Source organism: Bradyrhizobium sp. ORS 285 (assembly GCF_900176205.1).
Taxonomy (GTDB): Bacteria; Pseudomonadota; Alphaproteobacteria; order Rhizobiales; family Xanthobacteraceae; genus Bradyrhizobium.
In genome coordinates, this window is record NZ_LT859959.1 from 1,027,891 (window position 1) to 1,085,001 (window position 57,111).

Genomic DNA, 57,111 nt, shown 5'->3' on the forward strand with positions numbered 1-57,111 from the left:
CCGGCATTGCTGCGTCAATGAAGGTCTGTTCGATATCGGCCTGGGGACGCTGCTCCTGACGCGCGGCCAGGCTTCGCCCTACAACGCAGCCCTGTTTTTGCTCGACACGTTGGCGCTGGGTGTCAAGGACGTGATGTTCAGGACGCTGGAGAGCGCGCAGGTCGAGCAATACATGGCGATGGCGGATGCGGGCGGGACCATGGTCCCGATCGCTCCGAGCGAGGCCCGCAAGCTGCTGCGCGAGCTTGTGGCATGGTCGAAGACCCATGGCTTCGCTCCGCACCGGGAGTTCGCCGCGCTGGAAAAGTTCTTCGGCGACGTCAATGCCGACGACAGCGACGCCGTGTTTCAATTCGGCAGGGATGGTCAGCCGGTTCTGATCGGCGAGCTCGATCCCGATCTGGATCCCGACGTGGAGTGGGAGTTGGCGGACGAGGAGCCGGATACGAAGCTGGTGGATCAAAGCGGATCGAGCCGTCGCGGCGACGCCGGCTGAAGGGAGCCGGCGAAGTCATCCTTGGCCTCGAGCCGTGATCGCGGGCACTGCGCGAGCGTCCACCAGTGCGTGGCGTGGGGCTTTGTGCAAGGTCGCCGTGATCGCCTGCAGTCATCGGAATGGAGTCTTTGATGAAGTGCCTACGGGTCTACGCCACCGAAGATGGCGAGTCGCATTTCGATGAAGTCGACATTCCGACAGTCGCGCGGCAGGTTCACCCGGAGGCTGCCATATTCGACGTGTCCGCAAGATATGCGAGCACCCACGTCAGCTTCACACGCATTCCGGCAAGGGCAGGGCAGGTCGACTGGCACACCGTGCCGCGACGCTCGCTCACCGTGCGGCTCAGCGGCTCGGCGGAGTACCAGACCAGCGACGGAGACCGAAGGCACGTCCCGGCCGGAGGCTTCATCCTGTTCGAGGACACGCATGGCAAGGGACACAGGACGCTCCATTCTCCGGAGGAGCAGACCGTCATCTGGATCAGTCTTCCGCAGGGGCTCGGTCAAGCCTGACGCTGGTGTTTGGTATTGCCGCGTAAAGCCGTCCGTAGTTTCGCGGACGTCATCGTTCGTGACATTTTGTAACGACGCTGCGTGCGGCCTTCATTAAGCAACACGTGCTGCTATCGTCTGACGACGATGGAGCTCTCGATGTTGCGTTCGACACTTGCCGTTCTGTTGGTCGCGAGCCTGGGGCTCGTGCAGCCCGTTTCGCTGATGCCTGCCAGCGCCGGGCCCTTTCTGGAGCGGCTGCAGGCGCGCATGGCGGCGCGGGAGGCGGGGAGCCAAGTTGCGCCGGCGACCGAATATGCCTATGGCCCCGATCCGTTGCAGAGGCTCGACGTCTGGCAAGCGAGGGGAGGCGCGGCTGCGCCGTTGGTCGTGTTCGTGCATGGCGGCGGGTGGAAGCGGGGCGACAAGCGTAACGCGACGGGAGCTGCGAAGGTCGAGCACCTGCTCGCGCAGGGCTACGCCTTCGCCTCGATCGACTACCGGCTGGTGCCGGCGGCGACGGTTGAGCAGCAGGCGGCTGATGTCGCCGCGGCGCTGGCGTGGTTGCACAACAATGCAGCGCGTCTGGGCATTGACTCCTCGCGCGTCGTGCTGATGGGGCACAGCGCAGGCGCACATCTCGTTGCGCTGGTCGGGACCGATCCGAGGTACTTCACGGCAGCGGGGCTGTCCTTGCGCGATATCAGCGGCATCATTGCGCTGGATGGCGCCTGCTACGACGTGGCGCGCCAGCTCGCCGACAGCGGCCGCTTCATGCTCGACACCTACATCCAGGCGTTCGGCACCGAGCCTGCGCGCCAGCGCGCGCTGTCGCCGACCTTACAGGCTGCCAAGCCGAATGCGCCGGCGTTCCTGATTCTCCATGTCGACCGCGCCGACGGCAAGGCGCAGTCCGAGGCCCTCGGCGCGGCTCTGACCCAGGCGGGCACGCCGGCCGAGGTCCAGGGCGTCGGGGGCACCGGCCTGCGTGGTCACATGGAGATCAATCGCGAGCTCGGCGATCCCAGTCATCCGGCCACCGCGATTGTCGACGCCTGGCTGCGCAGGATGATCGGCGCGAGGTAACATTCGTCGATGTGCCGCCGCCCTGATGGCACGATGGTGACGCTACATCCGATCGACCCCGACCAGGCGCAGCGCGCCGCTCGTCTTGTTGTCGCCGTGACAAGGCGCATGAAACCGACGCCGAAGCGCTCTGCCAACGGCAGGAGCGCTTCGTCACCGCGAAGAGAAGACGCCTGTTCTCGCCATCATGATCCCGGCGATCTGCCCAGGTGCCTACAGCCTCAAAACGATCTTGCCAAAGTGCGAGCCGGACCGGAGATGGGCGTACGCCTCGGGAGCGTCGTCGAAGTCGTAGATCCGGTCGATGACCGGATGGATCGCGTGTTCGCCGAGGCAGCGATTCATGGCTGTGAAATGGTCGACCGAGCCGACGGTGACACCGATGATGTCGGCATTCTCCCATTGCAGGCGGGCGAGGTCGGGCTTCGGGCCGAACCCGGTCAAGACCCCGATCTGAACGATCTTGCCGCCCGATGCGACCGAGCGCAGCGACCGGTCGTAGGTGCCGGGTCCGCCGAGCTCGAGAACATGGCTGGCGCCTTCGCCGTCGGTGGCTTTCATCACCGCGGCATCCCAATCGGGCGTGTCGCGGTAGTTGATCAGGATCGAGGCACCGAGCGCCTGGGCGCGGGCGAGCTTTTCATCCGAGGACGAGATGACGATCGCGCGGGCGCCGAGTGCCGTGGCGAACTGAAGGCCGAACAGGGCGACGCCGCCGGTTCCCTGGACCAGCAGCGTGTCGGCTTTGCCCATTCCACCGCGTGTGATGAGGCCGTGCCATGCCGTCACGCCGGCACAGGGCAGGGTCGCAGCTTCGATCGACGTGAGGTGCTCCGGCACGGCGACCAGCGCCGTCGCCGGCAGCACCACGTACTCCGCCAGCATGCCATCCATCGTGCTGCCGCCGAGCGATGACGGAACATAGCTGGACTTGAACGGCCCGGAGATCCAATCGCGAAAGAACGATGCGGCCACGCGGTCACCCGGGCGCCATCGAACGACATCGGGGCCGACGGCGTCAACGACGCCTGCGCCGTCGGACAGTGGAACGCGACCGTCGAACCCGCCTTGGCCCGCTCGGTCGAGAATCAGGAGGTCGCGGTAGTTGAGACTTGCCGCTTCGACGCGCATGCGAACCTCGCCGCTGGCAGGTTCGGGTTTGATGAGGTCGGTGCGCACCAGGCGCCCTGCACCTGCGTAGCGGTTCAAATGATAGGCTTTCATCGTTGCTCCCAGCACAAGGGGGACTCCACTTGGGCAAGCACGATCTGTAAGGTCTGACAGCGCTGTCAGGGTCAAGAGGTTTTCGGATGAAGATCGGCGAGCTCTCTCGAAGGACGGGCGTCAGCGTCCGGATGCTGCGTTACTACGAGGGCGAAGGCCTGCTTGCGCCGCAACGAACGTCGTCCGGTTATCGGGACTACGGCCCGGCGGACGAAGAAGCCGTGCGCCGGATCAAGGTGCTTGGCTCCGCCGGGATGACGCTGGAGACGATCAAGCAGTTGCTCCCCTGCGTGCGCAACAACCGCCCAGACTTCAGGCCTTGCGACAATCTGCGAAAAATATTGGCGCAGCAGGTCGGCCTCATCGATCAACGCATCGAGGCCCTCAGCCAGAGCCGGACGATCCTCGCGGGCTTCATATCGAGCGTGACCTGATCGCCGGATGTCGGATGACGGACATCCCAGGCGGCGGGCCGATCGAAGATGGCGGCCTCGAGCGCGAGTTCCTGAAGGTGCGTCGCGCTGGCGAATGACGGTCCGGCCTCATCGCGATCACGCGGAGCTCGCAGAGCGAGTTCGAGAACACGGGCCTCACCACAAGGATACTTGCGTTGGTTGCATTCACGGGCGGAATCTGGAGCAGCCGGGGTCGCATCACCGCGCCACATGCCCAGCTCCATGTTTTTCCCGAGGCCTTGCGTCTGGTGTTCTTCGATCAGGACTACGTACTTCCGCGCGAGGCGATCAATGCGTTGTCGAAGATGGGCATTCGGCCCGTGAACGGTCTGCGCATTCGGCATTCGACCCCGTTGTATCCGAGCTATCTGGTGTTCTGGCCTCGCGGTCTCTTCAACAATCGAGAATATGAAAAACTGAGACGCTCGTTGGACGACAACGGCTATACGGTGACGTAGACCGCCAAGCCGAGGCGATCCGAGGTCATCCGTTGGTTCGATTTGTCCGCGCAGCGCGCCGATCCAGGGTGACGGCGCCAAACGTCCACCAAACCTCCGCGCTCCATCCTCTTCGACCCGCGCCTTCCCGTGCGTAAAGCGCCGCGTCCCCGGTCGACATCGCGCTTTCCAATGCGATCGCTGAGCGCCGTGATTGCGGAGATCGTCTCCAGCTCCGCCTCAGCGTGACGTCGTGCTCGATAGTTGGCTCGCGAGGAATGTCTGAAGTTCCAGCACCGAACGTCGCGCCGCGTCGGCATCGTATTTGAGCCAGTGTCCGTAGGCTCTCACGCCCTTGGCAAGATCCGGCACATCGAATGCGTGATAGGCGCCCTGATAGACGATCAATTTGGCCGCGGCGCCGTCTGCTCTCCGGGTCTTCATCCAGGTTTCGCAGGAATGCGCCGCGCTCCAGTCATCGAGCTCGCCAATCATGATGAGCGTTGGAATCTCCAGTTTCGGCCCGGCGACACTACACAGCGGATAGTAGGCCACTGCGGCCTTGAATTGCAGGCCTTCTGGAACGTCGAAGATATTCGTCTGAACCTCGGATGCCAGATCGAGAGCGACATCGCCGCCTTGCGATGATCCGATCACCACGACTCGGCGCGGGTCGACGAACGGAGCTCCGGAAAGATAGGCGAGTGCGCCTAGCGCATCTCCCTGCCGGGCGGGCATCAGCCGGGTGCATGATTGCTTGATGCCGCGGGTGGCCAAGCTGTCCACGGCGAGTAGAACATAGCCCCAGCCGGTTGCCAGCTCGGCGAAGTGCTTGCGGACGTCGTCATGGAGCCCGCTGCAGCCGTGAAGAAGCACGATCGCGCCGAAGGGCCCGTTTCCTTCCGGCTTGGACAACCAGCCCTCGACCGTGTCCGAAGTTCGCTCAGGGGCATCGCCACGCTCCTGCGCGAGGCGCTGTTGCAACTGTCCGAGACGGTAGGGCGCGCTCTTGAAGCTGACCAACTGGTCTGCCAGCACGGGCGAGAGAGAAAGAACTTCAATGATTGCGAGAACAATCAATGCGTGAAGTTTCGGCATCTCGAAACCAAGTCGCTGCAAACAAGAGCGTGGTGCTGGTGACGGCCATGCAGGTCCCGCGACCATTCTTGCACGCAATCCCGAGGCCGTCATCTGGGGCCGGTCGTCTCCAGCCGTCCTCTGAAGGGCCGGCGCTTCGAATGCGGGAGCATGACGCGCGCTCGGTCGGCCTGGGCCATCAAGTTTTTCTGATCGTTGCGATCACGGAAACCGATTGGCGACCGGCATGGGCCTTCTTTAGAAGTATTCTAAATCAGTTTGGGGACCCTAAAGATGCCTTTCGAGAAGCTCCGCCGGAGCGTGCGGCTGATAGTCCTGGCCGCTGGCCTTGCCGGGCTTGCCTCGCTCGCGACCGTCGCCGGCCTGCGAGCCGACGCGCCGGCGCCATCGCCCGCCTATGTGCCGACCGTCAGCGACCTGATGATTGCGACCATCCAGCCGCGCCACATCCGGCTTTGGCTGGCCGCCCACAGCGGCAATTGGGCGTTCAGCGCCTACGAGCTCGGCAATCTCAAGGGGGCATTCAACCGGGTCAGCCGGGCGCAGCCGCAGGTCGAGGGCAACTCGTTCGCCGAGATGAATGCAGCGGTGACGCAGGAGCCGTTCGAGGCGCTGGCGCAGGCGATCAAGCAGAAGGACATCGGCCGTTTCGAGCAGTCCTATGCCGACCTCACTGCCGCCTGCAACTCATGTCACCAGGCGCTCAACCGCGCCGCGGTCGTGATCAAGGTGCCGCAGGCCGCCAGCGTTGCCGATCAGGAGTTTGCGCCGGCCATGGAGTGACAGCGGGCGGACGGCGAGGCACGATCGGTCGGGCGTCGATCGTGAGATGGGCTCGCCGTCTTCGAGCGTTGTCCGAGGAGCCTTGCATGAAGCTCCATTCGCTCCGGCGCTCGCTTGCGAGCCTTCGGATAGCACTGCGCCGCAAGCCCGCCGCGCCACAGCTCCATTGATCACCGGCGCTACCGCGCCGGCTGATCGCCTTCACGCTTCATCCAGCCTTGGAATTGCTCGAACAAGGCCTTGGCCTCGGTGTCACTGAGACGCCGGCCGCCCGTTGCGTTCCTGGCGCTCATCCACTCGTCGAACTGCTGCTTGACGGTGACGTCGGTCTCCGGCGGACGGCTGCTCACGAGCAACTCCTCGGCGGCGCGGAAGCGGGTCCAGCCGGGCAGCGAGGAGGCGATGTTGATCTCGTTCCATTTCGGATGGAACGGCGGCTGCTTGAACTGGTCGAAGCGCTTGAAGAGATATTCGACGAAGCGCGCGACGCGGCGATAGCGCTCGGTCTCCGGGGACCAGTTGTAGACCGCCAGCACCTGCGGCACGCCGATGGTCTCGACGGTCTCGCCCGGCTTGAGCAGGTTGGGATAGTCCTGCGACGTCAGCTTGGTCGGCACGTAATAGTCCTGCAGGCTGCGCGCGAACGGCACCGACAGGAAGTGGAAGCCCGGCTCGGGCTTGAACTTGGCGAACAGGTCGGTCGGCTTGCCGGTGACGTGCACCACGCCGGCGATCTCGCCGGTGCGCATCTTCTCGAGCGCCACCGAATTGTTGATGAAGACCTTTTCGGCGCCGATCTTGAGCCGGTCGAACACGATGCCGCCGGTGAGGTTGGCCGCGCTGCCCACGGTGTTGAACGAGACCTTCTTGCCCTGGAGGTCCTCGAGCGTCTTGATCTCGGGGCGGACATAGACGTGCATCTCGTTGATGTAGAACGAGCAGATGTAGCGGATGCGGTTCTTGATGTTGGCGAGGGTGCCGTTGCGGACGAACTCGTCGAGCACGTCGGCCGAGGTGATGGTGACGTCGACGCCGCGCAGATAGAGCAGGTCCTCGATGTTGCCGAGCGCGCCATAGGTCACCATCGGCAGCACGCGCAGGTTCGGCCGGTCGTCGAGCACCTTGGCCATCTCGGCGGCGAAACGGATGTTGGTGCCTTCGAGCAGGCCGCCGGCGATGCCGACCGTCCATTCGTTGGACTCCTGCAGCTTGCCGCCTTCGCCGGCGGCCGCGGCGGTGGCCGATTTGGCCGGCTTCACGGTCTGGGCAGCGGCCGGCAGCAGCGTTGCCGCGAGACTCAATCCTGTCGCAACGACGCAACTCAACAACGCGACCCGCATGCCCCATGTCCTCCGTTGCAGGCCGCACTGCAAACGCGAGGCCCGATCTGTTTCTTCTCTTGTATTATCTCCTGGCTCGATGATGCTGGTCTACTACTCGCCGGTTGGTAGCAGTTAGGCCGGCAGAAAGGCGCAGCTTCGCCACCAAAAAGCCATAGGCTTGATTGCGCCCCGTCTGCGGCAGGCTGGGCGCGCGAGTGGCGACATCGCGGCGTGACGATTTCCGGTCTATGTCAAAATGGCACAGTGGGAACTTGTGCAGCCAATGGTTGTGGGTGGCACGCCACGGACATAGGACCCGCACGCGATCGTGCGATCGCGGCGCGGCCAACTCACATCGCCGGGCTCATAGCTGATCAGTCCGGACCGCGCGTGCGATCATGCGCCGGTCTTCGCGCAATAGGTCTGCCAGAATTGCCGATAGGCCGATTCGACACAGCGCGTGTAGTTGGCGACGTCGCCGGCCGGCGAGCGCGCCACCATGCCGGGCAGCTCCGCGCGCAGCTTCGACAACAGCTCGGGCTGCGCGGCGAAGGTCTTGGCGATGCGGATATAGCCGTCGTCGTCGTCGCCGACCCAGTCCGCCAGCCCCGCGGCGGTCAGGATGCCCCCTGCCGCACGCGAGGCCGCACCGGCGCCGAGCTTGGCGACGACGGGAACGCCCATGTAGAGCGATTCGAACGTGGAGATGCCGCCGTTCTGCGGGAACGGATCGAGCGAGATGTCGATGCGCTCGTAGGATTTCAGATGTTCGCTGCGCTCGCTGGCGCCGAGACAGACGAGGCGCGCTTCCGGCACGCCGCGGCTGACAAAGCGGCCGATCAGGCCGTCGCGCACCAGGGGATCGTTGAGCGCGAGATGCTTGATCACCAGCTTGGCGTCCGGCACCTCGGCGAGCAGCCGCGCCCACAGCACGATCGCCTCGTCGGAGATCTTGTCGATGCGGTTGTAGACGCCGAAGGTGACATGGCCGTTCTGCAGCATCGGCGGCGGTGACGGCGTGACGCCGAGCAGCGGATCGATCGTGATCACCGACGGCAGATCGTGGACACGCTCGGCGAACAGCGGCCGGACGCTCGCAGGCACCGTGACCGGATCGGCGAAGAAGTAGTCCATGGTGGCAAGGCCGGTGCCGGTGCCGCTGCCCCAGGCCGTGACCTGGATCGGCGCCGGCTTGCGCGCGAACACCGGCATGCGGGTGCCCGTGGTGTACCCGGAGAGGTCGACCAGGATGTCGACGCCGTCCGCCTGGATACGGTCGGCGAGCTCGTCGTCGGAAAGGTTCGCGGCCTCGACCCAGACGTCGGCGATGGACTTGAAGTTTTCCGTGAAGGCGTCGTGTCGCGGCGAGGTCGAGTAGCAGTTCACCTGCACCTGCGTCTTGTCGTGGCCGCGCAGCACCGGCAGGAAAGCGAACGCTGCCGAGTGGGTGCGGAAATCCGCCGAGACATAGCCGACGACGATGCGCCGGATAGGATCGAGCGAGCGCGGTGCCAGCGTCCGGCGCGGAAATTTCGAGCCGATCGCGACCCACCAATAGTGCCGCGCCGCCTGCTGCACGGCGAAGTCGGCGCCTGGCAGGAAGTCGAGATAGAAGATCTTCTTGGTGATCGCCTCGTCGTAGTCCGGCTGCACCTCCAGCGCCTGGTCGAACTGCGCGACGGCGCCGGCGACATCGCCGAGCTTGCCGCGGCAGGCGCCGAGCAGGGTCAGCGCGACCTGGGCCTTCGGATTGGTGTCGAGCACGCGCTTGCAGGCCGCGATGGCCTGCGCGATGTTGCCGTTGAGCAGGCTGATCTGCGCCTTGCCCTGCCAGCCGACCTGCAGGTTCGGGTCGAGCGCGACGGCGCGGTCATAGTCGGCTTCGGCGTCCGCGGTGCGTCCGGAGATCATGTAGAGCCGGCCGCGATGCGCGAGCAACTCGGCATGCATGGGACGCGCGGCGAGGGCTGTGTTGAAGGTCGCCTCGGCCTGCTCGAAATGATGCAGCTCGAGATGCGCCAGCCCCTTGTTGACCAGCGCCTCGAAATGGGTCGGATTGAACACCAGCGCCTGCTCGGCGCTCGCGGCGGCGCCGTCCCAGCGCCGCAGCATCAGCTCGGCGACGCTGCGGTTGCACCAGGAATCGACGTCGTCAGGCTTCAACTCCAGCGCCCGCGTCGCGCTCGCCAGCGCCGCCTCGCCCTGCTTCAGGCGCAGCAGCGTGATGGTCAGGTTGCGCAGCGTGATCGGCGCATTCGGCCGCAGCGCCAGCGAGCGCTCGAGCGCGGCGCGCGCCTCCTCGAAGCGCTCGCAATTGACCAGCGCCCAGCCGAGATTGGACTGCGCGTCGGCCGAATTGGGTTCGAGCGCGACGGCCTGCGCCAGGAACGTGGTGGCCTCGGCGAAGCGGGCCGACGACACGAGCGACACGCCGAGCAGATGCACGGCCTCGAAGCAGCCCGGCACCTCCTGCAGGAGCTTGGCGCAGATCGCCTGCGTGTCGGCCTGGCGCCCGGCGCGGAACGCGATAAAGGCTGCCGTCAGCTGCGTCTCGACCAGCTTCTTCTGTTTCTTTTCCTGCCGTGCCTTCTGGAAGGCGCGCGAACCGACGGTGCTCAAGGCTCATTCTCCGGGCGGACTTTGCGGTGTCGCGTTCGAAACGACTTGTCGCCGCATCGGGGGCGCCCCGCGGATCCGCAGGGCGAGCCGATCGCGGCGTCGTGTCGGCAGCCGCACGGCGAGGACATGTCGGACAGGTTGTCCGCCGGCCGGCCACGCGCAGCGCGACGCGGCAAGCTTGGCCGGTTTATGGTTAGCAATTGGTTAACGCCGGTGGCGGAGGGGGGGCGCCGCTCCGCCACGACATGGCTGCTGCTCTTGGCAGGCGTGCTACGGCTTCATTGCCGTCGCGCCGGGGACGCGAAACAGGTCGATCAGCTGCTTCGACTTGCGCGGATAGGCATCGAACAGCTGGAAGTCCAGGTCCTTGGTGCCGGCGAACTTGCCATGGCAGTTGATGCAGCCGTTCGGCTGCTGCGGGCCCTGCATGTAGGTCTCGAGCGTGGTGTTGGCGAGGAAGGGCGGCTGCGTCGGCGTGCCGATCGGCACACCCTTGCCGGCCCATTGCGCGTTGACCAGCCGGTAATACTGCCAGACGTTGTCGGAGCGCAGCGTCTTCAGCGCGGTCTGATAGAGCACGCTCTTCTGCGCTGCGACGTCGTCGAGCGGGATCACGCGCATCACCTGCGTCGGCGTATTCGAGCCCTTGGCCGGCGGCTGGTTGACCTTGCAGTCGGTGCAGGCGGGATTGAAGAAATTGTACCTGGCGCCGGTGGGAATCGTCTGGCCCTGGGTCGGCGCGTTGTCGACCTGCTCGAACGTCGCCCACATCCATTGCGGCAGCTGGTCGGTCTTGATCACGACATGCAGGCCGACGAGGCCGAGCTTCCTGACGTCGCAGCGCTTGGTCGCGGGATCGAACACCAGTGCGTCGGTCGTGTAGAAGCGGGTGGCATCGTCGGGCTGCTTGCTGCCGGGGCCGCCCATCACCTTCCACGCCGCCTTGACCTTCACCGTGGCGGAGCGGTCGGTGGTGTTGGACGAGGCCGGGAAGGCGATCTTGGCGCCGCTCTGGTTGCGGCTGTCGTAGAACTTGTTGCTGACGACGTAGTCGTAATAGACGCGGTTGAGCTTGACCTCGTACCAGACGTTCTGGCCGTTTTGGTCGACGAGGCGGTTGCCGTCCGACTCCTTGTCGCCGGCAATCAGGACGTCGCTGATCTTGGCGGTGCGCACCAGCGTGCGGCGCGCCGCGGCGGGATTTTCGCGGGCCTGGATCAGGCATTGCGGTGGGATCTTCTCGGCGGCGTCGAACGGCGCCGGCCTGACCGGCGGATCGAGATAGATGTCGTCGGAATCCTTGTAGGTCTCCCACACCACGGGCCCGGTCGGCATCGTCTTCGGGCCGCCCTCGGTCATGTAGGTGAAGCCGCCGATCACGTTCTCGCGGTCCGGCACGCCGCGCTCGACGATCGGGTTCGGCGCCGGCCAGTTGAGCGCGATGAATGAATCCCAGGCCATGTTGTCGACATAGACCTGCAGCCCGATCGCGCCGACATTCTGCGTCACCAGATCGGCCGGGATGTCGGGGCTGAACACGTAGGACGGCGGCGTGAACTGACGGCCTTTGACGGCGGGACCCGCCGACGTCTCCGCCTGCTGGGCCTGTGCGAGCGCGACGGGCAGCAAGGCCAGCGCGGTCAATGCAATGAGTGTTTGTTTCAAATTGACCTCCATCGGAAGGAGTTTCGTGAATCAACCGATGGATTAATATCGCGGAATGCTCGCTCAAAAGATGAGCTGCTTCACATTTGGTATTTTGCCTGGGACGGCCCGAATGCAAAGCGGCCGCCCACGGGCGGCCGTCCCACTTCCGGTCGCCTCGCCGATCTCAGCTCGCGTGCTCCTCGCGCTCATGGATGACGCTGGCGCGGCCGACGATGAGGTCGTCGACGTGGCCGATGCGGGAGACGTCCTTGCCGGCATAGGGCAGGGAGTGCAGCACGCAGCGCATCGCGTTCAGGCGCGCGCGCTTCTTGTCGTCGGACTTGATCACCGTCCACGGGCAGTCGGCGGTATCGGTGGAGAAGAACATCGCCTCCTTGGCCCGGGTGTAGTCGTCCCATTTGTCGAGTGACGCCGTGTCGATCGGCGACAGCTTCCACTGCTTCAAGGGATGCGCCTCGCGCTCCTTGAAGCGGCGGCGCTGCTCCTCGCGGCTCACGGAGAACCAGAACTTGATGAGATGCATGCCGCTGCGCACGAGGTTGCGCTCGAACTCCGGCACCTGGCGCAGGAACTCGTCATATTCGACCTGCGAGCAGAACCCCATCACGCGCTCGACGCCGGCGCGGTTGTACCAGGAGCGGTCGAACAGCACGATCTCGCCTGAGGTCGGCAGGTGCTCGACATAGCGCTGGAAGTACCATTGGCCGCGCTCGACATCGCTCGGCTTGTCGAGCGCGACGACGCGGGCGCCGCGCGGATTGAGATGCTCCATGAAGCGCTTGATGGCGCCGCCCTTGCCGGCAGCGTCGCGGCCCTCGAACAAGAGCACGAGGCGCTGCCGGGCGTCCTTCATCCAGTTCTGCAGCTTCAACAGCTCGGTCTGCAGGACGAATTTCTGCTCCTCATAATCCTTGCGGAGCATGCGGTATTTGTAGGGATAGCCGCCGTGGCGCCAATTGTCGGAGAGCTCGTCGGAGGTGTGACGCTTGTCGCGCTTGGCCTTGCCGTCGATCAGCGCCTTCATCAGCTTGGCGTCATCAGGCGCGGCGCCGTCGAGCATGGCCTTGATCGGCGCGCTCTCGGCGTTCAGCGCCGGCGGTCCGTTCAGCACGCTCTCGAATGCCGACAACTCGGTGATCTGTGCGGCCTGCATGGACTCGTCGACCAGCGACTGGGCAATCGGATCGAGCGGGGCTGCGGATTGCTTGCGCGCGACTCGCGCCGTGGCGCTCGCGCGCCGGCCACTGGATGCCTTGCTCTTGGTCGTCCTGGTATTTGCCATGCGATTCCGCCCCGCCTGTTGGTGATGTACAGACATGTGAATCGTTTTTTATCCGCCAAGCGCCGTGCGGCAGCTTGACCTGGATCAACGGGTCGCAGGGTTTGCGGGAACAAGGCAGGGTAGTACCGCTACGCGCGCAACATTCACGCAACGGTCTCTACTACGGGTAGGGCTGTGGCTAATTTACTCCGTCATGCCCGGGCTTGTCCCGGGCATCCACGTCCTTCCCAGTGCGCGGAACGACGTGGATGGCCGGGACACGCCCGGCCATGACGATGCCGTGAGAGCGTAGCGCTAACCGGACACATCGTTCGACGCGGCCCGATTCGGCTCACACCACGATGCTGAGCCGCTTCGCGGCGCGCGTGATCCCGGTGTAGAGCCAGCGGGCGCGGCTCTCCTGGAACGCAAAGCTCTCGTCGAACAGCACGACGTCGTCCCATTGCGAGCCCTGCGATTTGTGCACGGTCAGCACGTAGCCATAGTCGAACTCGTCGTACGGCTTGCGCTGCTCCCACGGGATGTCCTCGATACCACCGGCGAAGCATTCGCCGCGCACGGAGACCTTGGTGACCTTGCGGCCGAAATCCTCCTCGGGAGCGACGCGCATCGTGACGATCTTGGACTTCGAGGTCGCGCGCGACTTCACCCGCCACAGGCCGCCATTGAACAGGCCCTTCTTGCGGTTGTTGCGCAGGCAGACCAGCTTGTCGCCGGCGACCGGCAGGGCGTCCTCGATGTCGAGGCGCTGGCGAAAGCGGTTGTTGTAGGCGCGGCGGGTGGCGTTGCGGCCGACCAGCACCTGGTCGGCCTCCATGACGCGCGACGGATCGAGCTCGCGGCGCTCCACCACCTCGCTCTCGCCGTAGCGCCCGATATCGAGCGTGTTGCCCTCGCGCACGTCCATCGACATCCGCACGATCGGATCGTCCTGCGCCTGGCGATGCACCTCGGTCAGCATCACGTCCGGCTCGCTGTCGGTGAAGAAGCCGCCGCCCTTGACCGGCGGCAGCTGCGCGGGATCGCCGAGCACCAGCAGCGGACAGTCGAACGAGAGCAGGTCGCGGCCGAGATCGGCATCGACCATCGAGCATTCGTCGATGATGATCAGCTTGGCCTTGGAGGCCGGCGCGTCGTCCCACAGTTCGAAGTTCGGCTGCTCCTCGCCGCTCTCCTGCGCGCGGTAGATCAGCGAGTGGATCGTCGAGGCGTTGTCACAGCCCTTGCTGCGCATCACCAGCGCCGCCTTGCCGGTGAACGCCGCGAACTTGACCTCGCCATCGACGCCCTCGGCGATGTGGCGGGCCAGCGTGGTCTTGCCGGTTCCGGCATAGCCGAACAGCCGGAACACCTGCGGCGTGCCGTTCCGGCCGGGCTTTTCTTTCAGCCAGTCGGCGACGGATTTGAGGGCAGAATCCTGATGGGGAGAGAAGGTGGTCATGGCTCACGGGGAAGGAGCCGCGGGGCGACTCGGGACATTCCGTGAACCTAAGGGCTGTTTCAGCGAGATCAAGCTGGAATGGGTGAGGTGCAATTCGGACGAGAGAGCACAAGATCGCGCCCCGCGGACGGCGCGCCCCCCTCCCCCTTGCGGGGAGGGGTCGGGGGTGGGGGTCCATTCGGGCAGTCTCTGCTGAGACCCCCACCCCCAACCCCTCCCCGCAAGGGGGAGGGGAGTTGACCTCGCGTGCGGCGAAAGCTCGCCTATTCACAAGAAAGGCTACTGCCAGCCCGGCACGCCGCGCATATCCGGCAGGTGATGCGCGATGCCTTTGTGGCAGTCGATGCAGGTCTTTTCGCCGGTGAAGAGGAAGCGCTGGTGGGCTTCGACTGCGCGGGGAGACTGCTTGGTGATGTCCATCGACTGCGAGCTGTGGCAGTTGCGGCATTCCAGCGAGTCATTCGCCTTGAAGCGTGCCCATTCGTGCAGCGCGAGCTCCAGCCTACGGTCAGTGAACTTCTCGCGGGTGTCGATCGAGCCGAACAGATGGCCCCAGACCTCCTTCGAGGCCTGCATCTTGCGCGCGATCTTGTCGGTCCAGTTGTGCGGCACGTGGCAGTCCGGGCAGGAGGCGCGGACGCCGGAGCGGTTGGAGAAGTGCACGGTCGATTTCAGCTCGGCGAACACGTTGTCCTTCATCTCGTGACAGCCGGTGCAGAACTTCTCGGTGTTGGTGATCTCGAGCGCGGTGTTGAAGCCGCCCCAGAAGATCACGCCGGCGACGAAGCCGGCGAGCACCAGTACGCCCAGGCCGAAGATCGAGCTTGGCTTGAGCAGCACGTCGATCAGGTCGAGCACGAACTGCCAGGCGCGGCGGACGAGGCCGAGGCGTTTCTCGGGGGCCGGCGTTCCCGTCCCCTGCGGGATGTCGGCGCTGCTCATCGCTTGGCACCCGGCTTGTCGTGCGACAGCACCGTGTCGATATCGACGAAATCGTTGCTGACCGGCGGTGTCGCGACACTCTGCGGCACGTGGCACTGGGTGCAGAAATAGCGCCGCGGCGACACCGAGGCGAGGAACTGGCCGTCGCGATCCATGAAATGGGTGATCGACAGCATCGGCGCCTTCGACTCCGCGGTGCGCGCGCGGGCATGGCAGGACAGGCATTTGTTGCCCTGCATGTCGACCTGATAGCCGTCGATGGAATGCGGGATCACCGGCGGCTGCTCCGGATAGTTTCGCACCTCCTTCTCGGCGGTGTTCTTGGTCGGCTGCATCGGCGGCGCCGGTCCTTCCTCGTTGAGCGGCGCGGGACCCCGCAGCGAGGAGGAGACGCTCTGGGCGAGCAGGGCGCTCGAGCCGGCAGCTAAGCTGGCCGCGAGCAGCATCATGGCAAGTTTCTTGATCATGTCACACCCGCTCGATGCGCACGGCGCATTTCTTGTAGTCGGTCTGCAGCGAGATCGGATCGGTGGCGTCGAGCGTCACCTTGTTGATCAGCTTGGATTCGTCGAACCACGGCACGAACACCAGCCCGCGCGGCGGCTTGTCGCGGCCGCGGGTTTCGACGCGGGCGCGGATGAAGCCGCGCCGCGAGGCCACCTTGACTTCATCGCCGCGACGCAAATTCGCCTCTTGCGCATCGTCGGGATGCATGAAGCAGACGGCTTCGGGGAACGCCTTGTAGAGCTCGGGCACGCGACGGGTCATCGTCCCGGAATGCCAATGCTCGACGACGCGCCCTGTCGACAGCCAGAACGGATAGTCCTTGTCGGGCGATTCCGCCGGCGGCTCGTAGGGCAGCGCGAAGATGCGCGCCTTGCCATCGGGGAAGCCGTAGAACTGCACGCCGGTGCCGGCCTTGACGTAAGGGTCGGAGCCTTCGCGGAAACGCCAGCGGGTTTCCTTGCCGTCGACGACCGGCCAGCGCAGGCCGCGCTCCTTGTGATAGGTCTCGAACGGCGCGAGGTCGTGGCCGTGGCCGCGGCCGAAGGAGGCGTATTCCTCGAACAGGCCCTTGTGGACGTAGAAGCCGAAGGCCTTGGACTCGTCGTTGGCGTAACCCGCTTCGATCTGGTCGAGCGGGAATTTGTCGACTTGGCCGTTCTTGTAGAGCACGTCGAACAGCGTCTTGCCGCGATATTCCGGCTTCTTGGCGATCAGCTCCTCGGGCCAGACTTCCTCAATCTTGAAGCGCTTGGAGAACTCCATCAGCTGCCACAGGTCCGAGCGCGCCTCGCCCGGCGCCGACACCAGCTGGTGCCAGAACTGAGTCCGGCGCTCGGCATTGCCATAGGCGCCTTCCTTCTCCACCCACATCGCGGTTGGCAGGATGAGGTCGGCAGCAAGCGCGGTCACCGACGGGTAGGCATCGGAGACGACGATGAAGTTGTCGGGGTTGCGGAAGCCCGGATAGGTTTCTTCGTTGGCGTTGGGGCCGGCCTGGAGGTTGTTGTTGACCTGCACCCAATAGGCGTTGAGCAGGCCGTCCTTCAGCATCCGGCTTTGCAGCACGGCGTGGTAGCCGGGCTTGTCGGGGATCGTGCCCTCCGGCAGCTGCCAGATGTGCTCCGCCTTGGTGCGGTGCTCCTTGTTGGTGACGACCATGTCGGCGGGCAGGCGATGCGAGAAGGTGCCGACCTCGCGCGCGGTGCCGCAGGCCGAGGGCTGGCCGGTCAGCGAGAACGGGCTGTTGCCGGCCTCGGAGATTTTTCCGGTCAAGAGATGGATGTTGTAGACGAGGTTGTTGCACCAGACACCGCGGGTGTGCTGGTTGAAGCCCATGGTCCAGAACGAGACCACCTTGGTCTTGGGATCGGCATAGAGCTCGGCCAGCGCCTGCAGCCGGTTCAACGGCACGCCCGACATCTCCGCTGCCTTCTCCAGCGTGTAGTCCGAGACGAATTTGGCATACTCATCGAAAGAAATGTCGGTGGCGTCGTTGGCCTTGGCGGCACCCGTGGCCTTCTTCTGCAGCGGATGCTCGGGGCGCAGGCCATAGCCGATGTCGGTCTGGCCCTTCTTGAACACGGTGTGCGCCTGGACGAAGTCCTTGTTGACGCGCCCGGTCGTGATGATGTGGTTGGCGATGGCGTTGAGGATGTAGAGGTCGGTCTGCGGCTTGAACACCATGCCGACATCGGCAAGGTCGAACGAGCGGTGCTCGAAGGTCGAGAGCACGGCGACCTTGACATGCGGCGCCGACAGGCGGCGGTCGGTGACGCGGGTCCACAGGATCGGGTGCATCTCCGCCATGTTGGAGCCCCACAGCACGAACGCATCGGTAGCCTCGATGTCGTCGTAGCAGCCGGCAGGCTCGTCGATGCCGAAGGTGCGCATCATGCCGGCGACCGCCGAGGCCATGCAGTGCCGCGCATTCGGATCGATGTTGTTGGTGCGGAATCCGGCCTTGAACAGTTTCGAGGCGGCATAGCCCTCCCAGATCGTCCACTGGCCGGAGCCGAACATGCCGACGCCGGAGGGGCCGCGCTTCTTCAGCGCGTCCTTGAACTTCAGCGCCATGATGTCGAAGGCTTCGTCCCAAGAGACGGGCGTGAACTCGCCGTTCTTGTCGTACTTGCCGTTCGTCTTGCGCAGCATCGGATGCGTCAGGCGATCATGGCCGTACATGATCTTCGACAGGAAGTAGCCCTTGACGCAGTTGAGGCCGCGATTGACCTCGGCCTTGATGTCGCCATGGGTGGCGACGACGCGGTTGTCCTTGGTCGCCACCATCACGCTGCAGCCGGTGCCGCAGAAGCGGCAGGCGGCCTTGTCCCATTTCAGCTCGCTCTGCTCGCGCTCGGTGACGAGGTTCGCGGCGCGTGCGGCGGCGGGCATGCCGGCAGCGGCTGCGGCAATCGCGGCGGCCTCCAGCTTGAGCATCTGGCGGCGATCGATCTTCATGTCGGTCATGGGAGTCTCGTGGTGTTAGCCGGCGTCGATGGCGTGGAAGACGAGGCAGGCGGAATGCACGTTCGGCAGCAGCCCGATGCGGTTCATGGTGGCGCCGAGCGCGCCGGCGTCGGGCGCATCGACGACGACGATCAGCTTGCCTTTGACGTCGCGGGCGTGGATCTCGCAGCCGTCGAGCGCGAGAATGTCGGCGGCGACGCGGTCGAGCTGATCCGGGCGGGTCTGCACGATGATGCTGGCGATCTCGCCCGCGGGCGGCGTCACCACGGGCTCGGCGGTCAGCACGCGGCCGGTGATCAGCGCGCGCCGGTCGAAGGAGGTGCGGTGATTGAGCATGGGACGTCCTTCCTGTCAGTGCGCGGCGGGCGGGCCGGGGGGGCCGGCCATCATCTGGTAGACCCACACCGCCAGCCCGTAGGAGCCCACGGTGGCGACGGCGAGCGCGGGCATCAGCACGGCGGTGAGAAAGAGGAAGGCAAAAACTTCCATGCGTCTGCGACGCGCACGCGCGTTCGCATCGCTGCCAACGAGCGACATGAGAGAATTCTCTGCTATGGGGTACGGGAGGGTTTGCGGCATCCGGGCCGCGCCTATTGTTTAGACTAAGACAAGCAGGCGGAACCCGCGTTGACGTGGATCAAGGCGCGGGAACCGGGCCCACAACCGCGCACCGCCTGGAGCGGATTCGGACAGGCCCGATCACCATCGTGGTTGATGAGCCGTGAAGGCGCGTGATCGCATCTTTCCTTCCGAGAAATTCTCGCTGCTTTGCGCGGCAGCGTCGATACGAACATCCCCTCGGCCGGCGTGCGGATAGGATCGGCATCGCTATTTTTCCGGGGTGCTCGACACGCGTTCGGCTCGCCACCATCATCCCTTGCATCGCATCAACGCGGATGCGCAAGCCGAGCGGAGAGGGCAATGGAGCGTCGTGATTTTCTGAAACTGTCATTGGCATCGGCTGCGGTCATGGCTTGCGCGGCGCCGCTGCGCGCCGAGGACAGGCCGAAGGAGATCCGCATCGGCACCCAGAAGGGCGGCTTCTTCCCGGCGGTGCGGGCGCGCCGCACGATCGAGACCACGTTCAAGCCTCTCGGCGTCGACATCGTCTGGGTCGACTTCCAGTTCGGTCCGCCGCTGCTCGAAGCCATCAATGTCGGCAGCGTCGATTTCGGCTATGTCGGCGACGCGCCGCCGATCTTTGCTCAGGCCGCCAGCGCCAAGATCCGCTACGCCGCTGCGGTGAAGCAGAACGGCAGCACGCAGGCGATCATCGTGCCCAAGGACTCGCCGATCAAGACGCTGGCCGATCTCAAGGGCAAGCGCATCGCCTTCGGCAAGGGCTCGAGCGCGCACAATCTGCTGGTCGCGGCGCTGGAAAAGGCCGGCATTGCCTGGAGCGACATCACGCCCGCGCCGCTCGCGCCGGCCGATGCCACCGCGGCCTTCGTCAAGGGCTCGGTCGACGCATGGTCGATCTGGGATCCGTATCTCGCACTCGCCGAGATCAAGGAGAACGCACGCGCGATCGTGTTCGACAAGGACGTGCACAAGCCGAACTCGTTCTACATCGTCGGCAGCGACTTCGTCGAAAAGTATCCGGCCATCGTTGCCAAGCTGAACGCCGCCTTCGCGGCTGAAGGCGTGTGGGCCAACAGCCATCACGAGGAAGTTGCCAAGGCGCAGGCGGAGGCGACCGGCGTCGACATCGAGGCTGTCCGGCGCTTCGTCGACCGCTCGGTTTACAGCGTGGTGCCGATCGACGACGAGATCATCAAGAGCCAGCAGGCGGTGGCGGATCGCTTCGCCCGCGTCGGGCTCATTCCCAAGCAAGTCAACGTCGCCGACATCGTCTGGAAGTGGACGCCGTCCACCTGACTTCATCGCGACACCTGTCCGAAAGAGATCGATATGAGTAACGCTTCAAAGCCCAACGTCCTCTGGTTCCTGCCGACCCATGGCGACGGCCGCTATCTCGGCACGTCGCAGGGCGGCCGCGAGGTCAACTTCAACTATCTGCGCCAGGTCGCGCAGGCCGCCGATCAGCTCGGCTATTACGGCGTGCTGATCCCGACAGGACGCAGCTGCGAGGACTCCTGGATCGTCGCCTCGGCTGTGGCGCCGTTCACCGAGAAGCTGCGCTATCTCGTTGCGGTGCGCCCCGGTCTGCAGTCGCCGGCGGTGGCCGCGCGGATGACCGCCACGCTCGACCGCGTCAGCAATGGCCGGCTGCTCGTCAACGTCGTCACCGGTGGCGATCCCGTGGAGAACAAGGGAGACGGCATCTTCCTGTCGCATGAGGAGCGCTACGAGGTCACCCGCGAATTCCTCACCGTCTACAACAAGCTGCTCGAAGGCGAGGCGGTCAACTTCTCCGGCAAGCACATCAAGGTCGAGGACGGCCGGCTGCTGTTCCCGCCGGTTCAGTCGCCGCGTCCGCCGCTGTTCTTCGGCGGCTCGTCGGATGCGGGCATCGACGTCGCCGTCGACACGGTCGAGAAGTATTTGACTTGGGGAGAGCCGCCGGCCGATGTCGCCGCCAAGGTCGCCAAGGTGAAGGCCGTCGCCGACAAGCGTGGCCGCAAGCTGTCGTTCGGCATCCGTCTCCATGTCATTGTCCGCGAGACCAATGAGGAGGCGTGGGCTGCGGCCGACGACCTCATCAAGCACGTTACTGACGACACGATTGCCTCGGCGCAGAAGATCTTCGCACGGATGGATTCCGTCGGGCAGCAGCGGATGTCCCAGTTGCATGGCGGCCGGCGTGACAAGCTCGAGATCAGCCCGAACCTCTGGGCCGGCGTCGGCCTGGTGCGCGGCGGTGCCGGCACAGCGCTGGTCGGCGATCCCGACACGGTCGCGGCGCGCATCCGCGAGTATCAGGACATCGGCATCGATACGTTCATCCTCTCCGGCTACCCGCATCTCGAAGAGGCCTACCGCTTCGCCGAGCTGGTCTTCCCCAAGCTCGGCCTGAATGCGGTGGAGCAGGGCGGCAACGTCACCAAGCTCCGTGCGAACACGGGTCCGTTCGGCGAGACCATCGCCAACGAGCATCGCCCCCTGCAGCGGGCGTCGCAGTCATGAGCCTGATCGAAAGTCTTCCTAAAGTCCGCAAGCTCGCCGTGCCCAAGGCGGATGGATTGCTGCCCTGGCTCGTGCCGCTCGCGATCCTGCTGATCTGGCAGGCGGCCTCTGTCGCCGGCCTGGTTTCGCCGCGCGTGCTGCCGGCGCCGAGCGACGTTGCGCGCGCCGGCTGGAAGCTGTTGTGGTCGGGTGAGCTCGGCCGCAACATCTGGGTCAGCTTCTGGCGCGCCTCGATCGGCTTCCTGATCGGCGGCAGCATCGGCTTCGCGTTCGGTCTCGCCAACGGCCTGTCGCAGCTGTCGTCGAAGCTCACCGACACCACCTTGCAGATGGTGCGCAACGTGCCGCATCTGGCGCTGATCCCGCTGGTCATCCTGTGGTTCGGCATCGACGAGAGCGCCAAGCTGTTCCTTGTCGCGCTCGGCGTGTTCTTCCCGGTCTATCTCAACACGCTGCACGGGATTCGCACGGTCGACCCGCAACTCATTGAAATGGGCCGCGTCTACGGCATGACGGACGGCGAGCTGTTTCGCCGCGTGATCTTCCCCGGCGCGCTGCCGTCGATCTTCGTCGGCCTGCGCTTCGCGCTCGGCATCATGTGGCTCACCCTGATTGTCGCCGAGACGATCGCGGCGTCCTCAGGGCTCGGCTACATGGCGATGCAGGCACGCGAGTTCATGCAGATCGACGTCGTCGTGCTCTCCATCCTGATCTACGCCCTGCTGGGCAAGGTCGCCGACAGCGCCTCGCGGCTGCTGGAGCGGCTGACGCTGTCCTGGCATCCGGCGTTCAGCAAGCATTGAGGTCTTTAAATGCAGCAAGTGCTCCGACTTCCTGTGTCCGGGTCCGAAGCTATCGACGGTACCGACGTCATCAGCCATGCTGAGGCCTTCCGCCCCCAGAGGAAGCCCAGCGTGAGCCCGGCCAAATCCGACACGCGCGGCCTGCCGCTGGTGATCCGCGATCTCCGCAAGGCGTTCGGCGACAACGAGGTGCTGCGCGGCATCGATCTGGAGATTCCGGCCGGCCAGTTCGTGGCCATCGTCGGTCAGAGCGGCTGCGGCAAAAGCACGCTGCTGCGTCTGATCGCCGGCTTGGACAAGCCGACCTCGGGTACGATCAGCTTCGGCGAGACGGAGGCGCGCGCGGAGGACGTCCGCGTCATGTTCCAGGAGCCGCGGCTGCTGCCCTGGGCGCGGGTGCTGGCCAATGTCGAGGTCGGGCTCGGCCGCGACCGCAAATCCGCCGGCGCGCATGAGCGCGCGCGACAGGCGCTGGAGGAGGTCGGTCTCGCCGAGAAGCGCGACCAGTGGCCGTCGGTGTTGTCGGGTGGCCAGAAGCAGCGCGTCGCGCTGGCGCGCGCGCTGGTCAGCGGGCCGCGCCTGCTGGCGTTCGACGAGCCGCTGGGCGCGCTCGATGCGCTGACCCGGATCGCCATGCAGCGGCTGCTGGAGCGGGTCTGGGCCGACCAAACCTTCACCGCAATCCTGGTCACCCATGACGTGGCGGAAGCGGTGGCTTTGGCCGATCGGGTCCTGGTCATCGAGGACGGCCGGATCGCCGAGGACATCAATGTCGATCTGCCGCGCCCGCGCCAGCGCGGCTCGGCCGAACTGGCGGCGCTCGAAGGCTCGATCCTGGGCCAGTTGCTAGGACCGGGCACGACGGGGTAGGAAAGATCAACGCAATGAACTCCATCGTCCGCCACATGCCTGATGCCACGGCGCTCCAGCCGGATTTCCGCTCTGCGATGCGCCAGCTGGTCGGCGGCGTCAGTGTCATTACCGTCGGGCGAGGCGACGAGGTCACCGGCATGACCGTGAGCTCGCTGTCATCGCTCGCGGTCGACCCGCCCTCGATCATCGTCAGCCTCAACCGCAACGCCTCGTCCTGGCCGATTCTGCAGCGGGAGCGCGTATTCGGCGCCAATCTGCTGGCGGCGGACCAGATCGGCGTGGCCGAACGGTTTGCCGGCAAGGGCGGCCTGCGCGGCGCCGAGCGGTTCGCCGGCGCCGAATGGCGCAAGCATGTCACCGGCGTGCCGCTCCTGGTCGGCGCGCTCGCGACGCTCGATTGCGAGGTCGAGGAGATCATCGAGCGGCACTCCCATGCCATCGTGATCGGCAAGGTGGTCCATATCGATGTCGCGCCGCAGTCGGCGGCCCTGGCGTATTGGCATGGCAGCTATGTCGGGGTCGATCGCGAAGACGATCTCGGCCGGCTCGCCGCCTTCAGCGTGCCGGACCCGCGGCTGAGGCCGTAATACGTTCGGCGGCACCTGCGCTGGCGTCCGCCCGTCGGACGCCGTAAAAGCCGTTGTCGGCGTCGGCAGCGGAAATCATGAAACGGATCGGAACCTGGGCTCTCTACGCGATCGGCACGGTCGCGATCCTTTATCTCGCGCTCTATGCCTACGCCATGTTCACGCAGCGCGAGTTCACGCCGGGCGACCCGATCCACATCTTCCGCAATCCCGAGGCGCCGAACTATTCGTGAGCCGGGTCGAGCGGACAGCCGGTCGAGCGTAACTGTGTCAGTGAAAAAGCAAACGGCGCGCTCAGGGATGAGCGCGCCGTTGCAACGAGACGAGGGATCGCAGTCAGGCTACACCGCACTCGGCATGCGCGGCGTCTCGCCGGCGCCCGGTGGCGGAATCGGGACGCCGCCGTCGGCGTATTCGTTGAGCTTGTTGCGCAGCGTGCGGATCGAGATGCCCAGAATGTTGGCCGCATGTGTCCGGTTGCCCAGGCAGTGCTTCAAGGTTTCCAGGATCAGGTCGCGCTCGACATCGGCGACGGTGCGGCCGACCAGCGCGCGCGTGACCTGCTCGGCGGCCATCGTAGCATGAGCCACGGCCGGCTGCGTCTTGCCGATGTCCAGGCGGGCGCCGTCGGGGGTGAGAATGGCATCCGGCCCGATCTCGTCGCCCTGCGCCATCAGCACGGCGCGATGCATCGTGTTCTCCAGCTCGCGCACGTTGCCCGGCCAGCGGTTGGTGGTCAGGATGCGCTTGGCCTCGGCCGAGATCGGCCGTAGCGGCACCGCGTTGGCCTCGGAATATTTGCGGGCGAAATGCTGGGCCAGTTCCAGGATGTCAGCCGGGCGCTCGCGCAGCGGCGGGATCTTGAGGTTCACGACATTGAGCCGGAACAAGAGGTCCTCGCGGAACGTGCCTTCGCGCACGGCATCCGCCAGGTTGCGGTTCGAGGTCGCGATGATGCGGATGTCGACCGGGACGGGGCGGGTGCCGCCGACGCGATCGATCACGCGCTCCTGGATCGCGCGCAACAGCTTCGACTGCAGCCGCACGTCCATCTCGGAGATTTCGTCCAGCAGAAGCGTGCCGCCATTGGCCTCCTCGAACTTGCCGATGCGGCGGGCGACCGCGCCGGTGAACGCGCCCTTCTCGTGCCCGAACAGCTCGGACTCCAGCAGATGCTCGGGAATGGCGGCGCAGTTGATCGAGATGAACGGACGCTTGGCGCGGGCCGAGCGGGTGTGGACGTAGCGCGCCAGCACCTCCTTGCCGGTGCCGGATTCGCCGGTGATCATCACTGAGGCATCGGAGCCGGCGATCTGCTGCGCCAGCTTGATCACCCGGGCCATCGCGTCGTCGCGATAGACGAGGTCGCGGCTGTCATTGGCGACGGCGGCCAGCACGGCGGCGATCAGCTCGGGATCGGGCGGCAGCGGAATGTATTCCTTGGCGCCGGCATGGATGGCTGCGACCGCGGCGCGGGCGTCGCTGGTGATGCCGCAGGCGACGATCGGCACGTGGATGTGCTCGGCGTCGAGCCGCATCACGAGATCGCGGATGTCGAGGGCGACGTCGACCAGCAAGAGGTCGGCGCCCTTGCCGCCGCGGAGCACGCGCATCGCCTGCTCGTTGTCCTCGGCATGGGTGACGGTCGCGCCATTCTCCATGGCGATCTTGGTGGCCGCTGTCAGCTGCCCTTTCAGCGTTCCGACGATGAGAAGCCGCATGGTGGTCTCCTATCCGGCCGCGCCGCTCTCGATCAGCGCGCCGGTCATGTCTGTCAGTTGCGGTCGGACTTGATGATTTCCGTCATCGTCACGCCGAGCTTGTCCTCGACCAGCACCACCTCGCCGCGGGCGACCAGGCGGTTGTTGACGTAGATGTCGATGGCCTCGCCGACCTTGCGGTCGAGCTCCAGCACGGTGCCGGGTCCGAGCTTCAAGAGCTCGCCGACGTCCATCTTGGAGCGGCCGAGCACGGCCGAGACCTGGACCGGCACGTCGAACACGGCCTCCAGGTCGGCGGCGATGCGCGAGGCGTGCTCTTCCTCATTGTAGCCGACGTCGCCGGTGATCGGCGGAGCGTCGGCCGAATTGAGGTCGGGAAGCGGGATCTCGTTATCGCTCATGACTTAAACTCCCTCGGCCACTGCCATGGCCTAGCTCTTCTTGGACGCCATGTAGCGTCCGACCAGTTCGTTGATCTTGGCGTCGATCGCCGCGCGCTCCAGCACGACGCCGCCATCGGCCCATTCGATGCGGCAGTCGCCGGTCGCGATCTCCGGCTCGGCGAGGATGACGAGACGTCCCTCGAAGCCGCTCTGTCTGGCGAGCTTCTCGATCTTCTCGCGAGCCTGCTCATACAGCGCATCGTTGATGCGCAGCACCAGATGCGGCGTGGCCACGAGATGCGCGAAGCAGTCGTGCACCAGGCCGGTGATCTCGCCGAGCGGCTCGGCGTCGATCAGCGCGGCGCAGAGCTTGCGGGCGACGGCGACCGCGACGTCGACGGCTTCGGTCTCCATCCGTTGCTCGATGCCGGCGTAACGCGCGGCGATGCCTTGGAGATGGATGTTGATCTGCTCCAGCGCGGCAGCGACGCGACGGTCGGCCTCGACCTTGGCTTCGCGCTGCGCCGCTTCGTAGCCGTTGCGGTAAGCGGCGGCTTCGGCGGCTGCGACCTTCTGCGCGATCTCTGCGGCCGAGGCGCCGCGTTCCCGCGTCTTCTCCGGCGCGGCAAAGTCGGTATCGAACAGGAACTTCGCAGGCTGAGCCATCAATACACCAGTTCGTCGTCGGCGCGGTTCTTGCTGAGCATGATCTCGCCCTTGGCGGCGAGGTCCTTGGCGAGATTGACGAGCAGGGCCTGCGCCTCGTCGACGTCGCGCAGGCGCACCGGTCCCATCGCGGCCATGTCGTCCTGCAGCATCTTGGCGGCGCGGGACGACATGTTGCCGAAGAAGAAGTTGCGCACCTCCTCGTTGGCGCTCTTGAGCGCCACGCCGAGCTTGTCCTTGTCGACGTTGCGCAGCAGCGTCTGGGCGGAGGCGGAGTCGAGCTTGATCAGGTCGTCGAAGGTGAACATCAGCGCCTTGATGCGCTCGGCCGACTCCCGGTTTTCTTCTTCGAGAGAGGTGATGAAGCGGGTCTCGGTCTGGCGGTCGAAATTGTTGAAGATCTCGGCCATGACCTCGTGGGCGTCGCGGCGGCGGGTCTGCGACAGGTTCGACATGAACTCGACGCGCAAGGTCTGCTCGACCCGCTCGATGACTTCCTTCTGGACGGCTTCCATGCGCAGCATCCGGCCGATGACGTCGAGCGCCATGTCCTCGGGCAGGATCGCCAGCACGCGGGCGGCGTGCTCCGGCTTCAGCTTGGACAGCACCACCGCGATGGTCTGCGGATATTCGTTCTTCAAGTAATTGGCGAGAACCTCTTCCTGAACGTTGGAGAGCTTCTCCCACATGTTGCGTCCGGCGGGGCCGCGGATCTCGTCCATGATGCCGGAGACGCGCTCCGACGGCAGGTACTGCTGCAGCAGCCGCTCGGTGGCGTCGAAATTGCCCATCAGCGCGCCCGACGCCGACATCCGCGAGACGAATTCGAGCATCAGGTCCTCGACGACGTCGGCTTCGACCGTTCCGAGCGTGGACATCGCCAGCGACAATTCACGCACCTCGTCGTCGTCGAGCTGCTGCCAGATCTTGCCGCCATACTGCTCGCCGAGCGCCAGCATCATCACGGCGGCGCGCTTGGGGCCGCTCAGCGGCTCGGTCTTCTCACGCTGCGCCTGACGGCTCGCCAGCGTCGCGATGACGGTGGAGATGTCGGCGGTGTTGGCGTTGGCGTTCTGGGTCTGCGGAAGCGACATGGCGGTCTACGTTCGATTCGGTTGCGACGGTTCAGATGGAGCGGATCATTGCTGCGCCGGCTCGGCGAGCCACTGGCGGATGATGGAGGCGGCTTCGCCCGGGTTGCGGTCCGCCAACTCACCGACCCTGTGGACCGATTGGGCGTGGACCTGGCCCTGAACCTGGGCGACGTCGATCATGGTGGCGGTCTGCTGGGCGTGGGCGACCTGCGCCTGGGTCTCGTCGGTGATCGCCGGCACGCCGGTCAGGGCTGCGATTTCCTCGGTGGCGATGATCTTCTTCACCAGCGGCCGCACCACCATGAACACCACCACGATCCCGAGCAGCATCATCACCGCGAGCTCGATGACGTACATCACGTCATCCTTGGTGAAGTGGAGCATGCCGAGGAAGCCGGTGGGCTCGTTGATCTGCGGCACGGTGGGAGCGTCGGCGAATTTCAGGTTGACGACCTCGACCTGGTCGCCGCGCTTCTGGTCGAAGCCGATCGCGGAGCGGACCAGGGCCGCGATGCGGTCGAGCTCTTCCTTGCTGCGCTCCTTGTAGACCAGATCACCCTTCTCGTTCTTGGAGTAGGCGCCGTCGACCAGCACCGCGACCGAGATGCGGTTGACCCGTCCTGCCTCGGTGACTTCGGTCTTGGTGGTCCGGGAGATCTCGTAATTGTTGGTCTCTTCGGTCTTCTTGCTCTGGTCCTTGGGCTGCTGCGGCGGCTGGTTCTGCTGATTGCCGGGCAGCTCGTTGTTGACCGTGACCTGACCATTGCTCTCCGACGTCGCCGACTGCTCTTCGCGGGTTTGGCTCGACCGGAGCACGCGGCCTTCCGGGTCGTAGCGGTCGGAGGTCTGGGTGATGCGGTTGAAGTCGAAATCGGCCGAGAGCTGCACCCGGGCCCGGCCCGATCCGACCACCGAGGACACGATGTCCTCGACCTGCTTGCGCATTCGTTTTTCGAAGGCGTTGCGGCGCTCGTCCCCGACCTGCTGGTCGATGTCGGTCTGGGTGCCGTCGGCGAGCAGCTGTCCGGCCTCGTCGACGATCGACACCCGCTGCGGCTTCAGGCCGTTGACGGCTGACGCAACGAGGTGGCGGATGGCGCGGATCTGGTTGGCCTCGAGGGCGCCGCGCACGCGCACGACGATCGAGGCCGACGGCTCCGGTGTCTCGCGCGAGAACAGCGGCCGCTCCGGTAGGACGAGATGGACGCGCGCGGCCTGGACGCGGTCGATGGCGCGGATGGTGCGGGCGAGCTCGCCCTCCAGCGCGCGCAGATGATTGATGTTCTGGACGAAGCTCGTGGTGCCCAGCGCGTCCGACTTGTCGAAGATCTCGTAGCCGACGCCGCCGCCTTTCGGCAGGCCGCCCTCGGCGAGCTTCATGCGCAGCCGGGTCACCTTGTCCTTCGGGACCAGGATGACGCTGCCTTCGTTGCGGATCTCGAACGCAATGCCCTGGCGCTCCAGATCCTTGATGATGCTGGAGGAGTCATCCATGCTCAGGTCGGTGAACAGGGTGGTCATCTGCGGCGCCGTCACCCGCATGATGACGAAGCCGAAGAAGCCGACCAATGCAGCCGTCACCGCCACCATGGCGGTGAGCCGCGCGGCGCCCAAACCCTTCAGGAAGTCCAAGAGACCTTGCAAGCAACTGCCCCATAGTTCGGCATTCGACGGGTGGCTGCTGAAGGGAGTGATTTGAGCTTCGCGGGCCTTTACGGCCGGTTGCAGAGATCGCGAAATTCAATCCTTAAACCTTCACCGACACCCGCATTCCAGGTGGCGATCCGATGCCAGCCTCTGCGCCCGTCGTCAGGGACACGTCGCGGAGGTTGAATCGAACCACTGGGCAATTATTGCCTATGGGAAGGTTTCGATATGGTTAACGATCGTTAAAGGGTCCTAACAAAGTGGCGACATGCAAAAAATCGGCTTGGCAGGGCCAAGCCGATTTTCGAAGAAAGCCTGTCGCGTCGTTAACGCTTTATTGGCGATATTGCTGAATTCGGGTGGTGCGCAGTCCGGCGAGACCATGCTGGTCGATCGAGAACTGCCACGACAGGAATTCGTCGACGGTCAGGGTGTAGCGGCTGCACGCCTCTTCGAGGGACAATAATCCGCCGCGAACGGCGGCAACGACTTCAGCCTTGCGGCGTATGACCCACCTCTTGGTGCCTGGCGCAGGCAAATCCGCGATGGTGAGCGGGCTGCCGTCAGGCCCGATGACGTATTTCACCCTCGGGCGATGGGGTTCTGTCATGGCGTACTCACAAACTCTTAACCACTGAACTCACGGTAAGACCCTACGCCGCCTCGCTTAAAATTTGCCTAAGCAAAGGGCTGGAATCCGGCGCTTGGAGCCAACGCCGCCGCTCCCGGCGGCTGAAAGCCCCGAGAGCGAGATCGTGGTAAATGATGGGTTAAGAGTTTCCAGCGGTTACGCCGGTGTCTCGCCATCCCGGCGGAGCTTGATGCTCAAGCTCAGCTGGAAGCGTATCCGTCGTCTTAAGATCGGGGCAGGGCGTTAAGGCCTAGTTAACGATCCGCTGGATCTGGTTGACCGTGTAGGTCTGGCCGCCGATCGACAGCATCGGCGGCTGCTGGGTCAGGTCGACCGATGACACGGTGCCCTGGACCTGCGTCGAGACCGCTACCGGATTGCCTGAGCTGTCCTTGGCGGTGATCTGGAGCTTATATTGGCCATCCGGCCATTGCGTGCCGTCGCTGCCCTGGCCGTTCCAGACATAGGGCTGGTTGTCGCCGGCCGTGCCGTTATAGGTGCCGCTGAAGACGGTCTGGCCGACGCTGTTGGTGATCGTCGCCGTCATCGTGCAATCCTTGGGAATGCTGACGTTCCAGTTCGCCTTGCCGCTGGCGAGCGCCGTGGTCGAGCCGTTGACGACAGCGGTCTTGCCGACGAAGGCGAGCGCCTGCGTCGCCTGCGTCGTCTGCTGCATGGTGAGCAGCGAGGCCAGCTGGTCGTTGGTCTTGAGCTGCTGCTCGACACCTGCGAACTGCACCAGCTGCTGGGTGAACTGGTTGGTATCCAGCGGATCGAGCGGGTTCTGGTTCTGCAACTGTGTCGTCAGCAGCGTCAGGAACGTCTGGAAGTTGCCCGCGATGGTCGATCCCGCGGTCGTGCCCATGCTGCCGCTGGACGTGGTGTTGGTGGTCTTGGTCGTGCCAGAGACCGCCGGGGGTGCCGTGATTGCGTCGCCGATTGCCATGGAAGCCTCCTGTTAAACCCTGATATCGACGCCGCCCTGCGCGCCGAACATCCGTCCATAGGATCGTCCGGCGAGCTGGACCGGGACGTTTTCGTCCTCGGCCACGATCAGGCGTTGAGAGTTGCCATTCTGTTGGTAGTCGCCGCCGTTCTGGCTGGACGAGTTCTGGTCGCGGAGCGAGAATTGCAGCCCGCTATTGTTGCTCTTGAGACCGGCGTCCTGCAGCGCCTGCTGCAGTTGCGGCGCAGTCTGCTGCAGCATTGCCAGCGTCTCCGGCTTCTCCACACGCAGATGCGAGGTCACCTGACCATTGCGGTCGACATCGATGCGGACGTCGATGCGGCCGAGCTCGGCCGGGTCCAGCCTGATCTCGAAGCGGCTCTTGCCGTTGAGGGCTGAGGCCGCGATCTCCACGGCAAGCCCGTGCAGCGGCACGCTGGCGGTCGTCGCAGCGGTCGCGGTGAGGTTGGCCGAGGTGATCTGGCTGGTCGAGGCGGTTGGAGTCGACAGCTGCGGCTGCAGCGCGGCTGCGGCCTGCGCGGAGGGATCGGAGACCGGCACGTTGGTCTGGGCGTTGGCTTGCGGCGCGCCGCGCTCATGGGGTGACGGGGCAGGGGCGGTGTTGCCCTTGGCCTCGAGCTCGCCGCTCTCCGGCTTGGCGGAGACGGCAGGCTGTTGCGCAAGGCCGGCGGCTTGCGTCTGCGGATGAGCTCCTTGCGTCGGGGCATTGCCCTGATCGGCGGTTTTGCCGACCTCACCAGTGGCAAGCCCGGTCTTCGTCTGAGTCGTGGCCTTGCCCGTCGGCTTGGTGCCGCCCGGCGTGGTGGACTCGAGCGCGGCCGTGAAAGTCTGATCGGATGTCGCCGTGGGGTCGGTCGCGGCCGTCGTCGCGGCGTCTGCGCCGGTCGTGGGGCTGGTTTCGCCCGTCGTCTTGGTGGCACCGGCTGTCTTGGCCGCCGCGGCCATCAGGCCGGCATTGGCATCAACCGAACCGATCTGACCGGCGGTCCCAACCGCTCCAGCCGGAGTCGGCGTAGGGGACGCCCCGCCGCCGTCAGCCGCCACGGGACCGGTGGCAGGGTTGGCGAGCGCGGCTTCGGATGGAATGGCGACGGCCACCGGGGCCGGCACGGTGGCCTGATCTGTGGTGACGGCTTGCGCAGCCGCCGTCGCGTCGGCCCCGGGCTTATCGCCGTCCTTCTTGTCGGTGGCCTTTCCGTCGGTGCCGTCCGTCGTGTCGGTGGTGCTCTTGGCCGACTTGTCGGCGGTGGTGTCAGAGGTCGCGTCCGATCCGGCCTTGTCGGTGCGTGATGGGCCGTCGTCGGCATTGTCCGAAGAACTGGCAGCAGACTTTGCCTGGCTGGAGCGATCCGCATCGCTGCTGCGACCGATGTCGCGGCTCGGCGCGGCGTTGCCTGCGCGAGGCGCCGGGGTGGACGAAGGCAGGGACGATGGCGACGGCTCCGGCGGCGTCGCGGCGTCGACCAGCGCCGAGAAGCTGTCGGACACCTGCGAGGCATCCTGACGGGGCTGTTTCGGCGCCGTGGACTTGAGAGCCGGGCTGGCCTGGATGTCTGACGTGACGCTGAACACCTTGGAACCTCTCGCGATGAAACTCGACGTGCCAATTCAGCAAGGAGCGGGCCAAGGCGCCGCGCGTAAAAATGATAATATATTTCAGTTGTTTAAAGGAGCGACCGAGATGCAGCGCCGGCGCAAGCCCCCCGCCATTTCTGCCCGGCCGGCAAGATTTGCCGCCGGACCCTGCGGCCGGCGCGATTGCTTCGCAGGAAGTGCACCTATATTAAAGACCAATGCTTCTCGTGTTGTTGCCGACCGGGAGACCGCGTCCGGACATCGCTGGGAGCAAGCCATCCGCAAAGACGGCACATGCGCGGCGTTCCCGTGCCGGGAACCCGTAGCCTGATGCCGCGATCGCAGTGACCTGACCATGCTCAACAGTCTCGATCTCGAAGGCCGTCCAGAGGACACCAGGGTCGTCGTCGCCATGTCCGGCGGCGTGGACTCGTCGGTCACGGCTGCGCTGTTGAAGTCGCAAGGTTACGACGTCGTCGGCATCACCCTGCAGCTCTACGATCATGGCGCCGCGACGCATCGCAAGGGCGCCTGCTGCGCCGGCCAGGACATTCACGACGCCCGCAATGTGGCCGAGCGGCTCGGCATCCCGCATTATGTGCTGGACTACGAGGATCGCTTCCGCGAGTCGGTGATCGACAATTTCGCCGCGAGCTACGCCTCGGGCGAGACCCCGGTGCCGTGCATCGAGTGCAATCGCGCCATCAAGTTCGGCGATCTCCTGAAGACCGCGCGCGAACTCGGCGCTCAGGTGCTGGCGACAGGACATTATGTGGCCTCGCGCCGGCTGCCGGACGGGTCGCGCGCGCTCACCTGCGCGGCGGACGCCGATCGCGACCAGAGCTACTTCCTGTTCGCGACCACGCGCGAGCAGCTCGATTATCTGCGCTTCCCGCTCGGCGACATGACCAAGCCGGAGGTGCGCGAGCTGGCGCGGCGCTTCGGGCTGGAGGTCGCCGACAAGCACGACAGCCAGGACATCTGCTTCGTGCCGACCGGCCGCTACACCGACATCATCGGCAAGCTGCGTCCGAACGCCATGGAGCCCGGCGAGATCGTCGATCTCAATGGCCGTGTGCTCGGCACGCATCAGGGTATCGCCAACTACACGATCGGCCAGCGCAAGGGCCTCGGCATCGCCGCCGGCGCGCCGCTCTACGTGGTGAAGCTGGACGTCGCGACCCGTCGCATCGTTGTCGGCCCGCGCGAGGCGCTGCGCACGCATCGCATCACGCTGCGCGAGGTCAACTGGATCGGCGACGGCGGGCTGGATGCAGCCGTGCGCGACGGCCTCGAGCTGTTCGTGCGCGTGCGCTCGACCCGGGCGCCGCAGCCGGCCTGGCTGCGTGGCGCCGACGGCAACTATGAGGTCGAGCTCGTTGGCGGCGAGGAGGGCGTCTCGCCCGGACAGGCCTGCGTGTTCTATGATGCCGCCTCGGGCCGCGCCCGCGTGCTCGGCGGCGGGTTCATCCAGAGCGCCGTTGCGGAGAGCAGCGGCCTCAGCGGCCATACCAGGCCGCAGCGCGTGGCCGAGTCGGTCCGCGGCTGATCAGCATTCATCATTCAGGGCAGAGGCATGGGGGACATCGACCGCGCGGGGGTCGAAAAGGCCTACGAGCGCTGGGCGCCGATCTATGATCTGGTGTTCGGCAAGGTCTTCGATCAGGGGCGCCAATCGACCATCGCTGAAGCCGATCGCATCGGCGGCCGCATTCTCGACGTCGGCGTCGGCACCGGCCTGTCGCTGTCGGACTATGCGCGCACGACGAAGATCTGCGGCGTCGACATCTCCGAGCCGATGCTGCGGCGGGCGCAGGCGCGCGTCCGCGAGCTGAAGCTGTTCAACGTCGAGACGCTCGCGGTAATGGACGCGAAGCACCTCGCCTTTCCCAATGATTTCTTCGACGCCGTGGTCGCGCAATACGTCATTACCGCGGTGCCGGATCCCGAAGCCACGCTCGATGATTTCGTCCGTGTGCTGAAACCGGGTGGCGAGCTGATCCTGGTGAACCATATCGGCGCGGAAAGCGGACCGCGTCGTCTCTTCGAGCTCGCCTTTGCGCCGATCGCGCGCCGGCTCGGCTGGCGGCCGGAGTTCCCCTGGGCGCGGCTGGTGAACTGGGCCGCCAAGCATGGCGGCGTCACGCTCGCCGAACGCCGGCCGATGCCGCCGCTCGGACACTTCTCGCTGATCCGCTATCGCAAGGGCTGATCGTCGCCAGCCCCTGGCGCGGTTCGCCGCAGGGGCGTCGGGCCGGGAACGCGAAGGCGGGGTTCGCGTTGCTCCGCCATGAGCATCAGACAAGCCTTGTTCCTCTCTTTCGTGCTGGCATCGGCCACCACTCTGGCTCATGCCCAGGCGCCCCCGACACCGGCCACGCCGCCGCAGGTGACTGCGCCGGCGCCGAACGCGAATGCGGCCTGCGCGCCGAATGCGCGGGCGACGCCGACGCCGGATGGCATCACGACCGGCCGCGCCGGCGAACCGCTCGGTGAAAAGCTCGCCAAGACCAACGGCGTGCTGTGCCCGCCGAGCGGCGTGGATCCCGAGATGCACGCGCCGACCCCCGAGGGCGGAACGACTCCGGTCATCCCACCGCCGGGCAGCCCCGGTGGCAATCCAAACGTGCAGCCGAAGTAAGGTCGAAGGAACCGGGCGCGCCGCGCAGACGATCCGCTCTGCAGCGCGCTCGCGCACCGTCTAAAGCATGATCCGGAAAAGTGCGCAGCGGTTTTCCGAAAGATCATGCGCAAACAATAGCCTAAAGCGCGATGACGATTCATCCTGATCTCATCGCGCTTTAGTCTAAAGGGTTGAGTCCGGCCCATAAATTCGACCGGCACGAAAACCGTGACAGCCAGCGAGGTTTGCTTGACAGGGCAGGGAACGGCTCCTTATATGCCGCCCGTTCACAAGGTTTTCGCCGCGCTCATTGACCGGCCACCCTTGATGGAATGCCGTGGCGGGGTAGCTCAGCTGGTTAGAGCACGGGAATCATAATCCTGGGGTCGGGGGTTCGAGTCCCTCCCCCGCTACCATATTTCCCCACACTCCTTTCGATCTGCGAAAAGCGACCTCCGGCGGAGCCCGTCTCAGCGGCCATCGCGGCTGTCACTTCGGAGCCGCGAACAGGCTCTTGAGGAAATCGGCGGCGCCTGCCGATTTGGACGGGTCGGGCGGCGTCGCTTCTGCGGTCGAGTTTTCAGCGGGGCGCGCCAAGTGAACGTGGCCTGTCTTCATGCGCCCATGAGTTTGCGCGACACGCCGGCCACGGCGTGGCGAGCCGCCCTCGACGGTAATCGTGATCTTCTTCGACATCAGCGGCGGATCGAAGTTGAAGTGCATTCCGTCGCCCATCACGAGCTGCAGCGTGTGCTTGCCCGGAGGCAGTTCGATCAGGGCCTCCGTCTCGCCTCCGCCGTAGTGAAGGTGCTTCTTGTCCTGCGGAATCGGCTCACCGGGGCTGATGTGCTCGTCATTGTCGATCAGGAGATGATGGTGGCCGGTGTTTGAAAAGCTGTCGCCGGCATGGGTCACGCCCATGTTGCGCAGCCCGAAGCGGCACCAGAACGGGCTCTTCACCGTGTCGCCATCGGTGGGAGAAATGAAGTAGACGTAGGCGTCCTTGGGCGCGCTCTTGCTCTGTGCCCACGCGTGAAGCGGCACGAGGGCCAGCGCTGCGGCGACGGCGGCGCGTGCGACGCTCGCAACTGATGCATGATGGGATCGTCGCCAGAACGTCAGAGCGAATCGTGGCGCCGGTCGCGCCGATGTCTTGCTTCCCACAACACTCTACTCACAAACTTTTACAAATAACGAGCCATACGGCCGATCAATGAATCGAACCAAGCGCGGCGAAATTGAGGTTCCGCTCAGTCCTCGCGAACGATTCCCGATAAGAATTTGACTAAAGAGGAGCACAGAACGCGCTTTGCGGTAATTTCAAACAGCAGGTCAGCTCCGGCTGAGCCGAAATTTGGCCCGGCTAAGGACGAGGCCAGCCGGCATGGGCTCCAATTCTGGCGTTAGCATCACAGCGAAAGCGCGACGCGGAAACCGTGGGTGGGGTATCTGATCCGCCCATCATAGCGATCACGGCTTCCGCTGCGGGCGTAGCTCGCGTCCTTCTTCCACGAGCCCGAGCGAATGACACGGACGTAGCTCTGCTCCTCCATCCATGCCGAGCCGTCGGACGGCGCGCCCTGATAGTTCTTGTGCCAGCTGTCGGCGACCCATTGGTCGACGCTGCCGCCCATGTCGAACAGGCCGAATGGATTGGCCTGGAAGTATCCGACTTTCATCAGTTGTGGCGCCGCGCCGGCATCGTTGCAGCCGCTGCAATTGGCCGTTCCGGGGCGCATCTGGTCGCCCCACCAGAACTTCGTTGTCGTCCCCCCGCGCGCTGCATATTCCCATTCGGCTTCGGTCGGAAGGCGGAACGGCTTGCCCACGGTGCGCGACAGCCAAGCGAGATAGGCCCCGGCGTCCTCGTAGCTCACATTGGTGACGGGGTTGTCGTCCGGACCGCTGGTGACGTCGGCGCACGCTTTGTCGGCGACGCATTCCTTCCATTCGCCGATCGTGACCGGGTATTTGCCGAGCGCAAACGGCTTGATCGTGACGCGATGGACCGGCTGTTCGGAGCTCTCGGTGCCGCCCATTGCAAAGCTGCCGCCCGGAATCATGACGACGTCAGGCAGGCGGATCTTCGCCTCCGGATCTGGCGCGGGCGGCGAAGCTTGCGCTGGCGCGGCCTCCGCAACGAGGGTCACGTCGGGGATTTGCGTTGCTGGCGGATTGTCCGTCGGAGCGTCGGAAGGCGCCTCTCGTGACACCGCCGGGGGAGGGGCGGCCGCGACTGAAACGGCCTGCTCCATCGCGGCGCGCAGGGGAGGAGCAACGCGTGGAGGCCCCGAGGATGAGACCGACTTTTCAGCCGTTTGCGGCAGCGTCGCGGTCGACGCGACCGGCTCTCGCAACAGCATGAAGGAGCCGCCTACGGCTGCAAGAAGCAATGCGCCGACGCCTGCCGCCACAGCGATCGGGATCAGCGAGCGGCGCTCCGCGCTGGCCGCGGCCTCGCGAAGCCGCGCGGCCAGTCTCGCCTGCCCGTGCGCCTGCCACATGTCCGCTTGGCTGCGAGCCTCGTTCGGTGTGTAGTGAGCGACAGAGACGCCAGGAATGCTGCAGACCACTCGCCGTGCTTCACCCCGGCTGGGCGCGGTCAGCTCGACCTCGGCGCGATCGCATCGTTCGGCGAGCGACTGCTGGAGAGGGCCGCACATCATCAGCAGGAGTCCGCGATCGGACTTGGTTCTGCGCTCCTGGATGTCGGGACACGAGATCTGCGCAGAAAGATCATGGAAGCCCGGCGCGCGCAGTGCGCTCAGCGCGACCTGCACGACGCGACCACACCGGCCACAAGGCACGGGATAAGTCATGGTGGCCGGCGGACGCTCGTGCCCGTCGCGGGCAGGGGCCCGTGGCGGCTCGAGGGTGTCGATCCTCATCATCATGTGCGGGCCATCAGGCGCTGGCAGCGCCCCCAGCTCATTGTCCCCAGGCGCTGAACGCGTCCTTGAATGCGCGATCACCCTCCGCTCCCTTCTCGATCGCCAGCACGGCGCGGCTGCCGCCGTTGTACACGATCGGGATATCGATCCATTCCTTGCCCTTGAGAAGCAGGACGTTTCGCTTGGTGTCGACCTCGCTGGCCGACAAAGCAATCATGAAGAATTCAGGCGTCACCTTGGCCGTCAGCGTGGCCAGGGCGGCGCCGCGGCCCGCTTCCTTGGCCTTCATGGTGACGCCCTTCAACGTTTCGACCCCTGCGTAAGCAGGATCATCGGGCAGGTTGAACTTGACCTCCAGGATGTGGCTCGCCGGCATGTCGCTTTCGACGTTTCGCCGCAGCGACAGCGTCGCCTTCATCCGCTTGTCGATCTCGACATCGCCTTTGAGCGAGGCGGGCACGCTGCCGGCGGCCGGCTCGACGCGCCAGGTCACCTTGCCGAGATAGCGCTTGCCGAGCGGATCCTGCGCATCCTCCTGGTACAGCACCGCTTGCGATTGAACCGGTTCGGCCGCGCCGGCGGCCGCAGGCCGGCCGTCCGGCGTCAGCCGCTCCGCCGTGACCTTGCGCGGTGCGGTGCTGTCCGGCAATGCGGCCGCAGGCGAGGCGACATTCCAGACCGCCGCAAGCTGGTTCGAGACCGTGCGCCAAGCGGTCGCGATCCCACCGGCTGGTTGTCGCCAGTAGATGGCTCCGCCGACCATCGCCACGACAATGACGGCTGCTGCGGCGACCGCGCGCCGGCGGAGCGAACGGTGCGGCGGCGCGCTCGCCCGATCAGTCGAACGACGATTGCGGATTGCATAGCTGCGCAACCGGGTTGGCCCAATGTGCGCAGCGGTCATCTCTGCTGGAGACGCCTCGTGTGCCGCGACGGCGGATGACGCGACATCCTCCATTGTTGATGTTGCCTCGGCGATTTGATCAGCGGCCGCCGGTGCCCGGCGCTCCTTCTTCGCCGGTGCTGCAGCGATCTCCATGGCTGCCGGCATCGCTACGGGTGCGTCATACGCGACGATCGTCGGTCTCTCAGCCGGGACCGCGCGTGCTGATCGGCGCGAGGCTCGCACATCGCTTTCTGCTTCGTCGCGGTCCGTCCGGCTGCGCAGCCACTCGGGTGCCGGGCCTTGGATTGGCAATGGCGGTTCGGCGTGCCTGTCCTGGCGGGCAAGCGACAGGCCTTCCGCGACTGTCGCGATCTCATCCTCCAGCGAGGAGGCCGGGTGCGTCACGGCTGAGACTGCCGGGACGACGTCGTCCGCCGGGGCCGGCGCTGGTAGCGGCGCAAGTGCCTGTGACGGGCCGGCCATCGACACCGCGAGGGGAGCAATACGGCGGGCGTGCTCGCGAAGCCGGATCATCCGGTTCGGGAAGAGCAGCTGGAGGAACTCACAGAGTGCCGCCTTCGGCGGCATCATCTGGCGCAGGGAGACCGGAGCGCCGTCGAGCCGGACGGGCGCGCCGATCATCTCCTCCGCGGGATGATCTTCTGCGACCGCGAGCACCTTGCGCCCCCTGACCAGAATTGTGAGGTCGCGCAAGTCGGACTGCGATGCATCGGCGACGACGACGAGATCGAAAGCGCCGAGCCGCGCCGGCAAGTGCTCGGCAACGCGCCAAGCCGGCATCAGGTGGCAGGGAATGCCGTCATGGCAAGCTTCGAGCGCCTCGCGCGCCTTTTGGCGCAGACGGGAGGCGCTGGGACCGGAGCACGCCGTGGCCAATTTCCGCAGCGTCGTGGTGAACAGGTTGAAGGCTTGCCTCACGGCGCTGCTGCTGTTCTGCGCAAGGTCGAGCTGCATTCGCGCGACGACGACCTGCTCGAACAGCTCACGCAGTCTCGTCTCCAACGCCGCGCGCTGGCCCGACAGATCCTGCAGCCGCTGATGCTGACCGAGACCTTCGGTCTGGCGCATCAACACAGCCCAGTTCCAGGCCACCGTCCAATCCACGACCAGCACGGGATCGCCGATGTCCTGGCGGGCCGGCTCGGTTCTGATGCGCCTGGCGAGCGCTCCCGCTCCGGCCTCGGTCGCCGCCGCACAGACCTCCTGTATGAGTTCGATATCCTGGCGCCGGTCGTGCAGCCTGTGCAGCATCGTGACAACCGCGGTCCAGCGCGTCTCGATCTCGTGTGCGTCGACGTCATCACGACCGATCTGCGACAGCACCTCGGCCTGAACGCGCGCAGTGATCGCACCGGATCCATCAAACAGCTTGGTGAGCCGGGTGAGCTCCGTCCGTTGTTGACTGATCCGGGCTGCGCCGCTCCTGACGACGGATGCGAGCACGGCGAGCCTTGGTCCGTCAGCCAGCAACCGGGCGATCTCGCCCTCCGGCATCGACAGTTTCGCGGCGGTCGTCAGGACATTCCGCTTCGCGAGCGACGCCATCACGATCGCGGCCTCGACGTGCCTGACGACCCGCTCGTGGTCGTGGAGCGCGTTCGACGAATCCTGCTGCGGCAGGGGCGCGCCGATCTCTGCCGCCAGCGACCGCCATCGCACGTCAAGCGAGTGCAGGTGGCGTCGCCAGGTGAGATAGTCGCGAACATGGGCCCAATCGGCCGCGCTCTTTGGCGGGAAGCCTGCGACCTTGATCGCATCCACCGTCGGCTTCAGCGCGCGTCCGGTCAGCGACACTTTCGCAAACGCCCGTTGCTTCGACGACAGGCGTTCGACCGCTGCCAGCAAATCATCGCTGGTGAACGCGTCTGCGGGCGCCTCCACCGGTTTCACCAGGAAACCGGCGCGCCGTGCCAATAGTGATGATGCGTCTCGGGCAAAATCGACCAGAATGCCGCCGCTGGCAGGTATGTCATCGACCGTTGCGCCGACCGGCGACAATGCGGCGAGCCATGGTTCGGCGGCAATGACCCGATGCGCGTCCGCCAAGGCATCGAGATCGCCGGCGAATCGGTCCGCACCCTCGGGATCGAGCGCGGCAATGGCCAGGCGCGCGAGCCGGTTGTCATCATTGTCCGTCGTCTTCCCCGCCGCAATCGGCTGCAGATCACGATGCAGACGTGCCATTGTCGCGGCATCCGGCAGGCTTTCGACCTCAGGCAGGTGATCATCGACATAAGCGAGATCGTCACCGAGCCGTAGCCGGGCCTCACGAGCCTGCTCGATCGCTGCAACGATCAGGTCGGTGTCACTCACAAACTTCAGCGGCCGATCGGTGAACCACGCATGGTCGTCGCGATCTGAAGCCAGCTCGGCCAATTGCTCGAATGACGGCGCGCCGTCTCCGGAACGCAGCGCCGTACGGCTGGCGATCTCGGCGACCTCATCATCGAGACGGCTGATGGTGTGGCTGGTCGCGATGATGTCCTGCTCGAGTGTGTTGACCTGTTCGGCCTGGTCCCGCAGGCTTGCATTGTCGACGATCGACTGCAGCCGGCCGATCACGCCCTCGGCGTGCTTCAACACGTCTTTGTCGGATCCCGTCAGATCCAGTGTGAGATCACGAACGGCACCGGGCAGTTTCTCGGCAAGCAGCGCGAGCGTCAAATCGTTGCGAGAAACGATCAGGACGCGCAGGCCGAGCGCCAGATAGTGGCAGACCACGTTGGCGATCGCGGACCTCCGGTCGGGTCCTGTTGCGCCTCGCACGACGACCCCGTTCGACCGCCGAAGCTGGCGCACGATCTCCATCTGGTCGGAGTTCGTCGGCAGCGGGAAGAACAGGTCGCCGCGATCGGTCGGCACGTGCACATCCGGGACGATATCGATCGGATCGCCAATGACGCCAGACAGCCTGCGGCGCGGGCTGTCGAGGGCGTCGTGATCGGGGGCGCCGAGCAGAAGGTGGCTCATCCCGGCAAGACAGCACTCTGTGGACGACGTGTATTCCATCGCTCGTCTCAGGCGCTCGATGTCTTGCCGCAGCAGTGCTTCCGAGCGCGGCCGCGCAAAGATCACCCAGCGATCCGAAACGACCAACTGCCCGCTCTCATCGGGCAGCAGCAGCGCAGAGTCGGGCGATGTCGGGCAATAGATGCCTTGCGGATCGAGCTGCGCGCCAATGGCACTGAGAATGGGCTCGAAGCTGGAAGGCGTGAACGGCGAGAGTTCTCCGCCGCGCTCGAGCATTTGCTCGGCCGTGTGAGCCGCCGTCTGTGCAGCGGGTGTGAGCGGTTCGAATGCCTTCAGATTGGCTGTCGCGCCGGAAAGGCGCGGCCGTATCCGGAGTTCGGCATCTGAGCCATGGAGACATTCAACCGTGACCAGCCGTTCGAGCAGCGGGAGGTCCAGGTCATGTCCATGACGGCGCCATCGCGATACGCCCAGGCCCCACACGATCTCGCAGCCACGATGGTGCTCTCCGGACTCCGCGGCGCGAGCCATCTCGCGTAATCTTTGGTGAACCGCCATGGTGCGGCGACGCGGCCGTTCGATCGCCGCCCACGCAGCCCAGGGACCGCTGAGATAATGATCCAGGCGTTCGACCAGATCACTCCGGTGCTCCAGGTGCAGCCGTACGTTCCAGAGCCCGCTGCTGCCGTCGTGTCCGGTCGCCGGAGAGCAGAGGTCGGCGCGAGCGTGCCCATCCGCAACCATCCGCTCCTTGTCCGACGCCGGCACCGTGACCGTCACACGCTGCCGCACCAGTGGGCGGCGGTTCGGATCGGAGGACACGTCGATCCACTTGGCCAGATCGCTCTCGACAGCAGGCGGATCGGTGGCCGCGAGGTGCTCGATGGAAAGCCAGACCGGCCCGTCCGCATCGAACGTATTGAAGGTGATGCCAGGCAGTTTCTCCAGCTCATGCTGGTGGATGGCATAGCGCCGTCGGTCCCCAACCTCATGGTCTGACAGACGCTCTATTTTCAGCGCGTCATCGGCGATCGTCTCCAGGAGCTGACTAAGCAGGTTCTGCAACGGCTCAGTCGTGGCCTCCGTCCGATGGATAGCGTTCATGACTCTCCTCCAATCATGGCCGCAGTGAAGCGCGCGATCGGTTCATTCTCGGTCGTCAAATTTCCAGCCCCATCCCGCCCTGCAGCGAACCCCGGTCGCCGCCTTCCGCGATCGGTTGAGGCGGTCCGACGTTTGCAGTCGAGGCGCGGTCGGTTGATGTCGTCGGTCCAAGCTCCGGCACGAATACTGTTCGCAAGCGGGACAGGCGACACTCACTCCTCAGCAATAGGTGAAGGCAATGCGGCGTAATGATGGGGAGGATATTAGTGAGACGCCCGATTAGTCCGACGGAGCAGCTCATTTACAATCATTCAAAGAAGTCCCGCGATCGGGGGACGATTGTGTTTTAGAATCTCTTTAAACGATCGGCATGCTCCTCCGCTCGCGCTGCCTTGATTGTCAGTCGAAGGTATTCATTTCCGCGTCATGACAGAGATCCTCAGCTGCCATGCGTCATGTCGCCGCAATCTGGGCCCGGGCCTGCGGCAGCTTTTCTCTCCTGAATTCAAGAGCTGATTGAAGATTGCGCCATTGCCTCACCGCAATCTCTGTCGAAGTGCGGCAATCGATCCGGAAGTGTGGCGCCAGCTAACAAGACGCGCCGTAAGCCCGCGAATGCAACCAGGCAGAGTGCGGGTCTGGCATTCGCGTCACGCGGATGTCGCGTAGGGCAATTCATCGACAATTGAACTACTTAGCTCGGTCTGAAGGCGCCGTTCCCCGGCCTCCGAGCAAGGCGCCGCCTCGCTCGTTCGAGCGTCGTTGGCCCGCGTAGTCAAAGTGCTGACACGCGGACATCGCTCGCGAGCCCAAGTATCGACATCGCCCGCCTCTAGCGCGAATGGCTTGCAGTTGTGCGCGAGCAGTTTCGGTCGCGCGGGCAGGGGATCTACGTCCGCGCGACAATCATGGGGAGGTCTGACTGATGAGATTGACTAGCTGCAGTATTGAGCGCGCCGGCGATCCGGCATCTCCACACTCTGTTGCGTCGACCGCTCGTCATGGTGCTCGATCAGTTCGCAATCGCGGAATACTCTGCTCGTCTCTGCTTGCCGCAGTATCCACCTTGGCGCTCACCGCCGGGGCCGTGCGGGCTGAGGAGGCGCGTTCGCGGCCTGCCGAGAGCGCGGCGGTCAAGGCGCTGATGGCGAAGCTCGATGCCATGGAGCAGCGCATCAACACGCTGCAGGGCGAGCTCAAGGACGCGAAGGCGAAGAAGGCGGCCGGTGTCGGGCAATCCGCGTCGCTCGCATCCAGGCGCCCCTCCGATCCGGTCGGGTTGAACGGGAAGGACGCTCAAGCAGGCGTCGCGAAGGCATCCGGCGCCGCGCAGGGTGGCTCTCAGGCGGGCGTCAACGCCATGGCGCTTGCCAGTCCGAAGGACGTCAAGTCGGCGTCGACAGCAGCCTCCGAGCCGCAGTCTCCGTCTCCGGTCTCCCGACTGGCCGCAGCATTCGCGGATTCTGACCCCAAGCCGAAATTCCTCCCCGCCGCTGATCTCAACAAGGCAGCGCCACCGCCCGGAAGAGATCTGTTCGGCGCGGCCCCGTCGCCGGTGCCGGGGATGCGGATCGGCATGTATGGCGAGATCAAGCTCGGCTCGATGCAAAACCCTGCCGCTAATGGCCAATGGCAGAACGGCTTCGACATGGCCCGCTTGGTGCTGCTGCCGACTTATCAGGTCAGCGACAACATCACGTTCAATGCGGAGCTGGAATGGGAGCACGGCGGCACCGCGTTCGATAACGATGACAAGCTGCACGGCGCCGTCGAGGTCGAGCAGGCCTTCTTCGACATCAAGTTCAACGACCACTTCACCTTACGCTCGCCGGGTATCGACCTGATCCCGATCTCGTTCACCAATCTCTATCATGAGCCGACGCTGTTCTATAGCGTGCAGCGACCCGAACTCGCCAACGGCCTGATCCCGACGACCTGGTATGCGCCGTCCGCCGGCTTCTACGGCAAGATCGTGGACGGGTTGAACTATCAATTCCAGGTCAGCCAGAGCGCCGAGGATTTCGGCGATGATTTCGGCCATCGTGGCGACAATGGCCATATCACGCCCGGCGGTTACGAGGCCGGCATCAGCGGCTCGGAGGCGCTCGCACTCTCGCGCGCGCCGATCGGCGACTTCCGCCAGATGAGCAATGAGCTCGCTTATACGTTCCGGCTGAGCTATGCGCCGTCGTTCCTCCCCGGATTTGCCGGCAGTTCGGCGATCTATTATTCGCCGAACGTCACGCCGCGCGGCGCCTATGCCACCCAGGCTGACGGGACGGAGACTCCGCTCGGCAGGAATGCGATGACGATCTTCAATACCGAGGCTCGGTATCGCGTTCCCAATACCGGGCTCGAGTTCCGCGGCGAATATGCCTATGTGCACTTCTCCAATCCGGAGAACCTGCGGGCCAACAACGATCTCGACGACACGAACAATGTCGGCAAGAGCATGTGGGGATATTCGGCCGAGGTCGCTTATCACTTCAGGGCGCCTAACGACTACGACATCGTGCCGTTCTATCGCTACACGCGCCAGAACTTCCAGACGTCGGGCATGCTCGGTGCCGACATTCTCAATGGTCTGAACAACCCCACGGGAAGCGGCGACATGACGTTCCACGATGTCGGTCTGGCCATCTTCCCCAATCCGAGCCTGGTCTACAAGATCAACTACACCAAGGTCATCGATCACAGCGCGACCGGTGCGATGTCCGACCGGGTTCTCGCCGGTGTGGGCTGGCTCTGGTAGGGCGTGACGGATAGGCCGCTACCTTCGAGAGAGCGGCCTGTTGTTCAATTCCGAGAGTGGTCCCCGGGACGGATCGAAGATCCACCTGTCCCGGGGAACGTGACGAAGGACTCGACACAGCGGGTGGGCGCGCGAGTGGTAGAGATTGGTGAATTGAGTCGAGGCCGGCTGCGGTGCCGCATGCTTGCAACGCTGGCGGTGATGTCGGTGACGCTTGCGGGATGCAATCCGGCGACGCTTGGAAGTGACAACCGCGGCGACGACGTGATGGACAAGGTCGGGCGGCTCGATCTTTCGCCGCGCTATCCGAAGCAAGTCATGCCCGAACAGTCGCCGGCCGCGCGCCGTGCGCGCGCGGAGATCTACGGCGGCAACGACGATGCAAGAGGTGCACGCGACGCACGCGCGGAAGTGCCGGCTGCGAACGCGCTTCCCATTCAGGAGGTCGCGGCGCATTCGCAGGCGGTCGGAAACGGGTTCGAGCTGAACTTCGAGAATACGCCGATCGCAACGGTGGCCAAGGTGGTGCTCGGCGACATCCTCGGCGTCGGCTACTCAATCGATCCGAGACTCCAGGGCACGGTCAGTCTGTCGTCGGTCCGCCCGGTGCCGAAATCGGACGTGGTCTATGTCCTCGAAAACGCACTTCGCCTGTCGGGAACGGCGCTGGTTCGCGACGGCTCGGGCTATCGGCTGATTCCGCTCGGGGAGGCGGCGGGGGCAGGCACCGTCGACTCCTCCGGAGGCTCGACTGAGGCCGGCTACGGCATTACTGCGTTGCCGCTGCAATATGTCTCGGCACCGACCTTGTTGAAGCTGCTCGACAGCTTCGCGCTCAAGCCCGGAATGGTACGGGCCGATCCTGGCCGTAACCTGCTGCTGATCCAGGGAACGGGAGCGGAGCGCCGCACCGCGGTCGATGCCGCGCTCAGCTTCGATGCGGATTGGATGCGCGGACAATCGGTTGGAATCTTTCCGATCACCAACGGCAATCCCGAGCCGATCGTGGCCGAGCTCGAGAAGATCATGGATACGGGCGACAGTGGGCTCGGTCAGAACATGGTCAAGTTCCAGACCGTCAGCCGGATGAATGCGGTGATGGTGATCAGCCGCAAGCCAGCGCTGCTCCACACCGCCGAGACCTGGATCAAGCGGCTGGATGCCGGCAACACGCTTCGCAACAGCGTCCACGTCTACCGCGTGAAGTACGGCGAAGCGCGACAGATGGCCCGGGTGTTGAACGAGATGTTCACGGGCAATGCGAGCAGCGCGGATGTGTCGTCAACCGATCTCGCTCCCGGATCTGGCGCCATGTCGACGTCGAGCAGCGAGCGGCTCTCGGCCGCCAGCACGACGGGGCAGTCGAGCGGCAGCTTCTCGGGACAGCCGGGCAACAATGGACTGGTCGCCAACCGTGGCTTTGGTGGAGCACCGCCGCCGACGCAGGTCGCAGCCGATGCCGGAGCTGAGCCGCGCACGTCTGGCGCGGGCGGCAAGCCGCTGATGGACGGCGTGCGGATCACGCCCGACATCGTCAACAACACGCTTCTGATCTATGCCGACCGGGAAAACTACCGCATCATCGAGGCCACGCTGCGGCAGTGCGATCGTCCGCAGCTGCAGGTCGCAATCGATGCGACGATTGCCGAGGTCACGCTGAACGACAATCTGAACTACGGTGTGCAGGCGTTTCTCACCAGCAAGAATCTGGGCCTGAGACCGGACCAGGGCTCGCTGCTGAACACCAGCTCGACGTCGGCGCCGGCGACGGTCGCATCGGCGGCCGGGACGATCACCAATGCCTTCCTGAATCGCGCATTCCCTGGATTCAACTTTCTGATCGGCTCGGAATCGCAGCCGAGTGCGATCCTGAGCGCGTTGCATACCGTCACCGACGTCAAAGTGCTGTCCAATCCTTCGCTGGTGGTGATCGACAATCAGGCGGCCACCTTGCAGGTCGGTGATCAGGTGCCGGTGTCGACCGGCAGCGCCACCGTTCTGACGACCAACAACACCGTCGTGAACACCATCGACTACCGCAACACGGGAATCATTCTGCGAGTCGCGCCGCGGGTCAATGAGAACGGCAATGTCCGGCTCGAGGTCGAGCAGGAGATCAGCAACGTTTCGCCGCAGACGGCCAACAGCCTCACGCCCACGGTGGCGCAGCGCAAGGTGAAGAGCTCGGTTGCGGTGGCGAGTGGTCAGACGGTGCTGCTGGCCGGTCTGATCAGCGAGACCCATCAGGGGACGCGGAATGGCGTCCCGGGGATCGACCAGATCCCTGGCCTCGGCGAGCTGTTCAGCAACAATGATCGCAGCCGCGGCCGGACCGAGCTGATCATCTTCATTCGCCCGCAGATCATCCGCGACGGCACCGATGCCCATTATGTCGCGGAGGAGCTTCGCTCAAAGTTGCGGGGCACGATCAGGCCGGTGTCGACGAGCGCCCTCCAGACGTCGCGGGCCAGTCGATGAGAGGGCACTCGAGCATGACTGTCAGCGTTCTCGCGCTCACGATCGGGCTTGCTGCAGCTGACGCCCGACCTCGTGCCGACGGATGGGCGGCGCTCGCGCGCGGCGATTACACTCGTGCGGCCGCTTTGCTGGGGCCCTTGGCGCAACGCGGGCAGCCGCGCGCCATGACCGCGCTCGGCTACATGTACGACAACGGCTTCGGCGTTCCGCAATCCTACGATGCCGCGGCCGAGCTCTACATCGCTGCCGCCGAGCACGGCGATCCTGCGGCTCAGCATCTGCTCGGGCTGAGCTACGACAAGGGGCACGGCGTCGATCAGGACGTCGTACTGGCCTATAAATGGCTGAGCCTCGCTGCGGCCGCGGCATCACAGCGCCAGCGTGAGCCGTACTTGCGAATTCGCAATGCGGTCGCATCGAAGATGTCGCACGAACAGATCATCGAGGGGCAGCATCTCTCGCTGGAATGGCAGCAGAGCAGGATTGGAAGACCGCGCCGTGAGGCATCGGCGTCAAGTTTGTAGTAGTTCTAAGTCGACGATCTCATAAGTGTCATCTTTGCATTCGAGTACGAAGGGTCTCAGATGAAGGATCCCGTACCCACGGCATGAGGGGATCGGGTCCGGTCCATCACGGGAAGCGCCATGGTCTCGACTTCTCATCATCGCCCGACCGACGACCCGCAGGGCCACGCGTTCGCCCGTTTCGGCGGCTCGCGGCCCGAGCGGAATGAGGGACCGGAAACCGCTGTCGATACGAGGTCGGGCGGGTTCGCCGATGAGATCGCAGGGCAACTCGGATTGCCGCGGATCGCGCTCTCCGACCTTCTGGCGGCCGAGCCGCTGGTCGACCATTTTTCTTGGCGTTTCCTGCGGGAGACGGTCGTCTTCCCGTTTCAATCGGCACGGTATGGGCGATGCCTTGCGGTCGCCGATCCGCGCGACACTGCGTCCGCGCGTGCGGCCGAGCTGGTGTTCGGCGGTCCCGTCGCACTGGTAGTGGCCTCGGCTGAGGATATCTCCACGGCGCTGAGCAGGCTCGCCGACGATGATCATGGCGAAGGGCGCACCGAAGCTCCGCAGCCGCAACTGCGCGAGGACGACATTGAAGGCCTGCGCGACCTCGCAGCGGGAGCGCCGGTGGTGCGCGCAGTCAACGACCTGCTGGAGCAGGCGGTCGAGCTGCGTGCGAGCGATATCCATGTCGAGGCGATGCGCAGCGGGTTGTCGATCCGGATGCGCGTCGACGGTCTGCTGAAGCAGCTTCCGGCGCCTGCCGGCGTGCTGCCGCAAGCGGTGATCTCGCGGATCAAGATCGTCGCCGGCCTGAACATCGCGGAGCGGCGGTTGCCTCAGGATGGCGCTGCACGGCTGCAGGTCGGCCGCTCCGAGCTGGACGTGCGCGTTGCAGTGATGCCGACGCAACATGGCGAGTCCGCGGTGATCCGGCTGCTGCCGCGGGATCGCGGACTGCTTTCGATCGAGAAGCTCGGCTTTTCCGCTCACGACGACCGGTCGCTCCGCCGGCTGTTGGCGCTGCCGCATGGCATGATCGTGATCTGCGGTCCGACAGGCAGCGGCAAGACGACGACGCTGGCGACGGCGCTGTCGGTCCTCAACGAGCCGACGCGGAAGATCCTCACCATTGAGGACCCGGTTGAGTATGAGCTGCCGGGCATCAACCAATCGCAGGTCAAGCCGGCCATCGGGCTCACCTTTGCCTCGGCTTTGCGTTCGTTCGTGCGTCAGGACCCCGATGTGATCATGGTCGGCGAAGTGCGCGACGGCGAGACCGCCCACGTCGCGGTGCATGCGGCGCTGACCGGCCATCTCGTGCTGACGACGCTGCACACCGAGAATGCTGCGGCGGCGGTGCCGCGGCTGCTCGATCTCGGCGTGGAGGACTTCCTGCTTCGCTCGACGCTGCGGGCGGTGATCGCGCAGCGGCTGGTCCGCAGGCTCTGCGACCGTTGCAGGGCGAAGCGAACGCTGAGCGCCGGCGATCTCAATGCCGACCCGCGCTATGCGGCGGTCGGCTTCGACATCGGTGAGACCGTCTATGAGCCTGTCGGATGTGACAGTTGCGGCGGCGCCGGCTATCGCGGCCGGCTCGGCATCTTCGAGGTTCTCGAGCTCGATCCGGAGATCCGCTCGCTGATCCAGGGCTCGACAGACGCAAGCGCGATCGACCGTACCGCTATTCGCCGGGGCATGACGACGATGCTCGATGACGGCGCCGCCAAGTGCCGGGCCGGAGCGACGTCGGTCGCGGAAGTCCTGCGCGTCACAACGTTACGGTGAGCCGGTGAGCACATTCCGCTATCGCGCCCTGACCGAGACTGGTGACGTCGTACACGGCACCATCTCGGCCGCGACGTCCAAGGAGGTGATGGATCGCATCGAATATCTGCGTCTGTTGCCGATCGAGACATTCGAGGAGAAGGCGGCGGGCGCCGTCGCGCGGGACACGTTGGCTTGGTTCGGTGGTCCGACTGCGGCCGATGTTACGATCTTCACCCGTGACCTGGCATTGTTGCTGAAGGCGGGCGCGCGGCTGGAGGATGCGCTCGACCTTCTCGCGGGCGATGCCGATATTGGGAAGCTGCGCCCGATCGTCTGCCGCTTGCGATCCAGCATCCTTGCTGGAGAGAGCCTTGCCGAGGCGCTGGCGCATCATCCTCGGCAGTTTCCCGCGATGTATCTCGCATTGGTGCGGGTCGGCGAAGCCTCCGGGACGCTCGATCACGTGCTCGACATGCTCGGTGCCGAGCGGTCTCGCGCGGAAGCGACGCGCCGCAAGCTCACCGATGCGATGCAGTATCCGCTGTTTGTCCTTATCGCCGCCTGTCTGGTGATGCTGTTCTTCTTTGTCGTCGTGCTCCCGCAGTTCTCGACCGTGCTGCGCGACTTCGGCGCCAGGAGCGATGCGACTATCACCACATTTCTCGACATCTCGGACTTCCTGCGCGGCAACGGTCCCGTTCTCGCGCTCTTGGCCAGTGCGATGATCGCTACGAGTGTTCTGTTGCTGGGCCGGGCGAGTGTGCGGGCCGCTGTGATGGCGTGGCTTTGCCGGCTGCCGGGCCTTGCGAGCGTGTTCCGGTCGTACCGCACCAGCGTGTTCTGCCGCAACCTCGCCATCCTGCTCGGCAGCGGGCTGACGCTGACGGCCACCTTGCGAATCCTGGTCGATATCATGTCGGTCACCGGTAGCGGTGCAGCGTGGAGCGCTGCGGCGGACCGCGTGCGGCATGGCGGAAAGCTGTCCGAGGCCGTGGCGGCGGTGGACATTCTGCCGCCGATGGCGACGCGGATGATCCGGATCGGCGAGGAGACCGGACAGCTTCCGGTGCTCGCCGGCCGCATTGCCGAGTTCTACGAGGCCAAGCTGCAGCGCAGCCTCGATCGCATCGTGGGCATCGTCGGGCCTGCCGCAATCATCCTCATCAGCGCCGTCGTCGGAGGCCTCATCGTATCGGTGATGAGCGCGCTCCTGTCGGTGACGCAACTCGTCGGATAGAGATCATGGACGATCACTCCAACACATCAGCCCGCAGCCATATCGGATGCGATGATCCTGAGAGCGGCTTCACCTTGGTCGAGATGCTGGTCGTCATCGCCATCATCGGCATGATCATGGGCTTGATCGGCCCGCGCGTGCTGTCGTCGCTGAACGAATCCCGGGTCAAGACCGCGCGAATTCAGATCCAGAGTTTTTCGAGCGCGCTCGATCTGTTCTACCTCGACACCGGTCGCTATCCGACGACGTCGGAAGGATTGGCCGCGCTGGTCCGGCCCGCATCGACCATTCCGGGCTGGGCCGGACCGTATCTCAAGGGAGGAAACGTTCCGAGCGATCCCTGGAACCATGCCTATGTCTACCGATCTCCGGGACAGCAGGTGCCCTACGAAATCGTCTCCTATGGATCGGACGGGCAGGAGGGCGGTACCGATCTCGCCACCGACATCTCCTCGTCGGTTGCCGGCGGTGTGAGATAGGGATGGATGATCGTGACGGCCGCACGGCCGGCTTCACGCTCATCGAAGTGGTGTGTGTGCTCGCGGTTGTCGCGTTGATGGCGGCCGTGTCGTTGCCGGCGATGTCCAGGCAGACCTCGCGGCCGCGGCTGGAAGCCTATGCACTCGAGGCCGCCGCGTTGTTGAAGGCCGATCGAAATGCGGCCATCAGTGGTGGTCTCGCGATCACGACGCGCGTCGATGCGCGGGCGCGGACGATCCGCTCAGGGACCAGCGGTCGAGTTGTCCGTTTTCCGGACGATGTTCGGCTGGAGACGGTCCTGCCGCGCAATTGCGACGACCGGCCGTCGTTCGATTCCATCAGCTTCTTCGGCTCAGGCATGTCGTGTGGCGGCGTCATCACGCTCACGCATCTCGATGCCGGCTACCAAATTCGCGTCAACTGGTTGACAGGAAGGATCGAAGTGGGATCGCATGCTGGCGTCACCCAACCATAGCAGGGCCGCCGGGTTCACCCTGATCGAGGCCCTGGTGGCGCTCGCGATCGTGGCGGTTTCGCTGGTCGCGATCGCGGCGCTCATGGGCTCGTCGAGCCGTGGGAGCCGGAAGCTGGAGCAGCATGTCGCCTTGGTGCAGGCTGCTCATAATGCGCTGTGGCTGGCCTTCCCCTCGCGTCTGTCGGCTGCGCGGACGGAATCCGGGGAGACGATGGCTCATGCCTGGCGCGCACAGGCGCAGCCATTCGCAACCGATGCCGGTGCATCCGCCTGGATACCCCAACGGATCACGCTTCAGGTTCGATCGCCCTCCGGCGCCACCATGGAGCTCGAGACGATCCGCCTGTTCCGGAGGCAGGCCGAGTGATGGCGCGCCGCTCCAACGATCCGCAGGCCGGCTTTACGTTGATCGAAGTCTTGGTCGCGCTGGCGCTGATGGGGCTGCTGATCTCGGCCCTCGCCGCGATCACCGCGCAATGGATTCCGAACTGGGATCGCGGCCTGCATCGCATCCAGCGCAACGAATCCTTGAGCGTCGCGCTCGACCGCATCAGCGCCGACATCGCGGCCGCGGAGTTCATCCGGCCGGATGCTCAGACCAAGTCTGTTCTGTTCGACGGATCGGAGACGTCGGTCGCGTTTGTCAGGCTGGCGCTGGGACCCCGGAGTGGCCGCGGGCTCGATCTGGTTCGCATCTCCGAATCTGGCGACGGCGAAAACGCGGCGCTCGTCCGAAAGCGCGCTGCGTTCGCGCCCGGCACCGCTCGTGAGCTGGCCGATCCTGTCGTGCTGCTTCAGCCGCCATATCGCGTCTCGTTCGCCTATGCAGGGGCGGACCGGAACTGGACGCCGTCGTGGCAGAGCGCCGAGAAGCTGCCGACAGCGGTAAGGGTGACGGTGCGCAGCACGGCCGATGCGAGCGCGCCATCGATCTCACGGATCGCTCTGATCCATATCTCGGCTCCGGCCGACAGCGTGTGTAGTGCGACAGACCGGCCGTGCGACCGACAGATGCCGCAAGCGGACGTCACGGTCGGGCGCGCCGCCACGCGATCGGAGCCATGACCATGCGAAGCGCTGCCATTTCAACAGATGCTTTAAGCCAAGATCGCGAAGGCGGCTTCGTTCTCGTTGCTGCGCTCTGGATTCTCGTCTCGCTGGCGGGATTGGCCGGAGCCCTCTCGGCCTATCTCGTCAGTACCGTCCAACGTCTGTCGCTCGACGATGCCCGGGTGCGATCCGGCGCGCTGGCTTCTGCGGGTCTTGAGCTTGCCGCGTTCAAGTTGATGGCTACGCCGAAATTGCAGCGGCCGCCGGCAGGGGCGTTCTCATTCCGGCTCGACCATGCGCAGGTGTCGGTCGCATTCCGGTCCGAAGCGGGCCGGATCGACCTCAATCATGCGCCAAAGCAGATGCTTGCCAACCTGTTCGCCGCGCTGGGCGCTCGCGCCGACAGGTCCAATGAGTATGCCGAGCGGATCATCGGCTGGCGGACCCCGTCCGCCGAGAACGCTGCTGATCCCGAGCGTGAGCTCTATCGAACCGCGGGGATGGACTACACGCCGCGTGGAGCGTCCTTTGTAAATGTCGAGGAGCTTCGTCTGGTGCTGAAGATCCCGCCGGCCCTGGTCGACCAGGCGATGCCGTTCGTAACCGTCTTCAGTGGGCGGCGTGAGATCGATCCGCTGGAGGCCGCGCCCGAAGTCGTCGCCGCGCTTCCCGGAATGACTCAGGATGTGTTGAAGAGCTTCCTGGAGCAGCGCGCCGGCCTGCGTCGCGAGGCGAGATCGCTGGCATCGGCGCTGGGAGCTGCGCGTGTCGGGACGACGCTGGAGGTCGGCGACGCCTTCCGCGTGGGGATCACGATCGCCTTCGATGCGGGGCGGCGCGCTGCGGTCGAGGCCGTCATCCTGCTGGGCGACAGCGACGAGCCGTACCGTATCTTGTCGTGGCGGGACGATGTCGCAAGCCCGGTGATGCTCAGATCGTCAGGAAAGGCGCTGTGATGAGAATGGCAATGGCCGCGCGCGGCGAGTTCGCAGCTTGGATCGGGTCTGCCGCCGAAGCGATCGTCGATATGATCGGCCGGCTCAATCTCAAGCCCTCGGTGCAGCTGATCGAGACCGAGCACAATGTCTTCGTCGTCAAGTCGACGGGGCGATCCGGACCGCCTGATCATTCCTTTCTCCTGTCGGGTGGCGAAGCGGCCATGCGGCGGCTTCCTGACAAATGGCTGGACCTCGTGCGAGGCCGCCGGATCGAAGTGACGCTGCGGCCCGACCGTTTTCTTTGGCGGCCGCTGGAACTCCCCAAGCGGGCCGTCGAATTTTTGGAGCCGATGGTCCGCTCGCAGATCGATCGGCTGACGCCGTGGACGGCGCAGGACGCGGTGTTCGGCAGCACGGCGCCGGTCGAGATTTCGGCTGACCGCATTCAGACCACCGTCATCGCCGCGCCGAGGACGAGCATCGATCCACTCATTCGGCTTGCGGAGTCCTGGCGTGCCGCCTGCGTCGTGCTGATCGCCGCTCCCCAGGGCCCTCCGCACGAACGCGCCAAGCCACAGGCAACGAGGCTGATCGAGCATCACCTGCGCGGACCGCTGGATGCAGGGCGCGTCCGTCGCATTCTGACCGCCGCGTTGGTCGTGGCAGCGCTGGCGGCGACGCTATCGTTCGGCATCACCAGCATTCTGGGTGGAAGGCTCGAAGAGCAGCAGCGCGTGCTGTCGCAACGTGTATCCGAGCGGCGCGCAACGCTGCGGCTCGGCGTCGAGGGGGCTGACAACAGCGCGTTCGGTGCGCTGCTGCGGAGCAAGCAGGAGAGGGCCGCCAGCGTGCTGGTGCTCGATGCGCTCTCCCGCGTGCTGCCGGACGAGACCTATGTGACCGAGCTGCGGATCGACCGGAACAAGCTGCAGATCACTGGCATCAGCCGTGATGCGCCCGCATTGATTGGGTTGCTCGAACAATCGGCGCACTTCAATCAAGCGACATTCTCCGCGCCGACGACGCGCGCGGCCGATGACGCCGGAGAGCGCTTCCACATCGAGGTCGGCCTCAAGGCTTACTTTGGGGGCAGCACATGAGTATGGCAAGGACGTTCGCGCGCACCCCGGCCTCGCCCGGCATGGCCGCCGCGGTCTATGTCGGACTGCTGATAGCGCTAGGCGTGGCGACCGCGCTGCCCATCAAGACCCTGCTCGATCAGCGCGCCGAACTGGGGGCGCTGACCGATACGCTGCGTCTGCTCGACGCCCACAGCATGGCTTTTGCGCGCGAGCACGGAAGCGATGCGGCAGCCGTGACCGGATCGGCCTTTCTGGAGGGCTCCAGCGTCACCGTGGCCGGGGCGGCGCTGGTGCAGCGGGTGAATGAGGTGGTGAGTCGTCATGGCGGCATCGTATCGTCGTCGCAGGTGGATGTGCGGAGCCCGCCCGCCAAGGCGCGGCAGATCAGCGTCAGCGCAAATTTCGAGGCAGATCAGGCTGCCCTGCAGCCAATTCTCTACGATCTCGAGGCTGGGATGCCGTGTCTGTTCGTCGATGAACTCGTCGCCGAGGGTGGCGGGTCCGCGGCCGCCACGGGTGGCAAGCTGCGCATCATGATGACGGTGTCCGGACAATGGCAGGGCCCGCGATGAGGTCGCTGATCCAAATGATCGCCAGTGGCTGTTGCTGCGTTCTCGCCGCAGCGCCGGCGTTTGCTGAGGGGCCCAGGATCGATTCGGCTTCCGCGATCTCCGATCAGCAGCCACCAGCGCCGGCGCAAGGTGCGCCACTCGCATCCAACTCGCAGAGGCAGGCCGCCAATCCACTCTGGGCGATTCCACTTGATCGACTCTCAGCCACGCGCGACCGTCCGATCTTCTCGCCCTCGCGGCGTCCGCCGCCGGCTGAAGCGCCTCCGCCGGCCATCGTGGCCGCGCCGGAGGTGCAGGAGCCGGTCCGGCCGGAGCGGCCGCAGCTGTCGCTCGTCGGAACCGTCGTCAACGGCAATCAAGGCCTCGCGGTCTTCGTCGATCCAAGCAGCAAGACGCCATTGCGCATCAGGACCGGCGCGGACTACCAGGGCTGGACTTTGCGTCACGTCGAGGCGAGGTCGGCCACGCTAAAGAAGGGCGAAGACGTCGTCGTTCTGTATTTCACGCAGCAACCCGGACAACTGATAAGTCCCGTCGCGCCGGACATCGCGGAAGCTCCGGTGACGCCGACCGCTCCTCCATTGGCGCAAGCAGGGCCGCCTTTCCTGTCGCCCGAGTCGAGGCTGCTCCGCATGCATCAGAGGCAACGCTCAGGGCGCCGGCAACTCTGAACGCGGACAACGGGGGATGATGATACGGCCGCAGGGGCGCGGCCGGCCTTCTGGAGAAGTCAGGAACGTCCCTGCGTCTTCAGCGCTTGCACAGTCCGCTGGTCAGAACCCAACCTTTGTCGGTCAGCGCGGCTGAGACGATATCGAAATACAGGCGCTTGTCCGGATCGTCCTCGGAGACGAACGACACCTGACACAGGAAGCGCCCGTTCTCGTCTCCCTTGCCGCAGGTTGCCTCGACAATC

At 65.3% G+C, this 57,111-nt stretch carries 52 protein-coding genes and 1 tRNA gene (2 of these 53 cut by a window edge); 29 read left to right on the forward strand and 24 right to left on the reverse strand.

Annotated features, from left to right (window positions below):
* From BRAD285_RS04490 to BRAD285_RS04500, 3 genes are all read left to right on the forward strand, one after another.
* Positions 1-496: the 3' portion of a hypothetical protein gene (locus tag BRAD285_RS04490; RefSeq protein ID WP_139020688.1), read on the forward strand. It extends 251 nt beyond the left edge of the window; the window shows 496 of its 747 coding nt (coding positions 252-747); its start codon lies off the left edge, out of view; its stop codon occupies positions 494-496.
* Between the two features lie 131 nt (positions 497-627).
* Positions 628-1,011 carry a hypothetical protein gene (locus BRAD285_RS04495; RefSeq protein ID WP_035647957.1) on the forward strand — a complete coding sequence of 128 codons (384 nt, stop codon included), beginning with the start codon at positions 628-630 and terminating at the stop codon, positions 1,009-1,011.
* A 138-nt stretch (positions 1,012-1,149) separates the two neighbouring features.
* Positions 1,150-2,076, forward strand: coding sequence for an alpha/beta hydrolase (locus BRAD285_RS04500; protein ID WP_006613992.1), 927 nt, complete (start codon positions 1,150-1,152; stop codon positions 2,074-2,076).
* A gap of 213 nt (positions 2,077-2,289) precedes the next feature.
* Here the strand turns inward: BRAD285_RS04500 and BRAD285_RS04505 are convergent, their stop codons facing one another.
* Positions 2,290-3,300: an NAD(P)-dependent alcohol dehydrogenase gene (locus BRAD285_RS04505; protein WP_035647942.1), complete on the reverse strand. Its 1,011-nt coding sequence runs from the start codon at positions 3,298-3,300 to the stop codon at positions 2,290-2,292.
* A gap of 86 nt (positions 3,301-3,386) precedes the next feature.
* Between BRAD285_RS04505 and BRAD285_RS04510 the strand changes: the two genes are divergently transcribed.
* Both BRAD285_RS04510 and BRAD285_RS04515 read left to right on the forward strand, forming a co-directional pair.
* On the forward strand, positions 3,387-3,734 hold the full coding sequence (locus BRAD285_RS04510) for a MerR family transcriptional regulator (protein WP_006613990.1): 348 nt from the start codon (positions 3,387-3,389) through the stop codon (positions 3,732-3,734).
* A gap of 176 nt (positions 3,735-3,910) precedes the next feature.
* Complete coding sequence (locus tag BRAD285_RS04515) at positions 3,911-4,213, forward strand: hypothetical protein (protein ID WP_035647939.1); 303 nt, start codon at positions 3,911-3,913, stop codon at positions 4,211-4,213.
* A gap of 219 nt (positions 4,214-4,432) precedes the next feature.
* On the opposite strand, the gene BRAD285_RS04520 is transcribed toward BRAD285_RS04515, so the two are convergent.
* On the reverse strand, positions 4,433-5,290 hold the full coding sequence (locus BRAD285_RS04520; RefSeq protein WP_063828205.1) for a dienelactone hydrolase family protein: 858 nt from the start codon (positions 5,288-5,290) through the stop codon (positions 4,433-4,435).
* A 300-nt stretch (positions 5,291-5,590) separates the two neighbouring features.
* Here BRAD285_RS04520 and BRAD285_RS04525 point away from each other — a divergent pair, with 300 nt between their 5' ends.
* Complete coding sequence (locus BRAD285_RS04525; protein ID WP_244422319.1) at positions 5,591-6,073, forward strand: cytochrome family protein; 483 nt, start codon at positions 5,591-5,593, stop codon at positions 6,071-6,073.
* 179 nt (positions 6,074-6,252) lie between these two features.
* Here the strand turns inward: BRAD285_RS04525 and BRAD285_RS04530 are convergent, their stop codons facing one another.
* The 10 genes from BRAD285_RS04530 to napE all read right to left on the reverse strand — a co-directional run bounded on the left by BRAD285_RS04530 (position 6,253) and on the right by napE (position 18,857).
* Positions 6,253-7,413 carry a TAXI family TRAP transporter solute-binding subunit gene (locus tag BRAD285_RS04530; protein WP_006613987.1) on the reverse strand — a complete coding sequence of 387 codons (1,161 nt, stop codon included), beginning with the start codon at positions 7,411-7,413 and terminating at the stop codon, positions 6,253-6,255.
* 378 nt (positions 7,414-7,791) lie between these two features.
* Positions 7,792-10,014: a glycosyltransferase family 41 protein gene (locus BRAD285_RS04535; RefSeq protein WP_006613986.1), complete on the reverse strand. Its 2,223-nt coding sequence runs from the start codon at positions 10,012-10,014 to the stop codon at positions 7,792-7,794.
* 270 nt (positions 10,015-10,284) lie between these two features.
* On the reverse strand, positions 10,285-11,679 hold the full coding sequence (locus tag BRAD285_RS04540) for a hypothetical protein (protein WP_139020687.1): 1,395 nt from the start codon (positions 11,677-11,679) through the stop codon (positions 10,285-10,287).
* Between the two features lie 166 nt (positions 11,680-11,845).
* The gene (gene ppk2 / locus BRAD285_RS04545) at positions 11,846-13,000 is read right to left on the reverse strand and encodes a polyphosphate kinase 2 (RefSeq protein ID WP_006613984.1); all 1,155 of its coding nucleotides are present in this window, start codon (positions 12,998-13,000) and stop codon (positions 11,846-11,848) included.
* A gap of 295 nt (positions 13,001-13,295) precedes the next feature.
* Positions 13,296-14,405 carry an ATP-dependent RecD-like DNA helicase gene (locus tag BRAD285_RS04550; RefSeq protein WP_006613983.1) on the reverse strand — a complete coding sequence of 370 codons (1,110 nt, stop codon included), beginning with the start codon at positions 14,403-14,405 and terminating at the stop codon, positions 13,296-13,298.
* Positions 14,406-14,684: 279 nt separating this feature from the next.
* The gene (locus tag BRAD285_RS04555; RefSeq protein WP_006614934.1) at positions 14,685-15,347 is read right to left on the reverse strand and encodes a NapC/NirT family cytochrome c; all 663 of its coding nucleotides are present in this window, start codon (positions 15,345-15,347) and stop codon (positions 14,685-14,687) included.
* A complete protein-coding gene (locus tag BRAD285_RS04560; protein ID WP_035648536.1) occupies positions 15,344-15,814 on the reverse strand; it encodes a nitrate reductase cytochrome c-type subunit in 471 nt (156 codons plus the stop codon). Before BRAD285_RS04560 ends, BRAD285_RS04555 begins: the two co-directional genes overlap by 4 nt.
* 1 nt (position 15,815) lies before the next feature.
* Positions 15,816-18,320, reverse strand: a complete 2,505-nt coding sequence (gene napA, locus BRAD285_RS04565) for a nitrate reductase catalytic subunit NapA (RefSeq protein WP_006614932.1) — start codon at positions 18,318-18,320, stop codon at positions 15,816-15,818.
* Positions 18,321-18,335: 15 nt separating this feature from the next.
* Positions 18,336-18,656, reverse strand: coding sequence for a chaperone NapD (locus BRAD285_RS04570; RefSeq protein WP_006614931.1), 321 nt, complete (start codon positions 18,654-18,656; stop codon positions 18,336-18,338).
* A 15-nt stretch (positions 18,657-18,671) separates the two neighbouring features.
* Positions 18,672-18,857: a periplasmic nitrate reductase, NapE protein gene (napE, locus tag BRAD285_RS04575; RefSeq protein WP_006614930.1), complete on the reverse strand. Its 186-nt coding sequence runs from the start codon at positions 18,855-18,857 to the stop codon at positions 18,672-18,674.
* A 384-nt stretch (positions 18,858-19,241) separates the two neighbouring features.
* Here napE and BRAD285_RS04580 point away from each other — a divergent pair, with 384 nt between their 5' ends.
* From BRAD285_RS04580 to BRAD285_RS35670, 6 genes are all read left to right on the forward strand, one after another.
* Complete coding sequence (locus BRAD285_RS04580) at positions 19,242-20,198, forward strand: aliphatic sulfonate ABC transporter substrate-binding protein (RefSeq protein ID WP_006614929.1); 957 nt, start codon at positions 19,242-19,244, stop codon at positions 20,196-20,198.
* A gap of 33 nt (positions 20,199-20,231) precedes the next feature.
* Positions 20,232-21,407: an FMNH2-dependent alkanesulfonate monooxygenase gene (gene ssuD, locus BRAD285_RS04585; protein ID WP_006614928.1), complete on the forward strand. Its 1,176-nt coding sequence runs from the start codon at positions 20,232-20,234 to the stop codon at positions 21,405-21,407.
* Positions 21,404-22,210: an aliphatic sulfonate ABC transporter permease SsuC gene (ssuC, locus tag BRAD285_RS04590; protein WP_006614927.1), complete on the forward strand. Its 807-nt coding sequence runs from the start codon at positions 21,404-21,406 to the stop codon at positions 22,208-22,210. The genes ssuD and ssuC overlap by 4 nt, the downstream gene beginning before the upstream one ends.
* Before the next feature lie 9 nt (positions 22,211-22,219).
* Positions 22,220-23,080 carry an ATP-binding cassette domain-containing protein gene (locus tag BRAD285_RS04595; RefSeq protein WP_035648534.1) on the forward strand — a complete coding sequence of 287 codons (861 nt, stop codon included), beginning with the start codon at positions 22,220-22,222 and terminating at the stop codon, positions 23,078-23,080.
* 14 nt (positions 23,081-23,094) lie between these two features.
* Positions 23,095-23,670: a flavin reductase family protein gene (locus tag BRAD285_RS04600; RefSeq protein WP_006614925.1), complete on the forward strand. Its 576-nt coding sequence runs from the start codon at positions 23,095-23,097 to the stop codon at positions 23,668-23,670.
* Between the two features lie 77 nt (positions 23,671-23,747).
* Positions 23,748-23,903 (forward strand): hypothetical protein, encoded by a 156-nt coding sequence (locus BRAD285_RS35670; protein ID WP_006614924.1) that lies wholly within the window; start codon positions 23,748-23,750, stop codon positions 23,901-23,903.
* A gap of 108 nt (positions 23,904-24,011) precedes the next feature.
* Here the strand turns inward: BRAD285_RS35670 and BRAD285_RS04605 are convergent, their stop codons facing one another.
* The 8 genes from BRAD285_RS04605 to BRAD285_RS04645 all read right to left on the reverse strand — a co-directional run bounded on the left by BRAD285_RS04605 (position 24,012) and on the right by BRAD285_RS04645 (position 32,351).
* Entirely contained in the window at positions 24,012-25,391 is a 1,380-nt protein-coding gene (locus BRAD285_RS04605) for a sigma-54-dependent Fis family transcriptional regulator (protein ID WP_006614923.1), read from the reverse strand.
* A 53-nt stretch (positions 25,392-25,444) separates the two neighbouring features.
* A complete protein-coding gene (gene fliN / locus BRAD285_RS04610) occupies positions 25,445-25,792 on the reverse strand; it encodes a flagellar motor switch protein FliN (protein WP_006614922.1) in 348 nt (115 codons plus the stop codon).
* A gap of 30 nt (positions 25,793-25,822) precedes the next feature.
* A complete protein-coding gene (locus tag BRAD285_RS04615; protein ID WP_006614921.1) occupies positions 25,823-26,440 on the reverse strand; it encodes a FliH/SctL family protein in 618 nt (205 codons plus the stop codon).
* Entirely contained in the window at positions 26,440-27,534 is a 1,095-nt protein-coding gene (fliG, locus tag BRAD285_RS04620; RefSeq protein WP_006614920.1) for a flagellar motor switch protein FliG, read from the reverse strand. The genes BRAD285_RS04615 and fliG overlap by 1 nt, the downstream gene beginning before the upstream one ends.
* A 45-nt stretch (positions 27,535-27,579) precedes the next feature.
* Positions 27,580-29,178 carry a flagellar basal-body MS-ring/collar protein FliF gene (gene fliF, locus BRAD285_RS04625; protein ID WP_006614919.1) on the reverse strand — a complete coding sequence of 533 codons (1,599 nt, stop codon included), beginning with the start codon at positions 29,176-29,178 and terminating at the stop codon, positions 27,580-27,582.
* A 337-nt stretch (positions 29,179-29,515) separates the two neighbouring features.
* Positions 29,516-29,791, reverse strand: a complete 276-nt coding sequence (locus BRAD285_RS04630; RefSeq protein WP_002714638.1) for a DUF1153 domain-containing protein — start codon at positions 29,789-29,791, stop codon at positions 29,516-29,518.
* A 271-nt stretch (positions 29,792-30,062) separates the two neighbouring features.
* On the reverse strand, positions 30,063-30,758 hold the full coding sequence (locus tag BRAD285_RS04640) for a flagellar hook assembly protein FlgD (RefSeq protein ID WP_006614918.1): 696 nt from the start codon (positions 30,756-30,758) through the stop codon (positions 30,063-30,065).
* A gap of 12 nt (positions 30,759-30,770) precedes the next feature.
* Entirely contained in the window at positions 30,771-32,351 is a 1,581-nt protein-coding gene (locus BRAD285_RS04645; RefSeq protein ID WP_006614917.1) for a flagellar hook-length control protein FliK, read from the reverse strand.
* Positions 32,352-32,709: 358 nt separating this feature from the next.
* Between BRAD285_RS04645 and mnmA the strand changes: the two genes are divergently transcribed.
* The 4 genes from mnmA (at position 32,710) to BRAD285_RS04665 (ending at position 35,393) form a co-directional block, all read left to right on the forward strand.
* The gene (gene mnmA / locus BRAD285_RS04650) at positions 32,710-33,903 is read left to right on the forward strand and encodes a tRNA 2-thiouridine(34) synthase MnmA (protein WP_006614916.1); all 1,194 of its coding nucleotides are present in this window, start codon (positions 32,710-32,712) and stop codon (positions 33,901-33,903) included.
* 27 nt (positions 33,904-33,930) lie between these two features.
* Positions 33,931-34,566, forward strand: a complete 636-nt coding sequence (locus BRAD285_RS04655; protein WP_006614915.1) for a class I SAM-dependent methyltransferase — start codon at positions 33,931-33,933, stop codon at positions 34,564-34,566.
* 78 nt (positions 34,567-34,644) lie between these two features.
* On the forward strand, positions 34,645-34,995 hold the full coding sequence (locus tag BRAD285_RS04660) for a hypothetical protein (RefSeq protein ID WP_006614914.1): 351 nt from the start codon (positions 34,645-34,647) through the stop codon (positions 34,993-34,995).
* A gap of 321 nt (positions 34,996-35,316) precedes the next feature.
* Positions 35,317-35,393: transfer RNA gene (locus BRAD285_RS04665), tRNA-Met, on the forward strand.
* A gap of 73 nt (positions 35,394-35,466) precedes the next feature.
* Here the strand turns inward: BRAD285_RS04665 and BRAD285_RS04670 are convergent.
* From BRAD285_RS04670 to BRAD285_RS04680, 3 genes are all read right to left on the reverse strand, one after another.
* Positions 35,467-36,030, reverse strand: coding sequence for a DUF4399 domain-containing protein (locus BRAD285_RS04670; RefSeq protein ID WP_035648561.1), 564 nt, complete (start codon positions 36,028-36,030; stop codon positions 35,467-35,469).
* Positions 36,031-36,386: 356 nt separating this feature from the next.
* Positions 36,387-37,865 carry a formylglycine-generating enzyme family protein gene (locus BRAD285_RS04675; RefSeq protein ID WP_006614939.1) on the reverse strand — a complete coding sequence of 493 codons (1,479 nt, stop codon included), beginning with the start codon at positions 37,863-37,865 and terminating at the stop codon, positions 36,387-36,389.
* Between the two features lie 40 nt (positions 37,866-37,905).
* A complete protein-coding gene (locus tag BRAD285_RS04680; protein ID WP_006614940.1) occupies positions 37,906-42,849 on the reverse strand; it encodes a hypothetical protein in 4,944 nt (1,647 codons plus the stop codon).
* Positions 42,850-43,774: 925 nt separating this feature from the next.
* On the opposite strand from BRAD285_RS04680, the gene BRAD285_RS04685 reads away from it, so the two are divergent.
* From BRAD285_RS04685 to BRAD285_RS36060, 13 genes are all read left to right on the forward strand, one after another.
* Positions 43,775-45,601: a porin gene (locus BRAD285_RS04685; protein WP_006614941.1), complete on the forward strand. Its 1,827-nt coding sequence runs from the start codon at positions 43,775-43,777 to the stop codon at positions 45,599-45,601.
* A gap of 180 nt (positions 45,602-45,781) precedes the next feature.
* A complete protein-coding gene (gene gspD / locus BRAD285_RS04690) occupies positions 45,782-48,079 on the forward strand; it encodes a type II secretion system secretin GspD (protein WP_139020714.1) in 2,298 nt (765 codons plus the stop codon).
* Positions 48,076-48,603, forward strand: a complete 528-nt coding sequence (locus BRAD285_RS04695; RefSeq protein ID WP_006614943.1) for a tetratricopeptide repeat protein — start codon at positions 48,076-48,078, stop codon at positions 48,601-48,603. The genes gspD and BRAD285_RS04695 overlap by 4 nt, the downstream gene beginning before the upstream one ends.
* Before the next feature lie 120 nt (positions 48,604-48,723).
* Complete coding sequence (locus BRAD285_RS04700; RefSeq protein WP_006614944.1) at positions 48,724-50,379, forward strand: GspE/PulE family protein; 1,656 nt, start codon at positions 48,724-48,726, stop codon at positions 50,377-50,379.
* A gap of 4 nt (positions 50,380-50,383) precedes the next feature.
* Complete coding sequence (locus BRAD285_RS04705; RefSeq protein ID WP_035648542.1) at positions 50,384-51,598, forward strand: type II secretion system F family protein; 1,215 nt, start codon at positions 50,384-50,386, stop codon at positions 51,596-51,598.
* 5 nt (positions 51,599-51,603) lie between these two features.
* Positions 51,604-52,077, forward strand: coding sequence for a type II secretion system major pseudopilin GspG (gspG, locus tag BRAD285_RS04710; protein ID WP_006614946.1), 474 nt, complete (start codon positions 51,604-51,606; stop codon positions 52,075-52,077).
* A gap of 2 nt (positions 52,078-52,079) precedes the next feature.
* On the forward strand, positions 52,080-52,553 hold the full coding sequence (locus BRAD285_RS04715) for a prepilin-type N-terminal cleavage/methylation domain-containing protein (protein WP_035648544.1): 474 nt from the start codon (positions 52,080-52,082) through the stop codon (positions 52,551-52,553).
* Positions 52,531-52,920: a type II secretion system protein gene (locus tag BRAD285_RS04720; protein WP_006614948.1), complete on the forward strand. Its 390-nt coding sequence runs from the start codon at positions 52,531-52,533 to the stop codon at positions 52,918-52,920. The genes BRAD285_RS04715 and BRAD285_RS04720 overlap by 23 nt, the downstream gene beginning before the upstream one ends.
* Positions 52,920-53,618, forward strand: coding sequence for a type II secretion system protein J (locus tag BRAD285_RS04725; protein WP_006614949.1), 699 nt, complete (start codon positions 52,920-52,922; stop codon positions 53,616-53,618). The genes BRAD285_RS04720 and BRAD285_RS04725 overlap by 1 nt, the downstream gene beginning before the upstream one ends.
* Positions 53,619-53,620: 2 nt before the next feature.
* Positions 53,621-54,559 carry a general secretion pathway protein GspK gene (locus tag BRAD285_RS04730; protein WP_006614950.1) on the forward strand — a complete coding sequence of 313 codons (939 nt, stop codon included), beginning with the start codon at positions 53,621-53,623 and terminating at the stop codon, positions 54,557-54,559.
* Between the two features lie 101 nt (positions 54,560-54,660).
* A complete protein-coding gene (locus tag BRAD285_RS04735; RefSeq protein ID WP_244563578.1) occupies positions 54,661-55,641 on the forward strand; it encodes a PilN domain-containing protein in 981 nt (326 codons plus the stop codon).
* A 2-nt stretch (positions 55,642-55,643) separates the two neighbouring features.
* Positions 55,644-56,195 carry a type II secretion system protein GspM gene (gene gspM / locus BRAD285_RS04740; RefSeq protein ID WP_244422378.1) on the forward strand — a complete coding sequence of 184 codons (552 nt, stop codon included), beginning with the start codon at positions 55,644-55,646 and terminating at the stop codon, positions 56,193-56,195.
* 275 nt (positions 56,196-56,470) lie between these two features.
* Positions 56,471-56,866, forward strand: coding sequence for a hypothetical protein (locus BRAD285_RS36060; protein WP_244422380.1), 396 nt, complete (start codon positions 56,471-56,473; stop codon positions 56,864-56,866).
* Positions 56,867-56,945: 79 nt separating this feature from the next.
* On the opposite strand, the gene BRAD285_RS04750 is transcribed toward BRAD285_RS36060, so the two are convergent.
* Positions 56,946-57,111, reverse strand: the 3' portion of a protein-coding gene (locus tag BRAD285_RS04750) for a hypothetical protein (RefSeq protein WP_006614954.1). Its footprint extends 137 nt past the window's final position; only the last 166 of its 303 coding nucleotides appear in the window; its start codon lies off the right edge, out of view — the gene reads right to left on this strand; the stop codon is at positions 56,946-56,948.

Coding starts and splice junctions, on each gene's coding strand:
- BRAD285_RS04495 (WP_035647957.1), top strand. CDS start 628: ATGAAGTGCCTACGGGTCTACGCCACCGAAGATGGCGAGTCGCATTTC.
- BRAD285_RS04500 (WP_006613992.1), top strand. CDS start 1,150: ATGTTGCGTTCGACACTTGCCGTTCTGTTGGTCGCGAGCCTGGGGCTC.
- BRAD285_RS04505 (WP_035647942.1), bottom strand. CDS start 3,300: ATGAAAGCCTATCATTTGAACCGCTACGCAGGTGCAGGGCGCCTGGTG.
- BRAD285_RS04510 (WP_006613990.1), top strand. CDS start 3,387: ATGAAGATCGGCGAGCTCTCTCGAAGGACGGGCGTCAGCGTCCGGATG.
- BRAD285_RS04520 (WP_063828205.1), bottom strand. CDS start 5,290: ATGCCGAAACTTCACGCATTGATTGTTCTCGCAATCATTGAAGTTCTT.
- BRAD285_RS04530 (WP_006613987.1), bottom strand. CDS start 7,413: ATGCGGGTCGCGTTGTTGAGTTGCGTCGTTGCGACAGGATTGAGTCTC.
- ppk2 (WP_006613984.1), bottom strand. CDS start 13,000: ATGTCTGTACATCACCAACAGGCGGGGCGGAATCGCATGGCAAATACC.
- BRAD285_RS04550 (WP_006613983.1), bottom strand. CDS start 14,405: ATGACCACCTTCTCTCCCCATCAGGATTCTGCCCTCAAATCCGTCGCC.
- BRAD285_RS04555 (WP_006614934.1), bottom strand. CDS start 15,347: ATGAGCAGCGCCGACATCCCGCAGGGGACGGGAACGCCGGCCCCCGAG.
- BRAD285_RS04560 (WP_035648536.1), bottom strand. CDS start 15,814: ATGATCAAGAAACTTGCCATGATGCTGCTCGCGGCCAGCTTAGCTGCC.
- napA (WP_006614932.1), bottom strand. CDS start 18,320: ATGACCGACATGAAGATCGATCGCCGCCAGATGCTCAAGCTGGAGGCC.
- BRAD285_RS04570 (WP_006614931.1), bottom strand. CDS start 18,656: ATGCTCAATCACCGCACCTCCTTCGACCGGCGCGCGCTGATCACCGGC.
- napE (WP_006614930.1), bottom strand. CDS start 18,857: ATGTCGCTCGTTGGCAGCGATGCGAACGCGCGTGCGCGTCGCAGACGC.
- BRAD285_RS04580 (WP_006614929.1), top strand. CDS start 19,242: ATGGAGCGTCGTGATTTTCTGAAACTGTCATTGGCATCGGCTGCGGTC.
- ssuD (WP_006614928.1), top strand. CDS start 20,232: ATGAGTAACGCTTCAAAGCCCAACGTCCTCTGGTTCCTGCCGACCCAT.
- ssuC (WP_006614927.1), top strand. CDS start 21,404: ATGAGCCTGATCGAAAGTCTTCCTAAAGTCCGCAAGCTCGCCGTGCCC.
- BRAD285_RS04595 (WP_035648534.1), top strand. CDS start 22,220: ATGCAGCAAGTGCTCCGACTTCCTGTGTCCGGGTCCGAAGCTATCGAC.
- BRAD285_RS04600 (WP_006614925.1), top strand. CDS start 23,095: ATGAACTCCATCGTCCGCCACATGCCTGATGCCACGGCGCTCCAGCCG.
- BRAD285_RS35670 (WP_006614924.1), top strand. CDS start 23,748: ATGAAACGGATCGGAACCTGGGCTCTCTACGCGATCGGCACGGTCGCG.
- BRAD285_RS04605 (WP_006614923.1), bottom strand. CDS start 25,391: ATGCGGCTTCTCATCGTCGGAACGCTGAAAGGGCAGCTGACAGCGGCC.
- fliN (WP_006614922.1), bottom strand. CDS start 25,792: ATGAGCGATAACGAGATCCCGCTTCCCGACCTCAATTCGGCCGACGCT.
- BRAD285_RS04615 (WP_006614921.1), bottom strand. CDS start 26,440: ATGGCTCAGCCTGCGAAGTTCCTGTTCGATACCGACTTTGCCGCGCCG.
- fliG (WP_006614920.1), bottom strand. CDS start 27,534: ATGTCGCTTCCGCAGACCCAGAACGCCAACGCCAACACCGCCGACATC.
- BRAD285_RS04630 (WP_002714638.1), bottom strand. CDS start 29,791: ATGACAGAACCCCATCGCCCGAGGGTGAAATACGTCATCGGGCCTGAC.
- BRAD285_RS04640 (WP_006614918.1), bottom strand. CDS start 30,758: ATGGCAATCGGCGACGCAATCACGGCACCCCCGGCGGTCTCTGGCACG.
- mnmA (WP_006614916.1), top strand. CDS start 32,710: ATGCTCAACAGTCTCGATCTCGAAGGCCGTCCAGAGGACACCAGGGTC.
- BRAD285_RS04655 (WP_006614915.1), top strand. CDS start 33,931: ATGGGGGACATCGACCGCGCGGGGGTCGAAAAGGCCTACGAGCGCTGG.
- BRAD285_RS04660 (WP_006614914.1), top strand. CDS start 34,645: ATGAGCATCAGACAAGCCTTGTTCCTCTCTTTCGTGCTGGCATCGGCC.
- BRAD285_RS04675 (WP_006614939.1), bottom strand. CDS start 37,865: ATGAGGATCGACACCCTCGAGCCGCCACGGGCCCCTGCCCGCGACGGG.
- BRAD285_RS04680 (WP_006614940.1), bottom strand. CDS start 42,849: ATGAACGCTATCCATCGGACGGAGGCCACGACTGAGCCGTTGCAGAAC.
- BRAD285_RS04685 (WP_006614941.1), top strand. CDS start 43,775: ATGAGATTGACTAGCTGCAGTATTGAGCGCGCCGGCGATCCGGCATCT.
- gspD (WP_139020714.1), top strand. CDS start 45,782: ATGCTTGCAACGCTGGCGGTGATGTCGGTGACGCTTGCGGGATGCAAT.
- BRAD285_RS04695 (WP_006614943.1), top strand. CDS start 48,076: ATGAGAGGGCACTCGAGCATGACTGTCAGCGTTCTCGCGCTCACGATC.
- BRAD285_RS04700 (WP_006614944.1), top strand. CDS start 48,724: ATGGTCTCGACTTCTCATCATCGCCCGACCGACGACCCGCAGGGCCAC.
- gspG (WP_006614946.1), top strand. CDS start 51,604: ATGGACGATCACTCCAACACATCAGCCCGCAGCCATATCGGATGCGAT.
- BRAD285_RS04715 (WP_035648544.1), top strand. CDS start 52,080: ATGGATGATCGTGACGGCCGCACGGCCGGCTTCACGCTCATCGAAGTG.
- BRAD285_RS04720 (WP_006614948.1), top strand. CDS start 52,531: ATGCTGGCGTCACCCAACCATAGCAGGGCCGCCGGGTTCACCCTGATC.
- BRAD285_RS04725 (WP_006614949.1), top strand. CDS start 52,920: ATGGCGCGCCGCTCCAACGATCCGCAGGCCGGCTTTACGTTGATCGAA.
- BRAD285_RS04730 (WP_006614950.1), top strand. CDS start 53,621: ATGCGAAGCGCTGCCATTTCAACAGATGCTTTAAGCCAAGATCGCGAA.
- gspM (WP_244422378.1), top strand. CDS start 55,644: ATGGCAAGGACGTTCGCGCGCACCCCGGCCTCGCCCGGCATGGCCGCC.